Annotated in this window: 53 protein-coding genes and 2 pseudogenes (1 of these 55 running past the window's edge); 27 read left to right on the forward strand and 28 right to left on the reverse strand. The window is 39.6% G+C overall.

Annotated features, from left to right (window positions below; translation table 11 throughout):
* The 7 genes and pseudogenes from C228_RS13670 to C228_RS0111575 all read right to left on the reverse strand — a co-directional run.
* Positions 1-900 (reverse strand): annotated as a pseudogene (locus C228_RS13670) (alpha/beta hydrolase); the annotation flags it as partial.
* 4 nt (positions 901-904) lie between these two features.
* The gene (locus C228_RS0111550; protein ID WP_018652765.1) at positions 905-2212 is read right to left on the reverse strand and encodes a DUF4123 domain-containing protein; all 1308 of its coding nucleotides are present in this window, start codon (positions 2210-2212) and stop codon (positions 905-907) included.
* Positions 2213-2318: 106 nt separating this feature from the next.
* Positions 2319-5198: a bifunctional [glutamate--ammonia ligase]-adenylyl-L-tyrosine phosphorylase/[glutamate--ammonia-ligase] adenylyltransferase gene (gene glnE / locus C228_RS0111555; protein ID WP_018652766.1), complete on the reverse strand. Its 2880-nt coding sequence runs from the start codon at positions 5196-5198 to the stop codon at positions 2319-2321.
* A gap of 71 nt (positions 5199-5269) precedes the next feature.
* The gene (locus C228_RS0111560; RefSeq protein ID WP_018652767.1) at positions 5270-5551 is read right to left on the reverse strand and encodes a YciI family protein; all 282 of its coding nucleotides are present in this window, start codon (positions 5549-5551) and stop codon (positions 5270-5272) included.
* A 24-nt stretch (positions 5552-5575) separates the two neighbouring features.
* A complete protein-coding gene (gene yciA, locus C228_RS0111565) occupies positions 5576-6043 on the reverse strand; it encodes an acyl-CoA thioester hydrolase YciA (protein ID WP_018652768.1) in 468 nt (155 codons plus the stop codon).
* Positions 6030-6581, reverse strand: coding sequence for a septation protein A (locus tag C228_RS0111570; protein ID WP_018652769.1), 552 nt, complete (start codon positions 6579-6581; stop codon positions 6030-6032). Before C228_RS0111570 ends, yciA begins: the two co-directional genes overlap by 14 nt.
* Before the next feature lies 1 nt (position 6582).
* Positions 6583-7326, reverse strand: coding sequence for a hypothetical protein (locus tag C228_RS0111575; RefSeq protein ID WP_018652770.1), 744 nt, complete (start codon positions 7324-7326; stop codon positions 6583-6585).
* 143 nt (positions 7327-7469) lie between these two features.
* On the opposite strand from C228_RS0111575, the gene yfbV reads away from it, so the two are divergent.
* Together yfbV and ttcA are read left to right on the forward strand one after the other, a co-directional pair.
* Positions 7470-7904, forward strand: coding sequence for a terminus macrodomain insulation protein YfbV (yfbV, locus tag C228_RS0111580; RefSeq protein ID WP_018652771.1), 435 nt, complete (start codon positions 7470-7472; stop codon positions 7902-7904).
* Between the two features lie 168 nt (positions 7905-8072).
* Positions 8073-9026: a tRNA 2-thiocytidine(32) synthetase TtcA gene (gene ttcA, locus C228_RS0111585; protein WP_018652772.1), complete on the forward strand. Its 954-nt coding sequence runs from the start codon at positions 8073-8075 to the stop codon at positions 9024-9026.
* Between the two features lie 38 nt (positions 9027-9064).
* Here ttcA and C228_RS0111590 read toward each other — a convergent pair whose 3' ends face one another.
* On the reverse strand, positions 9065-9373 hold the full coding sequence (locus C228_RS0111590; protein ID WP_014991158.1) for a CBU_0592 family membrane protein: 309 nt from the start codon (positions 9371-9373) through the stop codon (positions 9065-9067).
* 485 nt (positions 9374-9858) lie between these two features.
* Between C228_RS0111590 and C228_RS0111595 the strand changes: the two genes are divergently transcribed.
* Both C228_RS0111595 and xthA read left to right on the forward strand, forming a co-directional pair.
* Positions 9859-11235: a Na+/H+ antiporter family protein gene (locus tag C228_RS0111595; RefSeq protein ID WP_018652773.1), complete on the forward strand. Its 1377-nt coding sequence runs from the start codon at positions 9859-9861 to the stop codon at positions 11233-11235.
* 88 nt (positions 11236-11323) lie between these two features.
* On the forward strand, positions 11324-12127 hold the full coding sequence (gene xthA, locus C228_RS0111600) for an exodeoxyribonuclease III (RefSeq protein ID WP_018652774.1): 804 nt from the start codon (positions 11324-11326) through the stop codon (positions 12125-12127).
* A gap of 67 nt (positions 12128-12194) precedes the next feature.
* Here xthA and ilvY read toward each other — a convergent pair whose 3' ends face one another.
* The 3 genes from ilvY to C228_RS0111615 are packed head-to-tail and all read right to left on the reverse strand — an operon-like array spanning position 12195 to position 14805.
* Positions 12195-13079: an HTH-type transcriptional activator IlvY gene (ilvY, locus tag C228_RS0111605; RefSeq protein ID WP_018652775.1), complete on the reverse strand. Its 885-nt coding sequence runs from the start codon at positions 13077-13079 to the stop codon at positions 12195-12197.
* The gene (locus C228_RS0111610; protein ID WP_018652776.1) at positions 13080-14120 is read right to left on the reverse strand and encodes a glycosyltransferase family 9 protein; all 1041 of its coding nucleotides are present in this window, start codon (positions 14118-14120) and stop codon (positions 13080-13082) included. It lies immediately after the preceding gene.
* 1 nt (position 14121) lies between these two features.
* On the reverse strand, positions 14122-14805 hold the full coding sequence (locus C228_RS0111615) for a glycosyltransferase family 25 protein (RefSeq protein ID WP_018652777.1): 684 nt from the start codon (positions 14803-14805) through the stop codon (positions 14122-14124).
* Between the two features lie 113 nt (positions 14806-14918).
* Here C228_RS0111615 and C228_RS0111620 point away from each other — a divergent pair, with 113 nt between their 5' ends.
* Positions 14919-15980, forward strand: coding sequence for a heptosyltransferase (locus C228_RS0111620; RefSeq protein ID WP_018652778.1), 1062 nt, complete (start codon positions 14919-14921; stop codon positions 15978-15980).
* Between the two features lie 60 nt (positions 15981-16040).
* On the opposite strand, the gene rpmE is transcribed toward C228_RS0111620, so the two are convergent.
* Positions 16041-16253 carry a 50S ribosomal protein L31 gene (gene rpmE / locus C228_RS0111625; protein ID WP_005597698.1) on the reverse strand — a complete coding sequence of 71 codons (213 nt, stop codon included), beginning with the start codon at positions 16251-16253 and terminating at the stop codon, positions 16041-16043.
* A gap of 378 nt (positions 16254-16631) precedes the next feature.
* On the opposite strand from rpmE, the gene tkt reads away from it, so the two are divergent.
* On the forward strand, positions 16632-18638 hold the full coding sequence (tkt, locus tag C228_RS0111630) for a transketolase (RefSeq protein ID WP_018652779.1): 2007 nt from the start codon (positions 16632-16634) through the stop codon (positions 18636-18638).
* A 106-nt stretch (positions 18639-18744) separates the two neighbouring features.
* On the opposite strand, the gene C228_RS0111635 is transcribed toward tkt, so the two are convergent.
* Positions 18745-19815 (reverse strand): PhoH family protein, encoded by a 1071-nt coding sequence (locus tag C228_RS0111635; RefSeq protein WP_018652780.1) that lies wholly within the window; start codon positions 19813-19815, stop codon positions 18745-18747.
* A gap of 8 nt (positions 19816-19823) precedes the next feature.
* The gene (gene fadR, locus C228_RS0111640; protein WP_026313291.1) at positions 19824-20552 is read right to left on the reverse strand and encodes a fatty acid metabolism transcriptional regulator FadR; all 729 of its coding nucleotides are present in this window, start codon (positions 20550-20552) and stop codon (positions 19824-19826) included.
* Positions 20553-20728: 176 nt separating this feature from the next.
* On the opposite strand from fadR, the gene nhaB reads away from it, so the two are divergent.
* The 3 genes from nhaB (at position 20729) to metC (ending at position 24171) form a co-directional block, all read left to right on the forward strand.
* Positions 20729-22270, forward strand: a complete 1542-nt coding sequence (gene nhaB, locus C228_RS0111645; protein ID WP_018652782.1) for a sodium/proton antiporter NhaB — start codon at positions 20729-20731, stop codon at positions 22268-22270.
* Between the two features lie 95 nt (positions 22271-22365).
* Positions 22366-22905: a disulfide bond formation protein DsbB gene (gene dsbB, locus C228_RS0111650; RefSeq protein WP_018652783.1), complete on the forward strand. Its 540-nt coding sequence runs from the start codon at positions 22366-22368 to the stop codon at positions 22903-22905.
* Between the two features lie 75 nt (positions 22906-22980).
* Entirely contained in the window at positions 22981-24171 is a 1191-nt protein-coding gene (gene metC, locus C228_RS0111655) for a cystathionine beta-lyase (RefSeq protein WP_018652784.1), read from the forward strand.
* Between the two features lie 93 nt (positions 24172-24264).
* Here the strand turns inward: metC and htpG are convergent, their stop codons facing one another.
* Positions 24265-26142, reverse strand: a complete 1878-nt coding sequence (gene htpG, locus C228_RS0111660) for a molecular chaperone HtpG (protein WP_018652785.1) — start codon at positions 26140-26142, stop codon at positions 24265-24267.
* A gap of 230 nt (positions 26143-26372) precedes the next feature.
* Between htpG and C228_RS0111665 the strand changes: the two genes are divergently transcribed.
* The 4 genes from C228_RS0111665 to nrdB all read left to right on the forward strand — a co-directional run bounded on the left by C228_RS0111665 (position 26373) and on the right by nrdB (position 33068).
* A complete protein-coding gene (locus C228_RS0111665; protein ID WP_018652786.1) occupies positions 26373-27899 on the forward strand; it encodes a catalase in 1527 nt (508 codons plus the stop codon).
* A 192-nt stretch (positions 27900-28091) separates the two neighbouring features.
* Positions 28092-29171 (forward strand): metallophosphoesterase, encoded by a 1080-nt coding sequence (locus C228_RS0111670; RefSeq protein WP_018652787.1) that lies wholly within the window; start codon positions 28092-28094, stop codon positions 29169-29171.
* A gap of 216 nt (positions 29172-29387) precedes the next feature.
* Complete coding sequence (gene nrdA, locus C228_RS0111675; RefSeq protein WP_018652788.1) at positions 29388-31658, forward strand: class 1a ribonucleoside-diphosphate reductase subunit alpha; 2271 nt, start codon at positions 29388-29390, stop codon at positions 31656-31658.
* 279 nt (positions 31659-31937) lie between these two features.
* Positions 31938-33068: a class Ia ribonucleoside-diphosphate reductase subunit beta gene (nrdB, locus tag C228_RS0111680; protein ID WP_018652789.1), complete on the forward strand. Its 1131-nt coding sequence runs from the start codon at positions 31938-31940 to the stop codon at positions 33066-33068.
* 68 nt (positions 33069-33136) lie between these two features.
* Here nrdB and C228_RS0111685 read toward each other — a convergent pair whose 3' ends face one another.
* Positions 33137-34570, reverse strand: a complete 1434-nt coding sequence (locus tag C228_RS0111685; protein WP_018652790.1) for an SPFH domain-containing protein — start codon at positions 34568-34570, stop codon at positions 33137-33139.
* A gap of 140 nt (positions 34571-34710) precedes the next feature.
* Between C228_RS0111685 and rsmE the strand changes: the two genes are divergently transcribed.
* Genes rsmE through ruvX form a run of 3 tightly spaced genes read left to right on the forward strand, consistent with a single transcriptional unit; the run spans position 34711 to position 36467 of the window.
* Positions 34711-35442 (forward strand): 16S rRNA (uracil(1498)-N(3))-methyltransferase, encoded by a 732-nt coding sequence (rsmE, locus tag C228_RS0111690; RefSeq protein ID WP_018652791.1) that lies wholly within the window; start codon positions 34711-34713, stop codon positions 35440-35442.
* Positions 35442-36002, forward strand: coding sequence for a YqgE/AlgH family protein (locus C228_RS0111695; protein ID WP_005596086.1), 561 nt, complete (start codon positions 35442-35444; stop codon positions 36000-36002). Before rsmE ends, C228_RS0111695 begins: the two co-directional genes overlap by 1 nt.
* 51 nt (positions 36003-36053) lie before the next feature.
* On the forward strand, positions 36054-36467 hold the full coding sequence (gene ruvX / locus C228_RS0111700; protein WP_005596085.1) for a Holliday junction resolvase RuvX: 414 nt from the start codon (positions 36054-36056) through the stop codon (positions 36465-36467).
* Positions 36468-36533: 66 nt separating this feature from the next.
* Here the strand turns inward: ruvX and C228_RS0111705 are convergent, their stop codons facing one another.
* On the reverse strand, positions 36534-37166 hold the full coding sequence (locus C228_RS0111705; protein WP_018652792.1) for a histidine phosphatase family protein: 633 nt from the start codon (positions 37164-37166) through the stop codon (positions 36534-36536).
* 49 nt (positions 37167-37215) lie between these two features.
* Between C228_RS0111705 and C228_RS0111710 the strand changes: the two genes are divergently transcribed.
* Positions 37216-37866: a TIGR01621 family pseudouridine synthase gene (locus C228_RS0111710; protein ID WP_018652793.1), complete on the forward strand. Its 651-nt coding sequence runs from the start codon at positions 37216-37218 to the stop codon at positions 37864-37866.
* Between the two features lie 43 nt (positions 37867-37909).
* A complete protein-coding gene (gene paeA / locus C228_RS0111715; RefSeq protein WP_018652794.1) occupies positions 37910-39205 on the forward strand; it encodes a polyamine export protein PaeA in 1296 nt (431 codons plus the stop codon).
* 38 nt (positions 39206-39243) lie between these two features.
* Here paeA and C228_RS0111720 read toward each other — a convergent pair whose 3' ends face one another.
* The 9 genes from C228_RS0111720 to thrS form a co-directional block, all read right to left on the reverse strand.
* On the reverse strand, positions 39244-39543 hold the full coding sequence (locus C228_RS0111720; protein WP_018652795.1) for a hypothetical protein: 300 nt from the start codon (positions 39541-39543) through the stop codon (positions 39244-39246).
* A 31-nt stretch (positions 39544-39574) separates the two neighbouring features.
* Positions 39575-40111, reverse strand: coding sequence for a recombinase RecA (locus C228_RS0111725; RefSeq protein WP_018652796.1), 537 nt, complete (start codon positions 40109-40111; stop codon positions 39575-39577).
* Between the two features lie 48 nt (positions 40112-40159).
* On the reverse strand, positions 40160-40513 hold the full coding sequence (gene rplT, locus C228_RS0111730) for a 50S ribosomal protein L20 (RefSeq protein ID WP_005596075.1): 354 nt from the start codon (positions 40511-40513) through the stop codon (positions 40160-40162).
* A gap of 66 nt (positions 40514-40579) precedes the next feature.
* A complete protein-coding gene (rpmI, locus tag C228_RS0111735) occupies positions 40580-40777 on the reverse strand; it encodes a 50S ribosomal protein L35 (RefSeq protein WP_005596065.1) in 198 nt (65 codons plus the stop codon).
* 247 nt (positions 40778-41024) lie between these two features.
* Entirely contained in the window at positions 41025-41567 is a 543-nt protein-coding gene (gene infC / locus C228_RS0111740; RefSeq protein ID WP_081618480.1) for a translation initiation factor IF-3, read from the reverse strand.
* Positions 41568-41787: 220 nt separating this feature from the next.
* Entirely contained in the window at positions 41788-42447 is a 660-nt protein-coding gene (locus tag C228_RS0111745) for a DUF799 domain-containing protein (protein WP_018652798.1), read from the reverse strand.
* An 11-nt stretch (positions 42448-42458) separates the two neighbouring features.
* Complete coding sequence (locus C228_RS13675; protein WP_018652799.1) at positions 42459-42803, reverse strand: DUF4810 domain-containing protein; 345 nt, start codon at positions 42801-42803, stop codon at positions 42459-42461.
* Positions 42804-42812: 9 nt separating this feature from the next.
* Positions 42813-43487 (reverse strand): CsgG/HfaB family protein, encoded by a 675-nt coding sequence (locus C228_RS0111755; RefSeq protein ID WP_018652800.1) that lies wholly within the window; start codon positions 43485-43487, stop codon positions 42813-42815.
* 141 nt (positions 43488-43628) lie between these two features.
* Entirely contained in the window at positions 43629-45560 is a 1932-nt protein-coding gene (gene thrS, locus C228_RS0111760; RefSeq protein WP_018652801.1) for a threonine--tRNA ligase, read from the reverse strand.
* Between the two features lie 365 nt (positions 45561-45925).
* Between thrS and C228_RS0111765 the strand changes: the two genes are divergently transcribed.
* From C228_RS0111765 to C228_RS0111785, 5 genes and pseudogenes are all read left to right on the forward strand, one after another.
* The gene (locus tag C228_RS0111765; RefSeq protein WP_018652802.1) at positions 45926-46813 is read left to right on the forward strand and encodes an NAD(+) kinase; all 888 of its coding nucleotides are present in this window, start codon (positions 45926-45928) and stop codon (positions 46811-46813) included.
* 246 nt (positions 46814-47059) lie between these two features.
* A pseudogene (glyA, locus tag C228_RS13680) lies at positions 47060-48309 on the forward strand (serine hydroxymethyltransferase).
* Between the two features lie 369 nt (positions 48310-48678).
* The gene (locus tag C228_RS13685; protein WP_018652803.1) at positions 48679-48933 is read left to right on the forward strand and encodes a hypothetical protein; all 255 of its coding nucleotides are present in this window, start codon (positions 48679-48681) and stop codon (positions 48931-48933) included.
* A gap of 167 nt (positions 48934-49100) precedes the next feature.
* Entirely contained in the window at positions 49101-49769 is a 669-nt protein-coding gene (locus C228_RS0111780) for a winged helix-turn-helix domain-containing protein (protein ID WP_018652804.1), read from the forward strand.
* Positions 49762-51144: an ATP-binding protein gene (locus C228_RS0111785; protein ID WP_018652805.1), complete on the forward strand. Its 1383-nt coding sequence runs from the start codon at positions 49762-49764 to the stop codon at positions 51142-51144. The genes C228_RS0111780 and C228_RS0111785 overlap by 8 nt, the downstream gene beginning before the upstream one ends.
* Positions 51145-51237: 93 nt before the next feature.
* On the opposite strand, the gene C228_RS0111790 is transcribed toward C228_RS0111785, so the two are convergent.
* Both C228_RS0111790 and C228_RS0111795 read right to left on the reverse strand, forming a co-directional pair.
* Positions 51238-51480, reverse strand: coding sequence for a hypothetical protein (locus C228_RS0111790; protein WP_039771342.1), 243 nt, complete (start codon positions 51478-51480; stop codon positions 51238-51240).
* Between the two features lie 198 nt (positions 51481-51678).
* Complete coding sequence (locus C228_RS0111795; RefSeq protein ID WP_018652807.1) at positions 51679-51984, reverse strand: hypothetical protein; 306 nt, start codon at positions 51982-51984, stop codon at positions 51679-51681.
* A gap of 422 nt (positions 51985-52406) precedes the next feature.
* Here C228_RS0111795 and galT point away from each other — a divergent pair, with 422 nt between their 5' ends.
* The 4 genes from galT to C228_RS0111815 form a co-directional block, all read left to right on the forward strand.
* Positions 52407-53456, forward strand: coding sequence for a galactose-1-phosphate uridylyltransferase (gene galT / locus C228_RS0111800; RefSeq protein ID WP_018652808.1), 1050 nt, complete (start codon positions 52407-52409; stop codon positions 53454-53456).
* An 18-nt stretch (positions 53457-53474) separates the two neighbouring features.
* The gene (gene galK / locus C228_RS0111805) at positions 53475-54629 is read left to right on the forward strand and encodes a galactokinase (RefSeq protein WP_018652809.1); all 1155 of its coding nucleotides are present in this window, start codon (positions 53475-53477) and stop codon (positions 54627-54629) included.
* Between the two features lie 63 nt (positions 54630-54692).
* Positions 54693-55661: a galactose-1-epimerase gene (locus C228_RS0111810; protein WP_018652810.1), complete on the forward strand. Its 969-nt coding sequence runs from the start codon at positions 54693-54695 to the stop codon at positions 55659-55661.
* A gap of 24 nt (positions 55662-55685) precedes the next feature.
* Positions 55686-57671: the 5' portion of a glycoside hydrolase family 2 TIM barrel-domain containing protein gene (locus C228_RS0111815; RefSeq protein ID WP_018652811.1), read on the forward strand. The gene runs 1020 nt beyond the window's last position; 1986 of the gene's 3006 nt are visible here — the first part of the coding sequence; the start codon lies at positions 55686-55688; its stop codon lies off the right edge, out of view.

Here is a 57671-nt window from a genome sequence, read left to right on the forward strand (position 1 = left end):
ACCTGACGCCGCCAGATTTAAATAATATTCTACGTGCGGAAACCAGCTTAACGCATTCTTGCCATTAAACTGCTTATTCGCTTCAGCATAGGCTTGCTTAACCGGTGGGTTATCGCCTGTATCTTCGCCATAACGTAACTTTTGTGCCACGATATTACGGGCTGGCTTCTGTAAAAATTCTTCCCCATAATACAAATACGGGCATTGGACTTCTTCTGCCGTTGGAAGATTGAAGTAAGTGGGTATTTCATCAAAATCTTCCGCCTGCGGAAAATGCCCCAACTCACCAAGCGAAACATTATAACCGTGAATAAATAAGGTCGCGGCATTTCCATCCAAGGTGATTTGGTTAATTTGAGAGCGTGTTAATCGCGTTTGATGATTCTGACGAAAGCGTAAATTTAATAATATCGGTGGCGGAAGATAGATTGCATTCACCTCCCGTTCATTCACCGAGACAAAAACTTGCAACGGCTTGGCTAGTTGTAAGCGTGGGTCTGAATTTTTTTCGGCATTTGCCTGAAGCAACACATAGCCATCACTGGTGCTTAATAGCGCTTGTTCGTCTTTATCTTGTAGCTGCCTGCCATCTCCTTTGTGATTATATTTAGCATCTGCTCCAGCAGCCACTCTGGTACCTTTCAGTAATTGCCAAGAAATATCACCACATTTCACTCCAAAATGCTGACTATCGCCGTTGTCATCAATCTGACCGTAATAAACCCCGCCATCTTGGTCGTACACTTTCACCTTAATACCTGCGGGTAATTTATAACCGAGCGTATCCTTATGATGAATGATAATATCTGCCCGACAAGCCGCCGTACCTGACTTGGTACTTTCAGAACGGCATGTTTCTACAAGTTGATGATAAAAAGGTTTATTACAACTATGTTCCATCTTGCTAGGCTCCTAACTTATTATGAATAATTCCAGCTGCTTCCAACTCAGCTATCCTTTGTTTAATTAAATATAATTTTTCTTGTCCGTTTCTTTGACTTCGCAAAATCTCAGCGATTTTACCCTCAGTGTCTAACTTATCAATTTCTACGCCATAGGCTAAATTAAATAAACTAAACAGACTGATATAAATCGTTTGATGTAACCCATATTGATTACAAAGGTGAAAATTATACTGAACGACTTTTTCAATCGTGCTTCGCTCATAACATTCCGCCAGTGCTGGCGTGGTTTCCACAAGTTCATTCACTATATTTGCCAATAAGTGCTGATTTCTTTCTGCTAATACATAGTCCATCTCAAACTTATCAAACTGCTTTTTCGCTGGTTTGATTTGAGTAAAATCAATAGGCGTATCGGGCGTATAACAAACTACATTCTCACCTTTCGGTAAAATAAAAGCCTCAATTAAACCGCTGCCCCAAAACGTCGCTAGTTTTCTCGGGTAATACATTAAGCGGTCAAAATATTGCTCCAACACTAATGGGTCGTAAAAACGAAAATATAATAAACGTTCATCATACGTCGGCATATAAATAAACTTTCTAAAATGATGTAATAACACCTCAAAATCTGCGGACGAGCGAAAGAAAAAACCAAACGGCTTATGCCAATGTTGCTGTCCGTCTTCTCCTGCTTTCCCTTCACTGCACAGTTCTTCTACAAAAGCGTGATGTTCCGGCAAATGTAATAGATAAGGTGCGGTATTTTTCCTACGTTCACCCTCCTCGCCTTTAAACAAACAAGCAGAACGAATATCACTCCGTTCAAAACAGGCTGGAAACCAAAAACTCACTTCGGCATTGATTATTGCATAACATTGACTATCACTGTCTTCTTGCCAGAGCAGAGACTGGATAGATGCGGGAATAGGCTGGAACAAAAACGGCGCGCATTCCTCTTCTTTTCTAAAGAGAGATTCGGTTTTAATTAGACTCGCCGTGTCGCTTTTCTCACTTTCCTGATATTGATTGGGATTAAAAACAATCAGCGGATTAGATTCCGATACAGCTTGAGAAAGGCTTTTCAATGGCAGAATAAACGCCTCTTCACCGTGGCGTTGGAAATACAGTTCTAGTGGTAAGGGGTGTAATACATAACTTAGTCGCAATTGATTTTTTTGCTGGTAAACCATTATTTGGCTTTTCGCCACCTCGGCATTCTCGGCATAAATCAATATAATTATGCGTTCCTGCTCGTTCCCATTATATAACTGAGCGTCTACTGCATAGATGGACGTTTTTTTCGACATAAGCTGAACCTTAATGAGTTTGATAATTAATAGTCATGACACCTTAATTTTTGAAAAAGTTTCTCAAATTTAGCAACTTGCAGTAGGTACAACAATAAAAGTACTCTTACCCAAAAACTCGTTGCCAAATTTGCGCGACAAAAGCACGTTCTTCGATAAATTCGTCCGCACTTACCACGCTCGGGCTACGTAATAAATTCAAATGATGAATGCGATTTCGAATTGAAGTATAGCAATATTTCAATCTTTCTCCATCCACAGCAGATAAAATCCCACATTCCACCGCCGAATCAAAAATACGCACATTATCCGACCAAACTGCCATTTGTGGATACTGATGAGCATATTCCAAGACCAAACACTGTGCGATAAATTCGATGTCGGTAATACCGCCTTTATCTTTTTTCAAATCAAAATGGGCATTATCTGTGTTACTTAAATGTTGATACATTTTATAACGCATTTCGCAAATTTCTTGGCGTAATTGACCGCTTGTACGAGGCATTGTCAATGTTGTTCGGCGAATTTGCTCAAAAGTTTGCGCCAGATCTTGCGAGCCATAAACACAACGAGTTCGCACTAACGCTTGCGATTCCCAAGTCCATGCTTCATTTTGTTGATAGCTCTCATAGGCACTCACCGTGCTAACTAATAAACCGGCTTCTCCGGACGGACGTAAGCGCATATCCACTTCATAAAGCACACCGGCACTGGTATTTAAGTTAAAAATTGAATTAATTTTTTGCGCTAATTTCAAATAGAATTGATGACTTGAAATCGATTTTCTTGTTCCTGTCGTTTCGCCATCTTGCGGTGCATTATGCAAAAAGACTAAATCTAAATCCGAGTTATAACCCAGTTCAATGCCGCCTAATTTCCCATAAGCAATTACCGCAAAGCCTTGTTCTGTATCCGCTAAATGATCCGGCACACCAAAACGCTGCAACAATGACTTCCATGCCATATTTACCACGGCGCCAATAATCGCTTCCGCTAAATAAGTAAGGTGATCGCTAATTTTCATCACCGGTAATACGCCTAAAATATCCGCTGCCGCAATATGCAAAATTTGGCTCTGCTTAAATTGGCGTAAGGCATCAATCAAGGCTTCCTCATCTTCTTCCGGAATCCGAACCAAATAGTCATTCAGTACCGTTTTGTACTGATTCAATTCAATTACCTGCGTAAGGCTATTTTGGATAATTAACTCATCTAACAACATCGGATAACGAGCGATTTGTTCGGCAATCATAATCGATTGGCTACACAAGGTAATCAGAAGCGGTAAAATTTGCTCTCTTTCTTGCAAAAGCTCCAGATAAGTGGTTCGCATGGTAATTTTATCCACGATATTCAGCACTCGCGGCAACACCACTAAATAATCTGTTCGGCTACACACCATATCTAAAATTTTTGGCATTAGTTTGCGCAATACATTGCGTCCACGCACACCAATCGGGCGTTTTACCCAATCTTGAAAAGTAGCGGAAAGCTGTCTAAAAATATCGTTGTAATCACTTTGGCTAACCGGATAATCTACCAAAGCCGCCGCTAAATCTTCTTCGCTGATTTGATAATGTAAAATATCCTGCCAAACCGCTAATTTTTCATTCAGCGGTGATTCTTCATCCTCCTCTTCTTCGCCGATAATTTGATTAAATACCGCTCTCACATTTTGCTGATGTTGTTCCAGTACCTGTAAAAAATCTTGCCAAGTATGAATGTTATTTTCCACAACAAGCGGTTGATTTTGCGTATTTTTTTGCAAATAGGATTGGCAAGCGAAAATAATTCTTGCTCGGTCTTGCTCATCGCTCGGCAGGGTTTGCGTTTGCTTATCATCAATCGCTTGCAATACATTTTCCACCTGACGATGGAAGATATAAGCATCATATAATTGCTGAACTTGCTGTTCGGTGAGTAATTGTAATTCGGCAAGGTGAGGCAGAACTCGCAATAAACTGCGTTCTTGAAGAATTTTATCCCGACCGCCTCGCACCATTTGGAAAGTTTGCACGATAAATTCAATTTCTCGAATACCACCCGCCCCGAGTTTAATATTATCGGTTAAATGACGGCGTACCACTTCTCGGCTGATTTTCTGCTTCATCTCACGCAACGATTGAATTGCGCTGAAATCCAAATAACGGCGATACATAAACGGGCGTAACATTTGGCGTAAATAGCGATGATTAAGATTATGCGGATCTTCACCTAAAATTTTGGCTTTGATCATCGCATAGCGTTCCCAGTCTCGCCCTTGCTCTTGATAATAATCTTCCATTGCGGCAAAACTCAGCACCAACGCACCGCTGTTGCCAAACGGACGCAAACGCATATCGGTACGATACACAAAGCCATCTAGCGTGATTTCATCCAATGCTTTAATTAAACGCTGTCCCAAGCGAATAAAGAATTTGCTGTTTTCAATCGGTTTACGCCCGCCTACCGTTTCGCCGGCATCCGGATAAGTAAAAATCAGATCAATATCCGAGGAAAAATTCAGCTCTCGTCCGCCTAATTTGCCCATACCTAAAATCAGTAATTCTTGCCGTTCGCCCAGCGAGTTCATCGGTGTACCGTATTCTTCACAGCAACGCTGAAACAACCAATCTCTTGCGCCGATAATCAGCGCCTCCGCCAAATCGGATAAATGCTCGAACACAAACTCTACGCTGGCAAGTTTATTCGATTGTAGAAAACTGAGAGTCGCCATTTCACGGTGACGAAACAGACGTAATTCTCGTGCTAGCAGGGTTTCATCTTGTACATTCTCTAACTGTAACGCCAGACGCTGGGCATAATTGCCGACATTAGAGATAGACGGATATTCTGCTAACCATGCTTGTAACAACTGCGGTTGCTTTTGTAGAGTCTGCTTCACAAAATTCGACATCCCTACGGCAATAGCAAGCGGTCGGATTTTGGTAGAATTTTGCAAATAAGATTCCACCACCAGCTCGGAAAGATCAGTTTGAGCAAACATATATGCCTCTTTCAAAAATTGGACGAGAAAAAGGCACAAACGAAATCGTTTGTGCCTGTTAACAAATCAGATTAAAACACTTTTTTAAATGGCTTGATGAGCACATCACCATAAACGCCAGCTTCTACATAAGGATCTTCCGAAGCCCATACTTGCGCATCTGCTAATGACTCAAACTCTGCAATCACAGTCGAACCGGTGACGCTGCTACCGTCTTCTGTTGGATTTGGACCTGCAGTTAATAAACGACCTTCCGCCTGCAGTTTTTCTAAACGAGCTAAGTGAGCAGGACGTACTTCCATACGCTTTTCTAATGTGTTTGGGTTATCTTGTGCAAAGATTACGTAGTACATATAACTTCCTCCGGTTATTATTTTTTAGTTTGCTTCATTAATGAGGCGCTGTTCCAAAATTGCTAACGCTTCATCTAATTCCGGGTTATTTTCTCGTGGAATCGCACGAGATTTACCCTCTTTATCTACTGCAACATAAGTAAATAAAGCTTCTGTTACTCGGAAACGCTCTCGAGTACCTTCATAAACCTGCTTAATAAATACTTCCACTTTCACTTGCATTGAAGAACGACCAACTTTAACGAGAGTACCGTAGCAGCACACTACATCACCAACTGAAATCGGAAGGTGAAAAATCATTTTATCCACCGTTACCGTAACGACTCTGCCTTTCGCCAGCTCTTTAGCAAGAATTGCACCGCCTAAGTCCATTTGTGACATAATCCAGCCACCGAAAATATCACCGTTTGCATTCGTATCGGAAGGCATCGCTAAGGTTCTTAAAATCAGTTTTCCTTCCGGCTCTCTGTCATAAGGTTTATTTTTGCTCATTGGTATTCTCCAAGTTTTTAAGGTGAGGATAAAGATAAGTGCCGGTTGCAATCGCAGCGACTAAACTCAACCCTGTAAATCCGAACGTTTTAAATGTTGCCCATGCGTCATCAGAAAAATAATAGCTGATCACAATATTAAGCAACATACAAATAATGAAAAACACTGCCCAACCTAAATTGAGGTTATGCCAAACTTGTGCCGGTAGAGTCAATTCTTTCCCCAGCAACATCTGAATAATCGGCTTTTTAAATACAAATTGACTCACTAATAATACAGCGGCAAATAAACCGTTAATAATGGTTACTTTCCATTTTAAGAAGTTTAGATCATTGAAATAAGCGGTCAAAATCCCAAAGAAAACCACAAAAATGCCCATAATCCACTGTGATTTTTCGATTTTCTTATAAAGCACTTGTAATGCAATCAATTGAACGATAGTTGCGATCACCAATGTTATTGCCGCCTGCTGAACACCGTACAATTTATATACGGCAAAAAATAGAATAAGCGGAATAAATTCAAGTAACTGTTTCATATTAACCTCTTACCCCACTATTTTGACTATAAGCTTGGTAAAAACGGAAGCTAAACACCGTAATAAATAGAGAGAAAAATGAACTGATAACCACTGTTAACACAAGTCCTGTCATATTCGCGCCCAAACCACTTAAAAATGACATTAAGATTTGTGGAACAAAATAAGCAATCACACAGAACAATACTAACGCAATGCCCTTACCTCGGCTCAGCTGCCATGTGAAACGGATCGTCTCAGCTACATTTTGCAAATCTTCAACTAAATAGACATAAACCGACAAACACAATTTAATAAATAAAAAGGCGCCACTAATAATTAATGGAAAAGCCAACAAGACTAAACCATTTCCCGTTTGTGCACCAAACACTTGAAAAGCTATGCCGACCGAGAGGGGCAGAACCATAATAATATTCAACAAAATTACTGGGAATAACTTGGTAAGTGTAGTTGATAGATTCTGAAAAAAATGACTGAAATTAGCATTGTTAATCGCTTTAATATTTAAAATTAACAATGTTGTAATAAAAATATTGGCTACGCCCATAAACAATAATGGAAATAAATCAGCTAAAGTCATCGTTGTACTTTGAGCTTGCGCCTCAACATTTCCCGTGCGAGGCATAAGAAATAAACTTGCCAGCTGTAAAATACAAAACAAGAGCATTGCGTAAAGAGAAAACGTACGTTGATTACGGATAAAATTCCAACTATCTTGTAATAAGTCAGGAAATTTAATTGGCATTTATCGTTCCTTCTAACAGGTGTAAAAAAATTGTTGCAAAGTATAGCAACAGTTCGCTGTTACTGCATTAAAATCTGTGCATTTTCGATGGATAAAACTTATGCTATGCTGTTTCTATCATTTTTTTGTACACAATTATCATTATGAATGCAACATTTCAAGCGGGTCAACGTTACCTTAACACTTATCCGAATCAAAAAAAGCTGGGGCTATTTATGCCTGATTATCGGTTAATCAGGTTAGTGAAATTAGCCACTCGCTTTATGCCGGCGTTTGCTTGTTTTGCTATTTTATGGCAATACTTTTTTTCTGACCCGAGCCAATCCATTTTAGCTAATGCAATTATTACCTCGCTCTTTGCATTAAGCTTGCCATATCAAGGCTTATATTGGTTAGGTAAACGTGCGACTTCGCCATTACCACTTTCCCTGTTAGGCTGGTATCAAGAGTTAAAACAAAAACTGATTAATGAAAATAAAAAAGTGGAAGATCAAGCAATGCCTTCTTATCAGGATTTTGCCAACTTATTGCAACTTGCCGAACAAACTTGGGGTAATGAATATTTCGATAAGCTTTAACATTGCAAAAAAATGCTAAAATTAGACCGCTTGTTTGCCAATAGGGACTTATCCATCAGCAAAAACATCAAATGAAATGCTTGCAAAAAATACTGAAGGCTTTAGTATTGCGAACTTCATTTTTTATCTCATATACCGAACCGAACATTTACTTAAAAATTCACAATTATGAATCAAGATACTCAATCAGCTATTACTCAACAAGAAAAAAAGATTGCCTATAATTTTAATAAATTACAAAAACGTTTACGCCGCAATGTCGGCAATGCGATTGCCGATTTCAATATGATTGAAGAAGGTGATAAAGTGATGGTTTGCCTATCCGGCGGTAAAGACAGCTATACGTTACTGGATATTCTGCTCAACCTCAAATTAAGTGCGCCAATTCACTTTGATATTGTGGCAGTTAATTTAGATCAAAAACAACCGGGCTTTCCGGAACACATTTTGCCTGAATATCTGGAATCTATCGGCGTTGAATACAAAATTGTCGAAGAAAATACCTACGGCATCGTAAAAGAAAAAATTCCGGAAGGGAAAACGACTTGTTCGCTTTGCTCTCGTTTACGTCGTGGTATTTTATATCGCACAGCAACCGAACTTGGTGCAACAAAAATCGCGCTTGGTCACCACCGTGATGATATGTTGGAAACGTTATTCTTAAATATGTTTTACGGCGGCAAACTAAAATCCATGCCTCCGAAACTGATTTCGGATGACGGTAAACAAATCGTGATTCGTCCATTAGCTTACTGCAAAGAAAAAGATATTGAAAAATACTCACAAGCCAAACAGTTTCCGATTATTCCGTGTAACTTATGCGGATCTCAGCCGAATTTACAGCGCCAAGTTGTAAAAGAAATGCTCCAAACGTGGGATCGTCAATATCCGGGACGAATCGAAACAATGTTTAGCGCAATGCAGAACATTACCCTTTCTCATCTTTGTGATCCTAGCCTGTTTGATTTTAAAGGGTTAAAACGTGGCCAAGTATTAGAAGGCGTGGAAGGTGATATTGCGTTCGATAAAGCGGAAATTCCAAATCAGCCGTTAATTCGAGATGAAGACGAACAAGCTGATTATAGCGAAAACGCTATAATTCAATTTAAAGAAGTCCAATAAAAACAAAGAGCAAACTTTTACGTTTGCTCTTTTCGTTTTTAAGCGGCAACTAATTTACGTCTCGTCAGATTTTTATAAATACCCATTGCAGAAATTGAAATCCAGAAAATTTCAATCACAAAAGAACCTAAATTAAAATGCACACACAAGCTCAGAATAAGTAACACTGCACCAATGCCGTTTAAAATATTGTACGACAATGAAGTTGGCTTCCAGCGTTCACTTACCACAAACCAAAATGCCAATACGACGCACGCCATACCAATAAAACCAACGATATGTGCTGACGTATTCACTATTTCGAGCTGAGATGCGTTAAGCGCACCAAGATTCAACATACCACTCATTTTTCCTCCGTTATTATTGAATTTGCAAAGGCAAATTCCCCTACATTTTTTAGAGAGGGAAACGGAGTATAACCCAGTTTTTTTGTGTGTAAAATGAAAAATTAGCCACCTAAACTCTCCTTATTTCGCTAGTTTTTTCGTAATAAAATCCAATATATTTTTGGTAATCGTTTGCCCTCCTTCAGCTAAGCTAATATGTCTTTTTTAGAAATTTTCTGATATTTCTTTATCGTATTTGTAGGATTAATTCAATCGTCTATTTTTCATCCAGCCATACTTACCATTGACAAAAAACTGTTATTCCTTAATCGATTTTCTCTATTGAAATAGATGAATTAGTCGTTTTGTTTATTGAGGCGATCGTTAGTACTCATAAGGGAAAATCAATTTCATTCATCTTGTAAAAAAATACTCGACAAGTCTATTTTTTACGTTACATTAAAAGCCTGTTTCAATTTATTACAAAACAAAAAAGGTAAAACACAATGTTCTCTAACGAAGTTGTTATCTCAATTATCGTATTACTTGCTTTGAGTTTACTTAGAATTAATGTGGTAATTGCGCTAATTATTGCAGCCTTAACCTGTGGTGTCATTGGTTTCTATGGCGTTGACAATATGAGCCTATTTAATGCTCTCACAAAAACCATCGAAAAATTTACCGGTGGTTTAGGCGGTGGTGCCGAAACGGCGATGAATTATGCCGTTCTCGGCGCATTTGCTGTGGCACTTTCTAAATCTGGCGTAACCGACTTACTCTCTTATAAAGTAATTTCTGCTTTTGGCAAACAACCTTCCGGGCGCTCGGTATTTTGGTTTAAATACATCGTGTTATTTGTGTTAACAGCATTTGCAATATCATCACAAAACTTAATTCCGATTCATATTGCCTTTATTCCAATTTTAGTGCCGCCACTATTAAGAGTGATGAATCAATTAAAAATTGACCGCCGCGCGGTAGCTTGTGCATTAACCTTTGGTTTAACTGCAACCTATATGCTAATTCCGGCTGGTTTCGGTCAGATCTTTATCGAAAGCATTCTGGTAAAAAACATCAATCAAGCAGGTCAGGTATTTAACTTAGTTGCTACCACGCCTGAAATGACCAAAGCAATGGCAATTCCTGTATCTGGGATGATTTTAGGCTTACTGTTTGCGTTCTTTGTTTCTTACCGCAAACCTCGTGTTTATGTAGAAAATATAAAAGAGCCGACCGCTGATGAAGTTGCTGCTCGTGTAGCAAAAGTAAAGCCATTTCATATCAGTGTAAGTATCGTTGCAATTATCGCAACTTGTTCGGTGCAATTAGCTACTAACTCAACCGTCATGGGCGGTTTAGTAGGCTTAATTATTTTTGCATTGGGTGGCGTATTTAAATTAAAACAAACCAATGATTTATTCCAAGACGGCTTACGTTTAATGGCGATGATTGGTTTCGTGATGATCGCCGCATCAGGCTTTGCAAGTGTAGTAAGCGCAACTGGTGGAGTGCCTGAATTAGTTGAAACATTACGTGGTTCGATTCAAAGCAAAGAAATAGCTGCGTTATTGATGTTAATTGTCGGTTTATTTATTACGATGGGAATCGGTTCATCATTCTCAACTGTACCAATTATTACCTCTATTTATGTGCCATTATGTGTGTCATTCGGTTTTTCTCCGCTAGCAACGATGGCTATCGTGGGTGTGGCAGCTGCTTTAGGTGATGCAGGTTCTCCGGCTTCTGACTCAACTCTAGGTCCAACATCAGGTTTAAACGCTGATGGTAAACATGACCATATTTGGGATTCTGTTGTACCAACTTTTTTACACTTTAATATTCCGTTATTAGTGTTCGGTTGGATCGCAGCAATGACTCTTTAGTTTTTACTTACGCCACGGATAATGCAAATTTTTTCGGAAATATGACCGCTTGTTTGCCTTATCCGTGGTTTCTATTTGGATTTTATTTATGAAGTTTATTTCGTTTAATATTAATGGCTTACGCGCTCGTCCGCACCAACTGGAAGCACTGATTGAAAAGCATCAGCCGGATGTGATCGGCTTACAAGAAATCAAAGTAGCTGATGAAGATTTTCCTTGGGATTTAGTCAATCATTTAGGCTATCACGTGTTCCACCACGGACAAAAAGGACATTACGGCGTGGCGCTGTTAACTAAAAAAGAGCCGCTTGCCGTGCGTAAAGGTTTCCCAACTGATGATGCTGATGCACAAAAGCGTATGATTATGGCAGATATTGAAACGGAATTTGGTGTGCTTACTGTGTTAAACGGCTATTTCCCACAGGGTGAAAATCGCGCGCACGAAACCAAATTCTCGGCAAAAGAAAAATTCTACGCTGATTTACAGCATTATTTAGAAACTGAACTATCTGCGGAAAATCCGATTGTGATTATGGGTGATATGAATATTAGCCCGACCGATTTAGATATCGGTATCGGTGAGCCTAACCGTAAGCGTTGGTTACGTGATGGTAAATGTTCATTCCTACCGGAAGAACGTGAATGGTTAGATCGTTTATATAACTACGGTTTAGTCGATACATTCCGTGCGATGAACCCGCAAGCAGCTGATAAATTCTCGTGGTTTGATTATCGTTCGAAAGGATTTGATGACAATCGAGGCCTACGAATCGACTTAGTGCTTGCTTCAAAAGGATTAGCAGAACATTGCATTGAAACGGGGATTGATCTAGAAATCCGTGCAATGGAAAAACCATCTGATCACGCACCGGTGTGGGCGGTATTTAAATAAAAAAACAAGCGGTTAAATTTAGGAAGAAATTTGCAAAAAATTCTTAAAATTTAACCGCTTGTTGCTTTTAGTCTTTCGGCAACAATTCCCAAAATGCTTTAATAATCGGTTCTTGTAACCTTTTTTCCTGCACGCAGATCCCTAATTCAAATGGTGATATCGGCTCAGGTAATTTCAAATAAGAAATTTGATTATTCATCGGACTGTGTTTAATAACCACATCCGGTAACAACGCCACACCACATCCTAACGCAACCATCGGCACAATCGCCTCGTGTCCTGCCACCGTGGCATAAATCTTCGGTTCCTTAATTTTTAATTCTTTAAACCAACGATCAATCCGCTTTCGAACCGGTCCGTCAACCGGCAAAATAAACGGAATATTTTGCCAGTCAATCGGCTGCCGCTGCAAACATTGTGTTGCTGCACACGCCACTCTAGGTGCAATAATCGACAGATGAATATCATCAATATAATAAAACACAATACTGTTCGGCAAATGCTCTGGCTTACCGGTTAAGGAAATATCCGCTTCGAAAGAATGCACCGTATGTACTGCTTGTGCCGGATCACCCGTGCTCAGTTTGATTTCTACTTTCGGATGTGCCTGACGAAAATGTTCCAGAATTTGCGGCAAATGACTATAAGCTGCCGTTACCGAACAAAACACTTTCAATTCGCCTTCCAGCTGACCTTGAACAGGTGACAACTGATGCTGTAATTGCTGCCAATCAGACCAACTTTGTTTCGCAAATACTAAGAACTTTTCACCCGCTTCCGTTAAGCGAACTTGTCGATTATCTCGGATAAATAACGGCTGCCCTAATTCTTCTTCAATCCGCTGAATATGGCGTGTCAGTGTAGATGCACTCATATAATTATTTTCAGCCGATCGAATAAAACTTCGAGTTTGTGCAATATCTAAAAACAGTTTAAGAGATTGAAATTCCATCTAATTTAACCATTCCGGTTTAATCTGATTAAAATCAAGATCATTCACACTCTGTTTAAAGCGCAAAACATAAGTTTTTGCCTTATTATTCGGATGCCAATGGATAAAGTTCTGCTCGTCCGAACTATAAAAGCCAATAATTTGCTTAGACAAACCTGCAGCAATATGTACTGTTGAGGTATCCGGTGAAATCAATATGTCCGAATGACGAATCAGTTCAATCGTATCAAATACGGTTTGCGTATTTTCATAAACAAAGACATTCTCGAACCGACTAGCGATTTGCTTTAACTTTGGCGTCACCTCCGGAAATGTCAGTAATATAATCGGCTTGTTACTGATCTTAGGCAAATAGGTAAGTAACTCCGCTATTTTCTCATCACTGAAACGTCGAGCTGAGCCTGCGCCAAATAAATTTAGTGCAATAAAGTGTTCAAGTCGGTTTGTCGATAAATAATCCTTTATCGCTTTAGCACTGCTTTCGTCTTTTGAGACATCATACTGGGTATCAATATCTGAGAAACCGGCAAGCTCCAACGCCTGTTTATAGATCTCAGCAAAATGTTGCTGTTCATTCTGTACGTTTAACGTAAAAAGCTTATAGCCCGATTTATCATATCCGATATACGTTTTGGCATTGATCGTGCGTAAAAAAAGTAGATCTCGATTACGTAATGTGACAGTAGGATCAATAACAACATCATATTGCTCTTTTGCCAACTGTTTACCGCAGACTAAATAATCGACAATATTTTTAGTCCGCACAAAATATAGCTGATCAATATAAGGGCTATGTTCAAATAAATAAGCATTATTGCGAGAGCAAACCACGCCAATTTGAGTTTCAGGAGCTTGCTTTTTTATCTCCCGAAAAACAAATGAGCCGACGATGTAATCCCCTATTTTTCCATCTTGACGAAGAAATAAGATTTTTTTGGGAATCGCTTCTAAAGTATTCGATACAACTTTTTTATCTAGCAACAATTTGCCTAATTTAAGCCTGATTTTTCGAAGCTTTTGTTTTAATGTTAGCTTACTCATTTTAACCACGTTTTTCTATTTCATCGATTTCTGAACCCGGGCTAATAAAGATACAAGGAGGCTCAACACCATAGGCTTTAATCCCTGTCATTTGGAGTGCACCGGTTAAAGAATCGGACGGCATTCTTACTGGGTATGCATGTTTTAATAATAATTTCGCACCATCTAAAGTCAGATAATAGCCGGTAGTAATCATAATTGTGCGTTTAGAATTTTTAGAAGGCGAACGATAACGAACCAATCTATAACCTTCTTTAAGAGAACGTGTTATCGGCCAATATTTAGCCTTACCATGGTCAAAGAATATAATTTGTTTTCTACTTGGTACTTTACGTAATGCATCTGCAACAATACGTCTGAAATAGTGAGAAACTATCGCATCATCTTCTAAAATGATTGCTTCTTTAATATTATTATCCACAAGGTGCTGATAAACCTTAATATGACTCATCGCACAACCAATTTCACCTAGCTTCAGTTTATATTTCCCTCCAAAACGCTGAGGGTAAAAATCATAATCAACTTGAGAAAGTTGTTCTTCTGTTAAATCTCGCCCATTTACTGCATCAATAAACTCAAACGCTAATCCTAAACTGTTAAGTCGAGCAGAAATTCTTTTACGCCTAACAGAATTAGCTAAGCTAATTACAAAAATAGGCGGAATAGGCATTTTATCATCTATCATAGAGTTCTCTTATACATACAAAATACTAATGTGCGCATGGATTTTACGGAAAAAAGCTAATTATTCAAGCTTTGAAATATGTTATATTCATCATATAAAGGAGAAATCGACGAATGAAGAAATTGATCATATCACTATTTGGCAAACGAGTTGCATCGAATGAAACGAAATTAAACGAGATTAAAAGTGTACTACTAAAACCAATCGGAGATGCTATTGGTGATGCTATTGTACACATTTCCCATTTAGCGCAAATCAAGCAAGCCTTTCCTAACGTAAAAACAGCCGTATTGGTTACAGAGCGTAATAAGCAACTCTTTGCACAAGCTGATTCTGTTGATCAATTAATTGATGACCGCCCACTGAATTATTTGATACAACGAGGCAAATGGGATTTATACCTTGATTTTCAGCCTACTTTTACCTCTAAATCAATTATTTTAGACTCATTGCTCACACCTAAAATTATTATTAATTTTGGTAAAGATAAGAAAAAGCATTATTCATTAGAAACCGTAAAAAACTATGACTTTACTACACTAATTCCGAATAATACACATATTGCAGACTACTTACATCATTCTGTACTAGCCCCATATCTCATCAGAGAGCCTAGTGATTATACTTTAGCGGTATCATCCGAATACAGAGAACTTGCTGATACCTATTGGCATAACACAGACAAAATTAGAGTGTTATTAAACCCACAAGGAAGTATGCGAGAGGTTCCGGCTATTGAGTTAGCAAGCCTATTAAATAATATTGATCCTAAATATTTAGATAAGATTGCTTTTTTACTCACTTATACCAAATCAAGTGAACGGTATCTTCAAACACTAAATAGCGTTACAAAAGTACCTGTAGGAATATCCCCGCAAACAAATACCTTAAATTACTGCGCATTGGTCAATGTTTCAGATATAGTGGTTGCCGTAGATGGCGGTGGTGTTCACATGGCTTGTGCTTATAGTAAGCCGTTATTATCATTCTATGCTAATCACTTAGCGAATTTAGCTCGCTGGCATCCGAGACCAAACCCCCAAATTGATTCTTTTATTGTTATTGCAACAAAAGTGACGAATGACAATAATGAAACCAAGGGATTTAATTTGCAAGACGCAAGTAAATGGTTAAATCAGCAACTTGCAAAAAAACTTAAAAATCAAACCGCTTGAATTCAGGATGCTTAAAAAACAAAACCCCACATTCGCGGGGTTTTATCAATAATTCGAAAATTATTTTGTGCTTGGGATTGAGAAACGTTTGTTGAAACGTTCAACACGACCACCAGTATCAACAACACGTTGTTTACCAGTATAGAATGGGTGGCAATTGCCGCATACATCAAGATTTAAGTTTTTACCCACTGTTGAGCGAGTTTTGATTACGTTACCGCATGAACATGTTGCAGTAATTTCTGTATATTCTGGGTGAATACCTTGTTTCATTGGAAAACCTCTAATGAAGCCATATCGCCACTTATCTTGTTATACATTCGTATATCCGCTGATAAGTACCATATGTGAATAAATAATATGCCGAGTATTTACTCGACGCCAAAAAGAGTGCGTATTCTATGGCATTTAGCCATTAAGATCAATACTCAGCCTTACTAATTAACACAATTTTCCACAAAATATCCCCATTGTGTGACTTAATCAAAACGAATCATTTTCAATCAATTTTTTCTCATATTTTGTGAAGAAGATCACAGATTTCTCTAGAGATTTTTTGAGTATTACTTCAAAAATAGTGTAGAATTAATCTCATTAACTAATCTATCTATTTATAGAGTTTTTATCACTTTCTTGTCTAGGAGTAAACACATGGCAGAACGTAAAGTATTAGCGAATGCAATTCGCTTCTTAAGTATGGATGCAGTACAAAAAGCTAACTCTGGTCACCCGGGTGCCCCAATGGGTATGGCAGATATTGCAGAGGTATTATGGCGCGACTTTTTAAAACACAATCCAACCAATCCTAAATGGGCTGATCGCGACCGTTTCGTACTTTCAAACGGCCATGGTTCAATGTTAATTTATAGCTTATTACACTTAACAGGCTATGATCTTTCAATTGAAGATTTAAAACAATTCCGTCAATTACATTCTAAAACCCCAGGTCACCCAGAATATGGCTATGCTCCAGGCGTTGAAACCACTACAGGTCCATTAGGTCAAGGAATCACCAATGCTGTGGGTATGGCGATTGCAGAAAAAACATTAGCTGCACAATTTAACCGTGAAGGTCACCAAATCGTTGACCATTACACTTATGCATTTTTAGGTGACGGTTGCTTAATGGAAGGTATTTCACATGAAGCATGTTCATTAGCTGGTACTTTAGGCTTAGGTAAATTAATCGCTTTCTATGATGACAATAATATCTCAATTGATGGTCACGTAGACGGTTGGTTCTCTGATGATACCGTACAACGTTTTGAAGCATACGGCTGGCAAGTTATCCGCAATGTGGATGGTCATGATGCAGAACAAATCAAATTTGCAATTGAAAATGCGAAAGCAGAAACAGATCGCCCAACATTAATCATCTGTAAAACAATCATCGGCTACGGTTCCCCAAACAAATCGGCATCACACGACTGCCATGGTGCGCCACTAGGTAACGATGAAATTGCATTAACACGCCAAGCGCTGAACTGGGAATATGCGCCATTTGAAATTCCAGCAGAAATCTATGCAGATTGGGATGCTAAAGCACAAGGAGCGGTAGTCGAAAAAGAATGGAATGCTAAATTTGCAGCTTATGAAGCGGCATACCCTGAATTAGCAGCAGAATTCAAACGCCGTATGGCTGGTGATTTACCGGCGAACTGGGAAGCGGAAAGCAAAGCATTCATCGAAAAATTACAAGCTAACCCTGCAGCGCTCGCAAGCCGTAAAGCATCACAAAATGCAATTGAAGCTTACGCACATATCTTACCTGAATTTTTAGGTGGCTCTGCAGACTTAGCAAGCTCTAACTTAACTTTATGGTCTGGTTCAAAACCAATCCGTGCTGATCATAACGTTGATGGTAACTACATTAACTATGGTGTACGTGAATTCGGTATGTCTGCAATTATGAACGGTATTGCATTACACGGTGGTTTTATTCCTTACGGTGCAACCTTCTTAATGTTCTATGAATACGCTCACAATGCTGTGCGTATGGCGGCATTAATGAAACAACGTTCATTATTCGTTTATACACATGACTCTATCGGTTTAGGTGAAGACGGTCCGACACACCAACCGGTAGAACAAACCGCATCACTACGTTTCATTCCAAACTTAGAAACATGGCGTCCGGCTGACCAAGTAGAATCAGCGGTAGCATGGAAAGCGGCAGTTGAACGTAAAGACGGCCCAAGTGCATTAATTTTCACTCGTCAAAATCTTGCTCAACAAGAACGCACTGCTGAACAATTAGCAAACGTAGCACGTGGTGGTTATATCCTACGTGAATGCTGTGAAAAAGGCGGTTGCCCAGATTTAATTCTTATCGCAACAGGTTCTGAAGTTGATTTAGCAATGAAAGCAGCAGAAGTATTAGATGCTGACGGCGTTAAAGTCCGTGTGGTGTCAATGCCAAGCACAAATGTATTTGATAAACAAGATGAAGCGTATCGTGAATCTGTGTTACCTCGTTCAGTAACAAAACGTGTAGCTATCGAAGCACAATTATCTGACTTCTGGTATAAATACGTCGGCTTTGAAGGCAGAATCGTCGGTATGAATAGCTTCGGTGAATCTGCACCGGCTGATCAGTTATTCAAACTATTCGGCTTCACGGTTGAAAATGTAGTTGCAAAAGCGAAAGAAATTTTATAATTTCACTTGAAAACACAAAAGGCGAGAATAATCCTCTCGCTTTTTTCTATTCCATAAACAAGCGATCGAATTTGTAAAATTTTTACAAAAATAACCGCTTATCTCTTTATAACTGTTCTGCTTGTTCTAAAATCTTCTGTTGTTCTAAAGCAAGTTTTTCCAAACGACGTTGCTCACGACACTGTTCATCCTCTGCTTCCCAAACATCATAAGCCTGTACAATCTTCGCCACCACCGGATGACGGACAATATCATGGCTATCAAAATAATTAAAACTTAAATCAGGTACATCTTTCAACACTTCTATCGCGTGTTTTAAACCTGACTTCTGACTACGGGGCAAATCAACTTGCGTAACATCCCCTGTAATTACCGCTTTTGAATTAAAACCAATACGAGTTAAGAACATTTTCATCTGCTCTGTCGTAGTATTTTGGCTTTCATCTAAAATAATAAACGCATCGTTTAAGGTACGCCCACGCATATAAGCAAGAGGCGCAATCTCAATCACATTACGCTCCATTAATTTTTGCGTTTTTTCAAAACCTAACATTTCAAATAAAGCATCGTATAAAGGCCTTAAATACGGCTCAATTTTTTGCCCGAGATCGCCGGGTAAAAAACCGAGTTTTTCACCTGCCTCAACCGCCGGACGAGTTAATAAAATTCGGCGAATCTCTTGACGTTCAAGCGATTCTACTGCGGCAGCAACAGCAAGAAATGTTTTTCCTGTGCCAGCAGGCCCAATACCGAAACTAATATCGTGACTAAGAATATTTCTTAAATAAGCTTGCTGATGTTCACCTCGCGGCTTAATTACACCTCGCTTCGTTTTGATTGAAATCTCTCCTCGTCCCCCAACATTCCATTGATTTTGAAGTAACATTCGGCTTTCTTGAATAGCTAAATGAACATCTTCTAAATCCAATTCTTTGATTTTACCTTTAATTGGCGCGGTATCAATGTAAAGTTGTTTTAAGAGCTTTGCCGCATTCTGGATTAATGTCACCGAATAATGGCTCTCGTCATCGGCTTGAATCGAAAAAGAGAAACCGTTACGAGCAATAGTGAGATTAAAACTTTTCTCAATTAAAGTTAAATGTTCATCAAACGCGCCACAAAGCGATTGCAAACGAGCATTGTCTTGGGGTTCTAAAGCTAAGAAAATTTCGTTCAAAACATATCCTATTTTAGTTGGTCAAAATTTTCTGGGATACTTTGTAAAAGTTTTCCCCAAATTTCGCTACTTGATTGACGATTTTGCGCCATCGCATTTGCAGCTTTCTCTGCATCTTGCTCAACACAAGCTTTTAATAATTCTTGGTAAAAAGTTAATGTGAGTTGACGACACGCAGGATCTGCAAAGAAAATGCTCGCAACTTGATGATACATTCCTTTAAAACTGTTCAAAATTAATGCATAAACAGGTTTATTTGCCGAAAAAGTAAACTGTCTAAATAATGTATAATCAAATTTAGCAAATGCCTCTGCCGTATCTTGCAAAGAATCCAATTGCGCAAAATATTTGATACATTCTTCAGGGTTTAATTTAACTGCTTCAGGGACATAAGATTCTGCCATACGGGTACGTAAAGAAACTACATTAGCAATAATGACAGGTAAATACGATTTATCTAATTTAATAATCGTACTAATAATATTCGGACCGGCTGTTTCCCAAACATCATTTACACGTGTTGGTTTACCATGCTGAATATGTAGCCAACCATCACGAGCCAGTCGCTGTAATACTTCTCGTAACGTAGTACGTGTTACTCCGATACTATCTGCGAGCTCTCGCTCTGCCGGTAAATCTGTTCCTGCAGGGAATTTATTATCCCAAATACTTCTCACGATATATTCTTCTGCAAGAGCAGCTGGACTCTGAGCTTTTAAAATATAAGATCTACCCACCATATTTATGCCTCCATAACATAACTTGCGAAATTGGCGCAAAAATAAAAATAAAGAAATGATTTTTATCCAAAATCAAAAAACACCCACAGAAATATGAGATAGCGACTATTATCCTTTAATCTAAACTAGATTACAATTAGCTTATATTTTTTTATTTACAAGGAGAACCTTAAATGAATAGCTCAAACGCTATATTTAAAAGCTTTCTAGGAAAAGCACCGGAATGGTATAAATTAGCTATTTTAGCTTTTTTAGTTATTAATCCTCTTATCTTTTTCTTTATTAGCCCCTTTATTGCAGGATGGGTGCTAGTTGCCGAGTTTATCTTTACTCTGTCAATGGCACTAAAATGTTACCCGCTTCAGCCCGGCGGCTTATTAGCTATTGAGGCTGTTGTCATCAGGATGACTAGCCCTCACCATGTAAAAGAAGAAATCATGGCAAACTTTGACGTTATTTTATTGTTAATGTTTATGGTTGCCGGCATTTATTTTATGAAACAATTATTATTATATGTTTTTACGAAATTACTTATTGCTATTCATTCTAAAAAAGTTCTTTCTCTTGCTTTCTGCCTCAGTGCCACTTTTTTATCTGCATTCTTAGATGCGCTAACTGTTATTGCGGTAATTATTAGCGTAGGTACAGGCTTTTATGGTGTTTATCACAAAGTCGCCTCCGGTAATAACTTCGAGGATTCTACCGATATCACCAATGATGAAAAAATCATTACCAATAAACAGATTCTTGAACAGTTCCGCGCATTTTTACGTAGTCTGCTAATGCATGCAGCTGTAGGTAGTGCATTAGGTGGCGTAATGACTATGGTTGGTGAACCACAAAACTTAATCATTGCAGGGCAAGCCGAATGGGGCTTTGTTGAATTCTTCTTACGTGTTGCACCGGTAAGCCTACCTGTTTTATTCTGCGGTACCATCACTTGTTTATTGCTAGAACATTTTAAATTATTCGGTTATGGGGAGCGTTTACCGCGTCGCGTATGGGGTGTCCTCGCACGTTATAACTTATTAAAAGAACAACGTATGACTCAGCAAGACCGAGTGAAAATGGGCATTCAAGCACTTACCGGTATTTGGTTAATTATCGGGCTTGCATTCCATCTTGCAGACGTTGGTATCATCGGTTTAACTATTATCATCATCTGTACAGCATTCTGCGGTATTACTGACGAACATGTCATCGGTCGTTCATTCCAAGAACCGATGCCGTTTACTGCGTTAATCGTAGTATTTTTTACTGTGGTTGCGGTAATTGTGGATCTTAAATTATTTGAACCGATTATCCAATTCGTACTCTCTGCGGATGCACATTCTCAATTAGCCTTGTTCTATATATTTAACGGCTTACTTTCTATGGTATCCGATAACGTATTCGTAGGAACGGTTTATATTAACGAAGCAAAAAATGCGCTAACCTCTGGAATCATTGGTCGTGAACAGTTCGACTTAATTGCGGTGGCAATTAATACCGGTACTAACTTACCTTCTGTTGCGACCCCAAACGGACAAGCAGCATTCTTATTCTTGCTCACCTCACCGTTTGCGCCGTTAATCCGACTCTCATACGGCAGAATGTTGTATATGGCATTACCTTATACCATCGTATTGTCGGTTGTCGGTTTCTTCACATTGGAATATTTACTTCCTCCGTTTACGGAGATTATGACAAATTGGGGCTGGATTATCAGTCGTTAACCTCTAAAAATCTCCCCGCTTTTGGGGAGATTTTTTTACGAAAACTGAGTAAAATCAGGTACAATATCCATACCATTCAGACTAAAGGAATTCTTATGCTCAGCTATTTCAAACAACTCTCATTAAGCCGTACCGCATGGCTATTACTTGCTGTTATTGCTTTTGCTCTTGAGACAACAGGCATTTATTTCCAATATGGAATGGGATTAGTTCCTTGTGTCATGTGTGTCTATGAGCGTCTTGCGATTTTAGGACTTATCATTGCCGGTTTACTTGGTTCGATCTCCCCTCGTTTTTTTCTTACTCGTTGGCTTGCTTTATTCATTTGGGGCTTCAGTGCCTTTAAAGGGCTTGCATTAGCCGTCAAACACCATGATTATCAAACCAATCCGTCTCCTTGGAATCAATGTGAATTTAAACCGGAATTTCCACAAACAATGCCGTTTGATCAATGGTTCCCAAGCATTTTTGCCCCTGGTCCAATAAATTGTAATGAGAAACAATGGGAAATGCTTGGCTTAGGCATGCCGGAATGGCTTATCGTTGCCTTCGCAATGTTCGCACTTGCTTTTGTTATCGTACTCATCAGCCAATTCAAACGAGCTAAACCACAATATCGTAGCGTATTCAGATAACCTACAAGCGGTCGAATTTTTGCAAAATTTTGCATAAATCAGACCGCTTTCTTATAACTATAATAAGGAAACACAATGTCAAATTTCTCTCAACTGGAAACCAAATTTGTCCATGCTGGACGCAAATCTCGTTATACCCAAGGTTCTGTGAATCCTGTCGTTCAACGCGCCTCCTCTTTAGTGTTTGACTCGGTTGCACAAAAAAAGAATGCCACTCGCAATCGCTATAAAGGCGAATTATTTTACGGCAGACGAGGCACCCTAACCCACTTCGCTCTCCAAGATGCAATGTGTGAATTAGAAGGCGGAACCGGCTGTTATCTTTATCCGTGCGGAGCGGCTGCCGTAACCAATTCCATTTTGGCTTTTGTCTCGCAAGGCGATCACATATTAATGACCGGTGCGGCTTATGAACCGACTCAAGATTTTTGTAACGTTATCTTAAAAAATATTGGTATAAGCACTACGTATTACGATCCACTTATCGGCGAGGGGATTCGTGGGTTAATTCAACCGAATACCAAAGTATTATTTTTAGAATCGCCAAGCTCACTAACAATGGAAGTACCGGATATTCCGACTTTGGTTCGAGTCGCTCGTGAAATCAATCCGAATATCGTGATTATGATCGATAACACTTGGGCGGGCGGCGTGCTTTTCCCTGCACTTGAATTCGGGATTGATATTTCGATTCAGGCAGGTACTAAATATTTAGTCGGTCACTCAGATGTGATGATTGGTACGGCGGTATCTAATGCTCGCTGTTGGGATCAACTTCGTGAACGTTCATATTTAATGGGGCAAATGGTAGATGCGGATTCCGCTTATACTACCGCACGAGGCTTACGCACGCTTGGCATTCGTTTAAAAGAACATCAAGAACGTTCAATTCAAGTAGCACAATGGCTGGCACAACGTCCGGAAGTAAAAGCGGTCTTCCACCCTGCTTTACCAAGTTGCCCGGGACACGAATTTTTCAAACGAGATTTTAAAGGTGCAAGCGGTCTGTTTTCATTCGAACTTAACCAAAAGTTAAACGATGAACAATTAGCTAACTTTTTAGATCACTTTGAATTATTTACTATGGCTTATTCTTGGGGTGGCTTTGAATCACTGATTTTAGCCAACCAACCGGAAGAAATCGCTCGTATCCGTACAGCCATCGAAAGAAAACTTAGCGGTACACTGATTCGTATCCACGTCGGTTTAGAAGCGGTTGAAGATCTGATTGCCGATTTAGAAAAAGGCTTTGAACGTTTAAAATAAGCGTAACAAGCGGTCAAATTTACAGAAAAATTTACAATTCTTATCTAAAAACAAAAGGCTATCTTTCGATAGCCTTCTTTATATCTCTAATGGTTAACTAAGCAATTTATTCATACGTTTGATAAATGCTGCTGGGTTTTCTAATGAACCACGTTCTGCAAGCAATGCTTGTTCAAACAATAATTCAATCCAATCATTGAATTCTGTTTCATCAGTAAGATCTGCTATTTTCTTAACCATACGATGATCCGGATTTATCTCAAATGTATATTTCACTTCCGGTGCTTTTTGTCCCATTGCTGCAAACAGTTTTGCCATCTGCGTAGTCATTTCATCATTGTCAGTAGAAACGATCGCTGGAGTATCGGTTAAGCGATGAGTTAATACCACTTTTTTCACACGGCCACCAAAATAGCTTTGCGCACGTTCAAGGAAAGATCCGAATTCCGCTTGTTGTGCTTTTTGGCTTTCTTCTTGTTCCTTATCAGCAAGATCGCCTAAATCCAGATCCGATTTTGTGATACTTTGCAACGGTTTACCATCAAATTCAGTTAAATGACCAACTACCCATTCGTCAATACGATCAGATAATAACAGCACTTCAATGCCTTTCTTATTGAACAGTTCAAGGTGCGGACTATTTTTCGCTGCCACATAGTTATCAGCGGTTAAGAAATAAATCGCTTTCTGGCCTTCTTTCATTCTGCCAACATAATCCACCAAACTTACTGTTTGTTCGCTAGAATCAGTTTGAGTTGAAGCAAAGCGGAATAATAACGCAATTTGTTGTTTATTCGCAAAATCTTCACCAACACCTTCTTTTAACACTAAGCCGAATTCATTCCAGAAAGTTTGGTATTTAGCTTGATCGTCCTTCGCTAATTTTTCCAATAGTTGCAATGCACGTTTAGTCAACGCCGAACGTAATGAAGCGGTGACTTTATTTTCTTGTAAAATCTCACGTGAAACATTTAACGGCAAGTCATTCGTATCTAATAAACCTCGCATAAAACGTAGGTAATTCGGCATAAACACTTCCGCATCGTCCATAATAAATACACGTTGTACATAAAGTTTTAAGCCGTGTTTTTGATCACGATTGAACAAATCCCACGGTGCTTTTGCCGGTACATAAAGCAAGCTGGTATAATCTTGTTTACCTTCCACTTTATTATGCGCCCAAATAAGCGAATCATTGTAATCATGACTTAAATGCTTATAGAACTCTTGGTATTCTTCATCTGAAATTTCGGTTTTTGAACGAGTCCAAAGTGCTTGCGCTTTGTTAATTTTTTCCCATTTTTGACCACTTGCTTTGCCTTCGTCATCGTATGACGTGGTTTGGATTTCAACCGGTAAACCGATATGATCCGAATACTTACCAATAATTTCACGTAAACGCCATTCGCTTAAAAATTCTTTTTCATCCTCACGCAGATGTAAAATAACGTCCGTACCGCGTGTTACTTTCTCAATATCTGCTACCGTGTAATCGCCTTCACCGGCAGATTCCCACATAACGCCTTGCGCTTCACCCGCCGCACGCGTTTTCACCGTCACTTTATCTGCCACAATAAAAGCTGAATAGAAACCAACCCCGAATTGACCGATTAATTGGCTGTCTTTCGCTTGATCCGTACCTAACGAATTTAAAAACTCTTTGGTGCCTGATTTAGCGATCGTACCCAAGTGATCGATAACCTGTTCACGGTTCATACCGATACCGTTATCGCTGATAGTCAGTGTGCCTAAAGTTTCATCAAAGCTCACTCGTACACGTAATTCGCCGTCACCTTCATATAATGCAGGATTGGAAAGCGCTTTAAAACGCAGTTTATCCGCTGCATCAGACGCATTGGAGATTAATTCACGCAAGAAAATTTCTTTATTTGAATAAAGTGAATGGATCATCAATTGAAGCAGTTGTTTTACTTCTGATTGAAAGCCTCTTGTTTCTTGATTGGTACTCATTTTATCCCTCTTTTAATTTACAAAAAATAAGCGGAATTTCACCGCTTTCAAACGCTTTAGTAAATGGGGAAAAGTTGCTAACTTTTCAAGTTATAAGACCAAAGTTATTTTCTATTAAAAAATCCAATTCAATTGTTAAATTTTATCAAATCAATAGTTTTACAAAATAAAACCAATCAGTAATAATAATATTCATGCATCAAACCTATTAATATTCCAAGGTAATCATTATGTCTAAATGTCCATTCCATCATACATCATTAACAATGAACAACGGCGCGCCCATTGTCGATAACCAAAACAGTTTGACCGCAGGTCCGCGTGGTCCGTTGCTTGCCCAAGATTTATGGCTCAACGAGAAATTAGCCAATTTTGTGCGTGAGGTGATCCCAGAACGCCGTATGCACGCCAAAGGTTCGGGGGCGTTCGGTAAATTCACCGTGACCCACGACATTACCCAATACACCAAAGCCGCAATTTTCAGCGAAGTGGGCAAAGAAACCGAATTATTCGCCCGTTTTACCACCGTGGCAGGCGAGCGTGGGGCGGCGGACGCAGAGCGTGATATTCGTGGCTTTGCGGTGAAATTTTATACAGAGCAAGGCAACTGGGATTTGGTCGGTAACAACACCCCCGTGTTCTTCTTGCGTGATCCTCGCAAATTCCCTGATTTGAACAAAGCGGTGAAACGCGATCCTCGCACCAATATGCGTAGTGCCACCAATAACTGGGATTTCTGGACGCTCTTACCAGAGGCGTTCCACCAAGTGACCATCGTAATGTCTGACCGTGGGATTCCTGCTTCTTACCGCCATATGCACGGTTTCGGCTCACACACTTACAGCTTAATCAACGCCAATAACGAGCGTTTTTGGGTGAAATTCCACTTCCGCACGCAACAAGGTATTAAAAACCTCACCAACGAAGAGGCAGCCGCCATTATTGCCAACGACCGTGAATCGCACCAACGCGATCTCTACGAATCTATCGAAAAAGGCGACTTCCCGAAATGGACGCTTTACATTCAAGTAATGCCAGAAACTGAGGCGGAAAAAGTGAATTTCCACCCGTTCGACTTAACCAAAGTGTGGTCGAAAAAGGATTATCCGCTCATCGAAGTGGGGGTAATGGAATTAAACCGCAACCCTGAAAACTTCTTCGCCGATGTGGAACAATCCGCTTTCGCCCCAAGCAACTTAGTGCCGGGGATCAGCGTTTCGCCAGACCGTATGTTGCAAGCGCGCTTGTTCAACTATGCGGACGCACAACGTTACCGCTTAGGCGTGAACCATCACCAAATTCCAGTGAATGCCCCACGTTGCCCAGTGCATAGCAACGCCCGTGATGGTCAAGGTCGTGTGGACGGCAACTACGGTTCAACCCTACATTATGAGCCAAACAGTTTCGGTCAATGGCAAGAACAAGCCCAATTCGCCGAGCCACCACTCAAAATCAGCGGTGATGCTGCCCATTGGGATTACCGCCAAGACGATGCGGACTATTTCAGCCAACCGCGCGCCTTATTTAACTTGATGAGCGACAAAGAGAAACAAGCCCTCTTTACCAACACCGCCGCCGCAATGGGCGATGCGTTAGACTTCATCAAATACCGCCATATCCGTAACTGCTACTTCTGCGACCCAGCCTACGGCGAAGGCGTTGCCAAAGCATTAGGAATGACGGTCGCAGACGCCATGGCCGCCTATTCCAGCGACCCAGCAATGGGACAACCGGGGTTATTAAAACCTAACTTCTAATTTAGAAGTCACCAAATTAGCAAATGCAACTGTTCAAAAACCCGCGAGATAATCGCACACAGTAGTCCTCCTTACATAAATGCATTTGCTCTATCAAAGTCCTATCTATACGATAGGGCTTTTCTTTTGTTTGAAAAATCAATCTGCGTTAAAATCCCATCGTTTTTTTATTTTTAACAAAAAGGAAAGCTTTTGGAATATCGTTATTACATCACTACGGGAATTGCCATCCTTGTTTTACAATGCCTTGTTTTTAACTTTTCTCGTACTTTAGGTTGGTTATTTAACTTATCTCCTAAATCACGTAAGATCGTTACATTTATCAGCTATTTAGCCGCAAATGGGTTAGCAATTTTGACCGTCACACGAACATTTAACGGTTTTAGAATCACTGCGCTAATGCTCACTTTACTGCTGTTCGCATTATTCGTTAGCCTTGCTTGTGCGGTAATTTACCGCTTATTTAAAGGCAAACAAGCGGTCAATTTTGCCTTAAAAATTACCTATCCTTTCGCATTTTTCGGTATTGTTGGACTCGCCTTATATAACGCTTATACACCGAAAGTGGTGCATTATTCCGTGCAATTGGATAAACCGCTAGCTCAACCGCTACGTATTGGTGTAGCAAGTGATCTGCACTTAGGGCAATGGTTTGGCGCGAAACAATTAGATAAATTAGCGGAGATCTTTAATCAGCAAAATGTCGATCTGATTTTATTACCCGGCGATATTATGGACGATAATACCGATGCTTATGTAGCCGAAAATATGCAACCGCATTTAGCTAAGCTCAAAGCGCCTTTAGGGGTTTATGCCACTTTAGGTAACCACGATTTCTTCGGCAAACAGCAAGTGATTGCCACCGAAATTGAAAAAGCCGGTATCCAAGTACTATGGGATCAAGCGGTCGAAATTAACGGAAAATTTACCATTATCGGACGTAATGATGACCTCGTAAAAAACAGACCGAGTGCCGCTCAATTATTAACGGCGGTAAACTCGAATTTACCGGTATTTTTACTTGATCACCGTCCGACACAAATCGAACAACATTCGCAATTGCCGATTGACTTACAAGTATCCGGCCATACCCACAAAGGACAAATTTTTCCGGCAAATTTAATGACTAACGTGATTTATCGACTACACTATGGCTATGAAAAAATCGGTTTAGGTCATTATTTTGTCACCTCCGGTTACGGCTTTTGGGGTATCCCGATGCGGCTCGGCACCCAATCGGAAGTCTTTATTATTGATGTGAAAGGTAAATAACCTTAGTTTTTTTATGCAAACCCCTGAATTGATTTTCAGGGGTTTATTTTTTTACATTTCTCGAATCGTCCTATCTTCAATCACTTATCTTTTGTCAATATCCTTTTACAAAATTTTCTGCTTGCACATGCCCCAATAAAACAATATCTTGTATACAAGAACCTCAAAACCACAACATATAGTGGTCAAATAATAAGATAAAAGGAGACACATTTTATGCAGAAAACATTGATGGTAACCAAACGTAGCGGTCAACAAGAGCCGTTTGATTTGGACAAAATTCATCGTGTCATCACTTGGGCTGCCGAGGGTTTACAGAATGTATCGGTATCACAAGTGGAACTGAGCGCCCATATTCAGTTTTATCAAGGTATTCGTACCGCCGATATTCACGAAACTATCATCAAAGCTGCCGCTGATTTAATCAGTACCGAAACGCCGGATTACCAATATCTTGCTGCGCGTTTAGCGATGTTTCATCTGCGTAAAAAAGCCTACGGGGACTTCACCCCTCCTCATTTATTCACTCATATTAAAAAGCTGGTTGCACTCGGTAAATACGATCAAGCACTGTTAACCGACTATACCGAACAAGAATGGCAGTTAATGAATGAGTTTCTCATACACAGCCGAGATATGGATTTTTCTTATGCGGCGGTCAAACAGCTCGAAGGAAAATATTTAGTCCAAAATCGAGTGACCGGAGAGATCTATGAGTCGGCACAATTCTTATATCTTTTAGTGGCAGCCTGCTTGTTTTCGAAATATCCGAAAGCCACTCGTTTGGATTATGTAAAACGCTTTTACGATGCGACTTCAACTTTCAAAATTTCATTACCGACCCCGATTATGTCAGGGGTAAGAACACCGACTCGTCAGTTTAGTTCTTGCGTATTGATTGAATGCGGTGATAGTTTGGATTCAATCAATGCCACTTCTGCTGCGATCATTAAATACGTTTCACAACGTGCGGGCATTGGCATTAACGCCGGTGCAATCCGTGCGTTAGGCAGCCCGATTCGTCAAGGAGAAGCTTTCCACACCGGTTGCATTCCGTTTTATAAGCATTTCCAAAGTGCGGTGAAATCTTGCTCTCAAGGCGGTGTGCGTGGCGGCGCTGCAACGGTTTACTACCCGCTATGGCACTTAGAAGTAGAAAGTTTATTGGTGTTAAAAAACAATCGAGGTGTGGAAGACAACCGCTGTCGTCATATGGACTATGGTGTACAGCTCAATAAGCTAATGTATCAACGCTTAATTAAGGGAGGCGAAATCACCTTATTCAGCCCGTCTGATGTCGATGGTTTGTATGAAGCGTTTTTTGCTGATCAAGAAAAGTTCGAACAACTTTATCTGCAATATGAGCAAGACCCGAGCATTCGTAAACGCAGTGTGAAAGCGGTTGAGTTATTTTCACTGCTCATGCAAGAACGCGCTTCAACCGGCCGCATTTATATTCAGAATGTCGATCATTGCAATACGCATTCACCGTTCAATCCGCAAGTCGCACCGATCAAACAATCAAATTTATGTTTAGAAATCGCATTACCGACCAAACCGCTGAACGATATTAACGATGAAAATGGGGAAATAGCACTCTGTACGCTTTCAGCATTTAACTTAGGTAAGTTGCAAAATTTAGATGAATTTGAACCGCTTGCTGATTTAGTAGTTCGAGCGTTAGATGCCCTATTAGATTATCAAGATTATCCGGTGAAAGCGGCAAAACATGCGGCCTTAGCTCGCCGTTCTCTTGGCATTGGTGTGATCAATTACGCTTATTACTTAGCGAAAAATGGCGTGCGTTATTCAGACGGTTCTGCCAATGCGCTTACTCACAGAACCTTTGAAGCGATGCAATATTATTTACTGAAAGCCTCGCTCAATTTAGCCAAAGAACAAGGTGCTTGTAAGTTATTCGACGAGACTAGCTATGCTCAAGGTATTTTACCGATTGATAGCTATAAAAAAGAATTGGATAACCTCACAATAGAACCACTGTATTATGATTGGGAAAGCTTGCGTGCAGAAATCAAGCAATTCGGTTTACGTAACTCAACCTTAAGCTCGCTAATGCCGTCAGAAACTTCCTCGCAAATTTCCAATGCGACCAACGGCATTGAACCGCCGCGTGGCTACGTGAGTGTTAAAGCCTCAAAAGACGGCATCTTAAAACAAGTTGTGCCGGAATATGAAAAGCTCCGTTCACAATACGAGTTATTGTGGGATATCCCCGATATGAGCGGTTACTTACAGCTGGTCGGTATTATGCAGAAATTCATTGATCAGGCGATTTCGGCAAATACCAATTATGACCCGCAAAAATTTGAAGACGGCAAAGTGCCGATGAAACGCTTACTTGCCGATTTACTGACCGCTTATAAATACGGACTAAAAACACTCTATTACCAAAATACCAGAGACGGAGCGGAAGATTCCCAACAAGATTTAAATGACGGTTGTGCCGGCGGTGCCTGTAAAATTTAGTGTCTAGTCTGAATTTAACTAACCACGGAATACACGGGGAACACAGAAATAATTCGGAGAATGTAAGAACCACAGCGTGGCTCACTCAGCTGAAGGCTGAGCATAACCACGGTGGGCTACAAGCGGTTGAATTCGTGAAAAATTTTGCAAAACTGTCGCAAATTTAGGCAATGCAGGCTTATTAACATTTTTTCCCCTCTCCCTTATTTTTCTTCTGTACGAAGAAAAATCTGTCCCCTCCCACAAGAGGCGAGGGTAATTATTTAAAAAGGAGATAACATGGCATACACCACTTTCTCACAAAATAAAAATGATCAATTAAAAGAACCGATGTTTTTCGGGCAAAATGTGAATGTTGCTCGTTATGACCAACAAAAATATGAATTATTTGAAAAGTTAATCGAAAAACAACTCTCATTTTTCTGGCGTCCGGAAGAAGTTGATGTCTCGCAAGATCGTATCGACTACCAATCATTGCCGGAACATGAAAAACATATTTTTATCAGTAACTTAAAATATCAAACATTACTTGATTCCATTCAAGGTCGCAGCCCGAACGTAGCATTTTTGCCGTTAGTCTCGATTCCGGAACTAGAAACTTGGATCGAAACCTGGACGTTTTCCGAAACGATCCATTCACGTTCTTATACGCACATTATCCGTAATATCGTCAATGATCCGTCTATTGTGTTTGACGATATCGTGACTAACGAAGAAATTATTAAACGCGCGAAAGATATTTCTTGCTACTACGATGATTTAATTCGAGATTCGCAACTTTATACGCTCTACGGAGAAGGTTGTTATACGGTGGACGGCAAGCAATACCAAGTGACTTTACGCAATCTAAAACGCCAACTTTATTTATGCTTAATGAGTGTGAACGTGCTGGAAGCGATTCGTTTTTACGTATCGTTCGCTTGTTCTTTTGCGTTTGCCGAACGTCAGTTAATGGAAGGTAACGCTAAAATTATTAAATTCATTGCACGTGATGAATACCTCCATTTAACCGGCACACAAAATATGTTGAATATTATGGCATCCGGACAAGATGATCCGGAAATGGCACAAATTGCCGAAGAATGTAAACAAGAAGCTTATGAGCTTTTTGTTGCGGCGGCAGAACAAGAAAAAGAATGGGCTGCGTATTTATTTAAAGACGGTTCAATGATTGGTTTAAATGAAGATATTTTGGTGAAATATGTCGAATATATTACCAATATTCGGATGCAAGCGGTCGGATTACCCCGCCCTTTTGCCACCGCTTCAAATCCGATTCCTTGGATTAACGCTTGGTTGGTGTCTGATAACGTACAAGTTGCACCGCAAGAAGTCGAAGTAAGTTCCTATTTGGTTGGGCAGATCGATGCCAAAATTGATAGCAACGATTTTGATAATTTTGAACTCTAAATAAAAACAAGCGGTCGTTTTTCCGTGATTTTTGCAAAAAATGGAGAAAATTCGACCGCTTGTTTAGCCTATTTATCCGATGCTTTAGGCTCCGAGACGTTAGTACCTAAAAACTTACCAATTAATGCCTTACCTAAATCTGATTGGTTTAATCCTTCCAGTGTTGCAGCAATTTTAGTGCCGCCGGTCGAACTAAATAATTCACCTACGCGCTGAATGCCTTTATCCACTTTTTCATCATTAATGATAAATTTCATATCTGAATTTGAAAGCGCTTTCGCTTGTTCAATACCGATCGCCTGATTTGCTTCAATTTGACGAATACTGATCAAGTAGCTTTGATAACCTTCATTACCACCGATTTCTTTCGCTAATTCAATTTGACCGGATACTAATGAAATCTCCAGTTTTTGCTTCGCTTCCGCTTCTGCCGAACCGATTTTCGCAATACCTTGCGCTTCTTTATCTTTTGTTTCAAGCAATGCTTCAGCCGCTAAAAACGCTTTTTGTTTTTCACCTTCCGCGACTAAAATTTGATGTTGTTTTTCAGCTTCAGAATCAATAATCAACGCATTTTTATTCGCTTCCGCCTTAATTTCTTGCGTACGTTTTTCTTGATCCGCTTTCACAATTTCAACATCTTTGGCAATTTCCGCTTGTTTTACTTCCGCAACACGTTTGACTTCCATCTCGCGTTCTTTAGTGATTTTTTCTTGTTCTTTCACCAACTGTTGCGCTTGTTCGTTAGATACTGCCACTTCTCGTTGATTTTCTACCGTTTTTAAGCCAACTTCTTTTTCTGCTTCTTGGCGTTTTACATCCGCTTCTTTTTTCGCTTCAATTTCCGCAATTTGAGCTTCTTTTTGGTTACGAGCGACTTCAACACGGCTTTCCTTTTCAATAAAGGATTTTTTAATTTCCATAATATTGAAAATTACTTTTGAATTGCCGCTATCACGAATATCCATCAGTTCAATATTCTTAACCGGCTCAATCCCCCAATTTTTCAATTGCTCTTTGACCGCTTGGGTAAAATCATCGCCCAACTCCGAACGTACTTGTAAAATATCGTTTAAATTACGGCTTGAAAGAATCGAACGCACCGAACCTTGGATAATATCAACCAATTGAATATTCATATCATGGAAATCCGACACACGTTGTGCGGCAAGATTTGAATCGGACACACGGAAGAAAGCGGTAATATCCACCACAAAAGGTAAACGTTCTAAATCGTACGCTTCGTAGTTATCAATTTTGATTGAAAAGACAGAAACCGGCAGCACAATCGTACTCACACCAATCACCGGCAACCATGAAGGAAACGCATAATAAACGTTACCATTTCCGGTATCTTTACCATAAGAAGTGGTTTTTCCACCCGACTGTACAATGTGTACTTCATTAGTTTTCACCACTCGACGAAATAACAACGCAATCACTAATGAAAGTACCAAAATAGCAATCAGTGACACAGCGACTGCGATATAAATAAAATCCATACTTAGCCTCCTTCTGAAAGAATGAATCTTTATCAATTTACGCTATCAAGCGGTTAAATTCTAGAAATATTTTGCAAAAATTTATTTAACAGGCAATTTCCATTACAATAGGCATATTATTGTTAATGAAAGAATATCTTATGCGCATTCCAAGAATTTACCATCCTGAATTATTAGCGAATCAAACCAGTTGTATTTTAAGTGAAGATGCAACTAATCACGTTGGCCGTGTGTTACGTATGACAGAAGGCGATCAAATTATTTTATTTGACGGCTCAAACCATATTTTCCACGCCACATTACAAACGGTCGGAAAAAAGCAAATTATTGCAAAAATTGATGGTAGTGAATTGAATAATCGTGAATCCAATTTACCGATCCATTTAGGACAAGTGATTTCTCGCGGCGATCGGATGGAATTTACCATTCAAAAATCGGTTGAGTTAGGCGTAAAAACCATTACTCCGCTTTGGTCTGAACGCTGTGGGGTAAAACTTAACGATGAACGCCAAGACAAAAAACTACAGCAATGGCAAAAAATTGCGATTGCCGCTTGCGAGCAATGCGGACGTAATGAAATTCCTGAAATTCGCCCGATTATGAAACTGACTGACTGGTGTAAAGAACAAGATGACATGCTGAAATTAAATCTGCATCCTCGTGCGAAATACACCATTCGCCAGTTACCGAACGTGCCTGAAGCCGGTGTGCGTTTATTAATCGGCTCGGAAGGCGGCTTATCCGCTGAAGAAATCGCAATGACCGAAACCGAAGGCTTTACCGAAGTTTTACTCGGTAAACGCGTCCTGCGTACGGAAACCGCCTCACTTGCGGCAATTACCGCTCTACAGGTTTGTTTTGGAGATATTTAATGTTAGAAAATTTACAAGGCAAATTTTTGATTGCAACGCCGGAAATTGATGATGATTACTTTGATCGCACTGTGATTTATATCTGCGAACATAACAGTAACGGCGCAATGGGTTTAGTAATTAACACCCCGACTGATTTATCTGTTCTGGAATTGATTACCCGTATGGATTTCCAAATGGCGAATCAGCGTAATTATCATAAAGATCAAATGGTCTTAAGCGGCGGGCCAGTCAGCCAAGATCGTGGCTTTATTATTCACACCAAAACTGAACAAGAATTTTTACATAGTTATCGCGTGACTGATAATATTTTATTAACAACTTCCGGCGATGTGCTAGATAGCCTTGGTAAACCGGAAGCACCGGAAAAATTTATTGTCTGTTTAGGTTGTGCCACGTGGAAACCGGAACAACTCGAGCAAGAAATCGCACGTAATTACTGGCTGATTTCTGAAGCAAACGACAAAACCTTATTCGAAACCGGTTATTTAGAACGTTGGGTGGAAGCAAATGAAATGCTCGGTATTTCAGGGGTGTTAGCCCGTGCAGGCAGAGCCTAATGACGACTTAAGCAGCGGCCAAAAATAAACAATTTTTTGCAAAAGGATAATATGGCAAGAACAATTCTCGCATTCGATTTCGGTACTTACAGCATCGGTTGTGCGGTCGGACAAGATATTACCGGCACCGCACAGGGATTACCCTCTTTTAAAGCGCAAGACGGGATTCCGAACTGGGATCAAATTGAAAAAGTGATCAAAGAATGGCAACCGGAACGCTTAGTAGTTGGCTTACCGCTCAATATGGACGGCAGCGAACAGCCGCTCACCCAAAGAGCGAAAAAATTTGCTAATCGCTTAAACGGACGTTTTAATTTGCCGGTTGAGTTACAAGACGAACGCCTCACAACAGTATCAGCGAAAGCTGAAATCTTTGAACGAGGCGGTTACAAAGCCTTAAAAAAAGATAAAGTGGATTCGATTTCCGCCTGCTTAATTTTAGAAAGCTGGTTTGAAGCCCAATAAAAATAGTAAGACCGCTCATTTGAACAACGCAAATAAGCGGTCTAATTTTTGGATTTTTTTGCAAATCTAAGCCAAATGTTCTGTTCGGTTAAACTCAACTAATTCAGTCTTACCATTCTCAACGACCGCACGGTTAATTGCAGTGTTAATCACAAAACTGTGTTTGGTTTCGTCACGACACTCCGACCAATGTAAGCCTCGTAATACCGCTGTGAGAACGGTTAATGTCATACCGTGTGCAACAATTAATACGTTTTCATTATCTTGGTGCAATTGGGCAATTTGATTAAACACTTTAATCACTCGGTTATAAAGATCTTCGTAAGTTTCACCGCCATTGGTTTCCGCGCGATATTCTGCCGGTGTTTTTTTCATCGTCCAATATTCATCATTTGAGTGTAAATCTACCGATTTCGTGCCTTCCCAAAGCCCAAAATCAAACTCATTTAAACCGAAATGGTGAAAGTGTGGGATGTTCTTATCATTATTTTCCGCCAAAATATAATTAGCAGTATCTTGTGCACGTTTTTGCATACTGGAATAGGCAGCGGCAAATTTAACCTCTTTTAACGCTCTACCCGCTTTTTTTGCCCCTTCAATACCTTCTTCAACCAAAGGCGAATCACCTGAGCCTTGTAAGCGACCTTCTAAGTTCCAAACGGTTTTACCGTGGCGGACTAAATAAATGTTGAGTGCCATATTCAATTCCTTGTTAAAATAGCCAAAATTTATCGGAGTATAGCAAAAAATGACTGAAAAATTGACTATTTGCTTCCAACATCACGACTTTGTTGTGATTGATAAACCGGTCGGCGTGAGTGTACACAAAGACGAGGAAGCAGTCGGATTAACCGAAAAACTCGCCAAACAATTACAAGTGAAGCAAGTGTGGCTGGTACATCGCTTAGATAAAGTCACATCCGGCTTATTAATTTTCGCTTTGAACAAACAAGCTGCCGTGTGCTTTTACCACCTGTTTGAACAACATAAGATCGAAAAAACCTATTGGGCGTTGAGCGATCAAAAACCGAAAAAGAAACAAGGTAAAATTAGCGGTGATATGCAAAAAAGCCGTAACGGTGCATGGAAACTGTGCCATAGCAAACAGAATCCAGCCGTTACCCAATTTAGTTCACATTCAGTTAAACCGCATTTACGCCATTTTATTTTGCAACCAAAAACCGGCAAAACACATCAATTAAGGGTGGCAATGAAAAGCTTAGGTAGCCCGATTTTAGGCGATCAACTTTATGCCGGCACAGAAGCGGATCGGGTGTACTTACATGCTTACCAGCTAAAATTTGATTATCAAGGCGAATCTTTTTGTATCCAAAGCTCACCGACAAGCGGTCAATCTTGGGCAAAAATTTGCAGTGCTGAATCTGTAAAAAATATTTAATTCTATAATTTTATACATCATAACTTATCAAACAGAGGATTTTATGAGCTTATTTGAAGCAAGTTTGATTATCTTATTACTGATTATTGCCAGTGCGATTATCTCATCTTCAGAAATCTCTCTTGCCAGTGCAAGAAAGCTGAAATTGCAGGCAATGATTAACGAAGGAGACTTTCGAGCCGAAAAAGTATTAAAGCTCCAAGAACAGCCGGGACGCTTTATTACCGTAGTACAAATCGGCTTAAATATGGTAGCAATTCTTGGCGGTGTGGTCGGCGAAAGTGCGATCAATCCTTATTTTAGTGAATTACTTGCAAAATATACGCAAGCGGAATGGGTTGATAGTGCAGCATCTTGGATTGCCTTTATCATTGTTACCTCGGCATTTGTCCTCTTCGCAGACTTAATGCCGAAACGTATTGCGATGACATACCCGGAAAAAGTAGCAGTGCGAACCATCGGCATTATGATGTTTTGTATTGCATTATTTAAGCCGCTCGTGCTGTTTTTCGATTGGATTGCCAACACGTTATTTAAGTTATTTCACGTTTCTACTGTTCGCCAAGACAATATGACTTCCGAAGATATTGTAGCGGTGGTTGATGCGGGGGCGAAAGCCGGTATTTTAAAAGCACAAGAGCATTACCTCATTGAAAATGTGTTTGAAATGCAGGAACGCCGTGTAACATCAACGATGACTACCCGTGAAAATATTGTGTTTTTAAATCGCACCGATAACCGAGAAAAAGTGCTGGAAACATTGGGTGAAGATCCCTATTCCAAAGTGCTGATCTGCGATGATGGATTGGATAAAATTTTAGGTTATATCGAAACGCACGATCTACTGACGCAGTATCTAAAAAACGATAACGTGTCGCTAACGGATGCGAAACTACTGAAAAAATCGCTTTTTATTCCGGATACGTTGTCACTTTACGAAGTATTAGAGCTGTTTAAATCCGCCGGTGAAGATTTTGCCGTTATCGTAAACGAATACGCACTAGTTGTGGGAATTCTGACTCTCAATGACGTAATGAGTATCGTGATGGGTGAATTAGTTTCAACCGAAGAAGAACAAATTGTCCGCCGAGATGAAGATTCGTGGTTAATTGACGGTGCTACACCACTCGAAGACGTGATGAAAGCGTTAGAAATCGAAAGCTTCCCGAATGCGGAAAATTATGAAACTATCGGTGGTTTTATGATGTATATGTTACGCAAAATCCCAAAGAAAACCGATTTTGTTCTTTATGATCAATATAAATTCGAAATTATTGATACCGAGAATTTTAAAATCGACCAATTAATGGTATCTTTCCGTAAAGATATCGCAAACTAGCATAGTGAAAAAGCTCCGACTTAATCGGAGCTTTTCTATTACCAGTGATGGCGATGTCTGTGATAGCCGTAACCAATGCCAATGCTTGGATAAATCACAGGCTCTCTTACAACCTGTCTGACTACTTTCGGACGCTTATCGCTTTGATTAAGCGGTTCATCTGCTTCAATCTGATTAGCAACACGTTGCTTTTGCTTTTCAGAAACAGTATTCCCGCTTGCCACACGCTGTTGGTATTCCACAACTGTTTGCATATCCATCGGAACCGTACTTTGTTGCTCGGGTGCAGAACAAGCTGCTGCAACGAAAGGCAACGCAAGTAACATTACTTTTTTCATTATTTTTCCTCTTTGTAAAAATAAGCGAGAATTAGACCGCTTGTATGCCTTTTTTATCCCTACGCTTACGCATTTTTTCTAAGATCATACGCATAAAATAAGGCATTTGCTTGATCGGTTTAATGATAATTTCGTCCTCTAACGGCTGCTGTTCTAACGCCAAATACATACTCAATACCGTATAAACATCAACATTATGTTGATTCTTAAAGAAATTCATCAAACGATACTTTTCTATCTTCATCTGTAATGAATTTGCAATATTTTGGTATTTTTCGACCACTTGCAAACTCAGATTCACATTACTGATTACAATGAATACGGGGAGTTGCGGATGGCTTGTGGCAAATTCCCAAGCTGATGCTAATTTCTGTTCCGCCAATATTTTAGCGGATTGGAACCTTTCTTTCGTCCAAATATATTCATTGTTTTCATATAGAAATTGATCGTTTTCAATATGAAACACTTTACCGCTCGGAAAACGCAGCTCAAATTCAGCAATTTGTTGCTTAGCAAACGTTGATTTACCCGAACCGGAATGCCCTCGAATAATGATTAATTTTCGCATCATATAAAAAAGGACGCCCAAAGGCGTCCTAATCTCTATTCTTTAAAATTAAAGAGCAGATTTTGCTTTTTCAACTAAAGCTGCGAATGCAACTTTGTCGAATACAGCGATGTCAGCTAAAATCTTACGGTCAATTTCAACAGAAGCTTTTTTCAAGCCATTGATGAATTTGCTGTAAGATAAACCGTTTTGACGTGCTGCAGCGTTGATACGTGCAATCCATAATTGACGGAATTGACGTTTACGTTGACGACGGTCACGGTAAGCATATTGACCAGCTTTAATTACAGCTTGGAATGCAACGCGATAAACACGTGAACGCGCACCATAATAACCTTTAGCAGCCTTAAGAACTTTCTTATGGCGTGCTCTTGCAATAACACCACGTTTTACACGAGCCATTATTAAATCTCCTAATGTATATAATTAACTAAAATTCACTAAAGTACGTTTAACTTGACTCAACGCTTATGCGTATGGTAAGCACGCTACTACTAATACTTGGTCTGCTTTCGCTACCATTGATTTGTGGCGTAAGTGACGTTTACGTTTAGTGGTTTTCTTAGTCAAAATATGACGTAAGTGAGATTGTTTACGTTTGAAACCGCCTGAAGCTGTTTTCTTGAAACGCTTAGCAGCACCACGTACTGTTTTAATTTTAGGCATTGTTTTATAAACTCCGCATTGTTTTACATAATACACAATAATTAGGCGAAAAATGCAATTATCGCTAATCATATTTCTACTTGGAAAGCGCTAATTATCTCGAAAGAGCGTTACCGCTCATAAGCTTTGCAGCTTAAAAAGCAAATCAGGCTGCGAAATGTGCCTGTAGATCGCTTTTGTTTCTCTTTTTTACAAAAGAGAAAACGGACGGATTTTATAGGATCCGCCCGTTTTATGCAAGAATAAATTATTTTTTCTTCGGTGCAATAACCATTACCGCTTGGCGACCTTCAAGTTTGCCTGGTGCTGATTCAACTACTGCCACTTCAGCCGTATCTGTTTTAACACGTTCTAAAACGTCTAAACCGATATCTTGGTGTGCCATTTCACGACCACGGAAACGAACGGTAATTTTAACTTTATCGCCGTCTTCTAAGAAACGTAAAATGCTACGTAACTTAATTTGATAATCGCCATCGTCTGTACCAGGGCGGAATTTAATTTCCTTCACTTGTACAACTTTTTGCTTTTTCTTCTGCTCTTTTGCAGCTTTTTCTTTTTCGTAGATGAACTTACCATAGTTCATAATACGACAAACCGGCGGTTCTGCATTAGGGCTGATTTCAACTAAATCTAATTCAGCATCTTCCGCTCTCGCCAAAGCATCTTGAATTGATACGATACCAACTTGTTCACCATTTTCATCAGTTAGGCGAACTTCCTTCACGCCACGAATTTCATCATTAAGACGATGTGCGCGATTCGACTGAACACGTTTTACAGGTTTAATAGTATTATTCCTTCTTGTAAGTTTTACTCTGAAATCGACTGCTGAGCAGAAGACTAAAATTTATCACGCCCAAAATCTAAATTAATTAGAGGGCAAACGGCTGGATTCTAAAAGATATTAACGTGTTATGCAATAGTACGCATAAAAATAATCGATATTAACTTAGTTAGACTAAGGTAATATAAGCTCTTAGTGCACTAAGAGCTTATATAATATACAACTATTTTTTAACTTCTGGTTTTCCATATGAAGGATGGCGAGGACCAACTAATAACCCACCATTTCTTCCCAAATGAACCAAAGAACTCATTGCAGAAGCTGAAACTTCATAGCCTTTATCTTTTGTTGTATCTATCACTTGACTAACAGCTGCTTTAACTAATGCAACTAAAGCGCCGTCATTACTATGCGTAGATCCTTCAGCAAAACGACCTGTACCTTCCCAAAGTGTTTTACCTGTTTTAAGGTCAACTAATTTCCCTTCCAGTTCTACTTCTGTAACACTATCGAAAACTTTATAGCTTGTACCGTATTTATCCACATTTATGTATAAAATACTATCGGCACCAAAAATATCATATATTTTCTTAATGTTCGCACTTCGAATTGCATTACCGTCCGTTAAACCATTTTGTTTAAACACTTCATCCACAAGTGATACAGGATAAACATAATAGCCTAATTCCGCTAAAGGATAAGTCGCTCTCGCTAACACACTTGTGTCTGCCTTAACATCCACAGAATTATTTACAGGTAGTACAACCAATATTGACTTTGGCTTACTTTCTTTCAAGGCACTGTAGTCATAAGAAGGCATCTGTTGATTAGCACATCCAGATAAGAGCAAAATACCTGAAAGTAACATTAATAACTTTTTCATTTTACTTATCCTTATTTCTTACGTTGTAAATATTGCATGAATGTTTTGCTTTCAGGGAACAATTGTTGCTCTTGAATAAAGGCATTTTGTGCTTCTGCTGTTTTCCCTTGCTTTAATAAAACAAGCCCTAAATGTCCATATACCCCAGGTGCAACCGGTTTATTCGCATCTTTTGCCATTTTAATAATTTCATTAAAACCGTTTTCTTGCTTAACAAAATCATTCGGCTCATTGTAATAACTATAAATGATATCCGAATAATTACCCCAATAATATTGAGTATTTACTGATTTTGAAGAACAAGCGGATAAAATCATTGCCATTAGAGCAAATGTTATTACGTTTACCTTCTTCATTGCTACTCCTTATTTAGCTGGGGTCCAGTGTCCGGCTTCAATTCCATTTACTAAATTATTTACCGCTTCTCGAATAGCTAAATCTAACACTTTGCCATTTAAGGTTGAATCATAACCTGCAGTACCGCCAAAACCTAAAACCTCGCGATTCGATAAGTTATATTCGCCTGCACCTTGCACTGAATAAGCCACTTCCGATGTATTTACATTCACAACATTAAGAGTCACTTTTGCATAAGCAACTTGCTCTTTGCCACGACCTAAAATACCAAACAATTGGTGATCACCAACTGTCTTACGACCAAACTCTGTTACATCTCCCGTAATTACATAAGTAGCACCTTTGAGCTTTTGTTTTTGCCCTTTAATCTTAGCTTCGGTAGCCGCTTCACTCATATTGGTTCGATCAAGTACAGAAAAACGCCCTGTTTGTTGTAAATGGGAAACAAGAATAGTTTTTGATTGATTACCTAGCTGATCTTGCCCATCTGAAAACACGCCATTTTGAAAGCTAGATTTATTATCAAACTTACCAACCGAAATAGCCGATTTTACACCGTGATAATTTGCAGCTGTACTTGCTGCCTGTGTGACTGTTGGCGCAATAACTCTAGAACCCTCAGTTGCACAACCAGTTAAACCAAGTGCCGCAACACATAATGTAGTCATTAGTAATTTTTTCATTTATAATCCCTTTTGGTTAGATGTAAAGCCTTTCGGGATTCTAGCATATCAAAAAAACCTTTTAAACATACAAAATTGACTTAAATAAAAAGGACACAAAAAAAGCGGTCAAATTTGACCGCTCTTTTACAAATGATGAAATTACTCTTCGCCTAATAATTTAAGTTCACGAGCTTTCACTTGGTTTTTGAGGATTTCAACAAATTCTTCAATGGTGAATGTGCCTAAATCCGCGCCTTTACGGGTACGCACCGATAATTTGCCCGCTTCGATTTCTTTATCGCCGCACACAAGCATATAAGGTACGCGACGTAAGGTGTGTTCACGTACTTTAAAGCCGACTTTTTCATTACGTAAGTCTGATTTCGCACGGATACCCGCATCAGATAACGCTTTCGTTACTTTCTGTACATAGTCAGCTTGACTATCGGTAATGTTCATTACCACTGCTTGAGTCGGCGCTAACCACGTTGGGAAGAAGCCAGCGTATTCTTCGGTAATGATACCGATAAAGCGTTCGATAGAACCTAAAATCGCACGGTGAATCATAACCGGTGTACGGCGACCGTTATCTTCCGCCACATAAGACGCATCTAAACGACCCGGTAATGCGAAGTCTAATTGGATCGTACCGCATTGCCATTCACGATCTAAACAGTCACGTAATGCAAACTCAATTTTCGGACCGTAGAATGCACCCTCTCCTTCTTGAATTTCATAGCTTAAGCCGTTTGCGGTTAAAGCTTTCGCTAAGCCCTCTTCTGCACGATCCCACATTGCATCATCACCGATACGATTTTCAGGACGGGTTGAAAGTTTCACTTGAATGTTGCTGAAACCGAATGTGCTGTAGATGTCATACACCATACGAATACAGCTGGTTACTTCAGATTCAATTTGATCTTCAGTACAGAAAATATGCGCATCATCTTGAGTAAAACCACGTACACGCATTAAGCCGTGTAATGAACCAGACGGCTCATTACGGTGGCACGAACCGAATTCCGCCATACGGATCGGTAAGTCACGGTATGATTTTAAACCTTGATTGAAAATTTGAACGTGACCCGGGCAGTTCATCGGTTTGATTGCGTATTCACGATTTTCAGACTGCGTAGTGAACATTAAATCCGCATAATTTTGCCAGTGACCAGTACGCTCCCAAAGCACTCTGTCCATCATAAACGGACCTTTCACTTCTTGGTAATCGTACTCTTTTAATTTGGTACGTACGAAAGTTTCGAGCTCACGGAAAATCGTCCAACCGTCATTGTGCCAGAACACCATACCCGGTGCTTCTTCTTGCATATGGTATAAATCTAACGCTTTGCCGATACGGCGGTGGTCACGTTTTGCCGCTTCTTCTAAACGAGTTAAGTATTCCGTTAATTGTTTTTTATCTGCCCAAGCCGTACCGTAAATACGTTGCAACATTTTGTTTTTGCTGTCGCCACGCCAGTATGCACCCGCTACTTTTTGTAATTTGAAGTGGTGGCAGAAACGCATATTTGGTACGTGCGGACCACGACACATATCAATATATTCTTCGTGGTGATATAACGCTGGCGTTGCAGTACGTTCGATATTTTCATCTAAAATCGCCATTTTGTACGGTTCGCCACGTTTTTCAAACGTATCACGCGCTTCTTGCCAGCTCACGCGTTTTTTCACCACATCATAGTTGGTTTTAGCCAGCTCAAGCATACGCTTTTCAATTGCATCTAAATCTTCTTGTGTGAGCGAGCGGTCTAAATCCACATCATAATAGAAACCGTTGTCGATTGTCGGACCAATCGCCATTTTTACATCCGGGAATAATTGTTTGATCGCATGACCTAATAAGTGCGCACATGAGTGACGAATGATTTCTAAACCGTCTTCATCTTTTGCGGTAATAATTTCAAGTGAACTATCTTCAGAAATAATGTCGCACGCATCACGGCGTTCGCCGTTTACACGACCGGCAATCGTTGCTTTCGCTAAGCCTGCACCGATTGATTGCGCAACTTCCATTACAGAAACGGGATTATCGAATTGGCGTTGTGAGCCGTCTGGTAAAGTGATAATAGGCATTTTTATATCCTTGTTACAGTGGTCACCCATACGAGAGGTGACTTGTTGGTTTAAAAATAAAAACCGCTGACAAGCGGTTTGATTTGAATCTTTTTTTACAATTTGTTTTACATCACCCCAACCATGGATGAATAGCAAAACGGGCGAATTTTATCACAAAATCTCAACAAGCGGTCTGATTTCACGCTCAATTTGCAAAATTTCTCTGAAAATAGACCGTTTGTTGTACGCACTTCATAAAAAGATATTACGCTCTCAGCTTCTTATGTGTAGTAACAAGCGGTCATTTTTTATAAATTTTTTACATATCTTATCGGTGAAAAAAAGGATAGAATTAAGCAATTCTTATTTTGTGAGTAAAAAAGATGAAATCTGTAGAACGATTTTTTGAATGTATTGCGATTGTAGGTAAACCTCGTCACGATATTGCTTTAGAGACGCATTTAGCCGTTTATAATTGGTTGAAAGATCGCCGTTATGATGTGTTGTTAGAAAAAAATATTGCTCGTCAGCTCAATCTTCCAGATGGCAAAAGTTTAGAAGAAATCGGTCAGCAAGCCAATCTGGTCATTGTTATCGGTGGGGACGGTAATATGCTCGGTATGGCTCGTCAATTAGCAAAATATCGCGTTCCGCTGATTGGGATTAACCGAGGAAACTTAGGTTTTCTGACGGATATTGCGCCGCAATCCGCTTTCGAGCAATTACATAATTGTATTGAGCGTGGAGAGTTTGTGATTGAAGAACGCTTCTTACTCGAAGCTCGTATTGAGCGTAACGGCAAAATTATTGCAACCAATAATGCCTTGAACGAAGTGGTGATTCACCCAAGCCAAGTGGCTCGCATTATTGAATTTGAAGTGTATATTGACGGTAAATTTGCATTCTCACAACGTTCGGACGGCTTAATTATTAGTACGCCGACGGGTTCGACAGCCTATTCATTATCTGCGGGTGGTCCGATTTTAACGCCGAATATGAATGCGATCGCATTAGTACCGATGCACCCGCACACGCTTTCTTCCCGACCGTTAGTGATTGATGGAGACAGCCAAATCTCTTTACGCTTTGCGCAATATAATCAACCTAGCTTGGAAGTAAGTTGTGACGGTCAATACGATCTACCTTTTACACCGGAAGATCGCATCATTGTTACCAAAAGTCCGGATACCTTACATTTATTGCATCTTAACAACTATAACTATTTTACTGTGCTTGGCTCTAAGCTTGGCTGGTCCAGTAAATTATTTTAGCTCCTATTCATCTCAGCACTCCATGAGTGCCTTTTTTATTTGCAAATAATTGTCTAAATTCAACCGCTTATCCAGATAATATGAATAATATTCATCATTAACACAAACCAATATGCAATTGTTTTGTTAAAAAGCACTATCATAGAGCATAATAAATGTGTAGAATGCTTGTAAAACGGATTGCGCAAACGTTTGCTTAATTTTCTTTACTAGCACACAGAGGACTTTCATATGTTTACAGCAAACATGAACATTCAAGATTACGACCCTATTTTATGGCAAGCGATTGAAAACGAAAATCGCCGTCAGGAAGAGCATATTGAGTTAATTGCTTCGGAAAACTATGCAAGTCCTCGAGTAATGCAAGCACAAGGTTCACAATTCACCAATAAATATGCGGAAGGTTATCCCGGTAAACGTTACTACGGCGGTTGTGAATATGCGGATATCGTTGAGCAATTAGCCATTGATCGTGCCAAACAATTATTTGGTGCGGATTATGTTAATGTGCAGCCACATTCAGGTTCTCAAGCGAATGCCGCTGTTTATGGTGCATTAATTCAACCGAACGATACCATTTTAGGTATGGACTTAGTTCACGGTGGCCATTTAACTCATGGTGCAAAAGTTAGCTTCTCAGGCAAAATTTATAATTCAGTACTCTACGGTATCACTGCCGAAGGCTTAATTGATTATGAAGATGTACGCCAAAAAGCGCTTGAATGTAAACCGAAAATGATTGTTGCCGGTTTCTCGGCCTATTCACAAATCGTAGATTGGGCAAAAATGCGTGAAATTGCCGATGAAGTCGGCGCATATTTATTTGTCGATATGGCTCACGTTGCAGGTTTAATTGCAGCCGATTTATATCCGAATCCACTACCGCATGCTCACGTTGTAACAACCACAACTCATAAAACACTTGGTGGCCCTCGCGGCGGTTTGATTCTTTCTGCCTGTGGCGATGAAGAAATTTATAAGAAACTTCAATCTTCGGTGTTCCCGGCGAACCAAGGCGGCCCTTAGTGCATATTATTGCGGCAAAAGCGGTCTGCTTTAAAGAAGCGCTAGAGCCTGAATATAAAGTCTATCAACAAAACGTAATTAAAAATGCGAAAGCAATGGTAGAAGTATTCAAACAACGTGGTTACGATGTTATTTCAAACGGTACGGAGAACCATTTATTCTTAGTCAGCTTCATTAAGCAAGGTAAAACTGGTAAAGCGGCAGACGCAGCTTTAGGTAAAGCGAATATTACGGTAAATAAAAATGCCGTGCCAAATGATCCACAAAAACCATTTATCACTTCAGGGATTCGTGTCGGTACACCATCAGTTACTCGTAGAGGCTTTAACGAAGCGGATGTACGTGAATTAGCCGGCTGGATGTGTGATGTGTTAGATGCTATGGGTACGGAAAATGAAGAAAGCGTCATTGCCGCAACCAAACAAAAAGTATTAGCAATTTGCGCACGTTTGCCGGTTTATCCCAAATAATCTCTTTAAACAAGAAGCCCTATTCGGGGCTTCTTATCCAATAGACCCTGCAACTTTTTTATTTATCCTCCGATTTAAAAAGCGATAACCGTTATTTCTTACTTACGACTAAACAATTAATATCCTAAAGTTTTAATAAGGGGTGGATAATTTAATAATCAATGTTCTATTTCAATTCATTCTTTTCAAAAAATTCTCTTAATTTTTTACTAGCAATTCCACTATTTTCATTTCTTAAGATTTTTTTAAGATCTTTTTGCTTTAATACCTACATCAACAAGGTACAGACCTTTAACTTCAAACTTATTTTTAATCTTTGCTGGACGGATTATCTGCCCAGCATTAACTAACCATAGCAAGGAGCTCAATATGAAAAAATTAACTGTAATTTCGACTCTTTTTACTGTAGCAGTACTTACAGCTTGTTCTCAATCAACACCTCAAAGTCAAGTTTTGGGAGCTAAGACTGAAAATTCAGCGAATAGCGAGAACGTTATTATCTCTGAAAATGACGTTCTAATCCAAGTAGATGATGAGTCTATTTCCGCTAACTCTGCGGATGATATTAAAATTGAAATTGACGACAATGCATGGAAAAGTTTAAACATTAACCCCAAGCGATAATATTCATATTCAAATTCCAAATAAATTAGATCAATAAACGTCTATTGATGTTTATACTGTTGAAAAGTACAATAATTAGAGATCTATCTCTAACATCTACAAGCGGTTAGATTCTGTAAATTTTTGCAAAATCAACCGCTTGTTTTTGCTTATTTAAGGACACAAGAATGCGTATATTGCTCATTGAAGATGACAAACTTATCGGCGATGGTTTAAAGCTTGGTCTCATCAAGCAAAATTTTGTTGTTGACTGGTTTCAAGATGGCAATCAAGGTTTCGATGCTCTTTTCTTGGCCCAATATGATGCTGTTGTATTGGATCTTAGTCTACCTAAAAGAGACGGTCTAGATATTCTAAAAGGTTGGCGTAAAAAAAATCAGGATATACCCGTTCTAATTCTAACGGCACGAGATACGTTGGATGAACGTATTCTTGGTTTTAATTCAGGAGCGGATGATTACCTTTGTAAACCTTTCGCATTAATGGAAGTCGTTGTACGCTTGCAAGCATTGATTCGTCGACGCTACCAACAGAGTTCAAGTGAAATTATTATCGGCAATTTACGTATCGACACTAATACGCATAGTGTAACTTTAGCGGAACAATCCATTATTTTAACGACTAAAGAATTCCAGCTATTACAACTCTTCGTTAATAATAAAGATAAAGTGCTGACACGTTCATCAATTGAAGAAAAATTATATAGCTGGGATAACGATATTAGTAGTAATACGCTGGAAGTATATATCCATAATCTACGTAAAAAGCTCGGCAAAAATTGGATTAAAACGGTTCATGGTATAGGTTACCGTTTAGGAGGAGATAATAATGATTAATACTCGTAGTTTGCGATATCGCCTAATCGTAACGCTATCGGGAATTTCATTTCTGATTTGGGTTATTTCTATCATTATTGAATGGCAAGTTTTACATAAGGAAATCAATGAACTGTTTGATTCACAACAAATTCTTTTCGCCGAACGTTTAGCATCATCAAATATTGCGGAAAGTTCTCATCCTATACAAAATAAAGAGGACTTTTACACAACAAACATTGATGACGATGCACTTGCCTTTGCCATTTTTACTGATAAAGGGGAACAAATTATTAATGACGGACGTGACGGACAATTTTTCACATTTACACCGATAGAAGGATTCCAAAATATCCCCTTAACCATCCACTTATCCGAAACTGACGATATCGAAAATAATGAGAAAGATATCAACACTTGGCGAATTTATTGGTTAAAAAATAACAATATCTATATTGCGATAGGACAAGAAATTGATTATCGAAACGAATCAATAAACAAAACGATTATTTCCCAATCATGGAGCTGGCTATTTGGTTTCCCTATGACGATCTTAGCCATTTTATGGATTATTCATCGGGAATTCATCAGTTTAAAACGACTCGAAAATGATGTTGCACAGCGCAAACCAGGCGAACTCGAAGCGATTAGTACGGCACAATTACCAAGTGAAATCATTCCGTTGGTCAACAATCTCAATCATTATTTTGAACGTACGCAAATGATGTTTAATCGAGAAAGACGTTTTACATCCGATGCGGCTCATGAATTACGTAGCCCGCTTGCCGGATTGAGAATTCAAACCGAAATAGCGCAAATGACGTTAGATGACCCGATTGAGCACGGTAAAGCGCTACAAAATATGACAAGTAGTATCGATCGAATCGCACAACTTATTGAGCAGTTGCTCACGCTTTCTCGCTTGGAAAATTTAGCCGAGTTAGAACAATTAGAACCTATCGATTGGCGAAAATTGATAGAAAACAATGTTAGTCAGCTTTATCAGCAGGCAGAAAACAAGCGGTCGGAAATCATTGTTGATTTGCAAAATATTCCTAAAGTACAGTTAGGTAAATCGTTATTACTCAATTTAGTATTACGAAATCTGATTGATAATGCGATTAACTACACACCGAAAGAAAGTCTTATCAAGATCACTCTCACGGCAGATAGCCTTGTTGTAGAAGACAACGGTAACGGCGTGAGCGATGAAGATTTGGCTAAGCTTGGTCAGCCGTTCTACCGCCCTGTCGATCGCTCTATACAATCCGAGCAAGATGAAAAAGGCAGTGGCTTAGGCATTTCAATCATTAAACGTATTGTGGAATTACATCGTTTCGAATTGAAATTAAGTCGTAGTGAAATGGGCGGATTAAAGGCCGAAATATTCTTTTAAGTAATCCGATACTGCCTCTAAGAAATCTACAAATAACAAGCGGTCTAGTTTTCATTTAGCATTTATATAACTAACTATATTACATCGCAACGATTAGAATACGAATGCATTAGCATATTCCGGATAGGTTATTGTTGGAATTTCCGAAATTGGAATCACGAGATCGTTATAACCAGACCCTTCAATAATAAAGTGAGGTTCTGAGTTTTCCGCTTCTAATATAGACACTTCCGGTAAACCTAACATTTCAGATAATTCTGAAATCATGAAAAAATTATTACCGAATACAAATTTATTCACACCGACAGTTTTTACCACTATTTGAATATTGGTCATAAATGAAAATTTGATCATCCGTACTATTAATACGAATATTCCAACTTACATTGCCCAAATCATTTGTAGTTACGTCGATCGTTAAGTCTTGAGGACAAATACCATTCGCAAATTGTAGAGTGTTTTCTCCCTCAATATTGAAGATTTCATCACGACCAGCACCTTTATAAAAGTAATAAGTATCATTACCTGCTTCGCCTATAATGAAATCAGTACCATTAAGTTATCAGTGTAATCCGTACCAAACTTAACAGTGCTGCTTGAAGCGATATCCTGTACGTCAAAATGGATCGAATAATTCGTATTATAAACCCCACCAACATCCACAACATTTGAGTTATTCGGCTCAACATGAAGTTTGACATGTATTCTCGTATCCTCAAAGCTAGGATTATCCGGTAAGAAATAAAGATGACTATGTTCCGTATTTCTTAAATCACGATAGCTTGGAGGCGCTACCCAACGGTTAATTAACACCAATGTTGCCTGATCACCACCAATCACAAATTGTTTTAATACTGAATAGGGTTCGATGGTTTAGGCTGACATGAAACAGGTTGAGGATTTCTGCTGATTGGTATATAGGTGGAAGAAGAACGTTTTTACTGTAAAAATAGCTATGCAAAATACTAGCCTGACCATTACTGGTACATCTTGAACCGATTGAGCTTAGATCGGCCCACATAAAAAATAAATCACAATATATAATTTACACAAAAATTTATGATGATAAAAAAACCGTGATCTCACTCACATTTCTTAGAACTTTTGCTTTAAAAACAAAGATGGTAACGTTAACATTTAGTTATTCGAATTAAATTTGAAAAATCGGTAAGCCAATATTAGCTTCTGTGATCGTAATCACAGCCTTAGTTCAAATTGTCGGTTATACTCCGATAATAGAACTTGAATTGGAGCATTTCTACATGAGCGAACAATTTATCTTAAATGATCATCCCCACCGCCGTTTTAATCCATTAAAAAACCAATGGATTTTAGTTTCACCACACCGAGCAAAACGCCCATGGCAAGGTCAACAAGAGGAAACAGCTGTGGATGATAAACCAAGTTATGATCCGACTTGTTATCTCTGCCCGGGAAATAAACGCATTACTGGCGAACAAAATCCCGCTTATAGCAAACCTTTCGTATTTAAAAACGATTTCTCGGCACTATTGCCGGATACACCTGCACCGGAAGCCAGCACAGATCCACTCTTTCAGATTTCACATACACAAGGTGAAAGCCGTGTAATTTGCTTCTCACCCGATCACAGTAAAACCTTACCGCAACTTTCGGTGGCTGAAATTGAGCAAGTCGTACAAGTTTGGCAAGAACAAGCTAATGAATTAAAAACGCGTTATCAATGGGTTCAAATTTTTGAAAACAAAGGCGCAATGATGGGCTGTTCTAACCCACATCCGCACGGTCAAATTTGGGCAAGTAATTTCTTACCGAACGAAATAGCGATTGAAGACGAATGTCAGGCGAATTACTTCGCTCAATACGGTCGTCCATTATTACTGGATTATGCAGAACGTGAATTAACCAAAAAAGAACGTATTGTGGTAGAGACTGAGGATTGGATTGCAGTTGTGCCTTACTGGGCAGGCTGGCCTTTTGAAACCTTATTATTACCAAAGCATAAACACTTTAAACAGCTTACCGATTTAAACGAAGCTGAACGGGCAGATTTAGCACTCGCACTTAAAAAGCTAACCACTCGCTACGATAATTTATTTAATATCAGTTTCCCGTATTCAATGGGCTTTCATTTCGCACCGTTTAACGCAAGTGATAATGCACATTGGCAGCTACACGCCCATTTCTATCCACCGCTATTACGTTCGGCAACCGTACGTAAATTTATGGTCGGCTACGAGATGATGGCGGAAAGTCAGCGAGATCTGACACCGGAACAAGCAGCAGAAAGATTAAATGCGGTGAGCGACAGCGTTCACTATAAAGCTCAATAAAAAGAAGAGACAGAGACAATGAAACCACAACAACTTGCGATCCAAAAATTTGCCGAGCATTACGGCTATTCGGCTGCTCAAACCGTATTTGCTCCGGGACGAGTCAATATTATCGGCGAACACACCGACTACAATGACGGCTTTGTAATGCCTTGTGCAATTAACTACGGAATGGCGGTCAGCTTTAGTAAACGTGACGATTCGGTTTGGCGAGTCTATGCGATCGATATTAACCAACAAGATGAGTTCGACCTTAGCCAACCGATTGAACCGTCTGAACACAAATGGGCAAATTACGTACGTGGTGTGGTGAAATATATTCAAGCCAAATGCCCAGAGTTTAAACAAGGTGCGGATTTAGCAATGACAAGTGACGTACCGATGTCCTCCGGTTTAAGTTCTTCCGCCGCATTAGAAATTTCAATCGGTAAAACCGCACAAGTGTTAGGTGATTTGCCACTTAGTTTGGCAGAAATCGCTTTAATCGGACAAGAAGCTGAGAACAAATTTGTCGGCGCAAATTGCGGCAATATGGATCAACTTACCTCGGCGCTCGGGCAAAAAGATCAATTAATTATGATTGATTGCCGCTCGTTAGAAATTACCCCGACGCCGGTTCCACACGGTTATTCAATTGCGATTATCAACTCTAACGTTAAACACGACTTAGTGACCGGTGAATATAACAGCCGCCGGAAAGAATGTGAATTTGCCGCCAAATTCTTTGGGGCAAAAGCATTGCGTGATGTTACGCCGGAACAATTTATCGAACGAGCCGCAGAACTACAAGCCTTAGATGAATTAGCTTACAAACGTGCAAAACATATCATCAGCGAAAATCAGCGTGTATTAGAAGCGGTTGAAGCTTTAAAAGCAAATGATATGGTCAAACTCGGTCAATTAATGGCAGGGTCTCACGACTCTATGCGTGATGATTTTGAAATTACCATTCCGGAAATTGATTACTTAGTTGAATTGGCACAAGTGGCGATCGGTAAAGATGGCGGTGCACGTATGACCGGCGGTGGCTTCGGTGGTTGTATAGTTTGTTTAGTGCCAAACGAAAAAGTGGAACACTTACGTCAACTCATTGCGGATAATTATGAAAAACAAACCGGTATTAAAGAAACTTTCCATCTTTGTACCGCTTGTGACGGCGTTCGTCTTATTTAATGTTTAATTCACGGAAATCACGGAAGATTTTCCGTGACTTTCCATCTGCTTGGGATATGAACTATGAAAACATTTACCCTCGAAAACTCATTTCTCAAAATTACCCTTTCCGATTTCGGTGCATCTTGGCTTTCTTGTATAGTTAAACACCCAAAAGGCGAACGTGAAGTTTTAGTCACCACATCTGCAAAAAATTGGCAAAATCAGACCGCTTATTTCGGAGCCACCTGTGGACGTTACGCTAATCGTATTGCCAACGCCGAATATCAGCTTAACGACAAAACCTACATACTGGCAAAAAATAACGGTGAACATAGCTTACACGGCGGTGTAAAAGGAGCGGATAAACAAGTTTGGCAAGTGGAGCAACCGGATTCACAAGCGGTCAAATTTAGCCGAATTTTTACAGATGGCGAAGAAGGGTTCGGCGGTGAAGTTCATGCCTTTGTCACTTATCGTTTGAATGGAAAAGAAGTCGAAATTGAATTTGAAGCAACCACCAATCAAGACACCCCTCTCTGCTTTACCAATCATGCTTATTTCAATCTACTCGGCGCAGGTGATGTACTTTCTCATCAACTAATGATTAACGCAGACGAATATTTACCAGTCGGCGCAGACGGTATTCCGATTTTACCGTTTAAAGCGGTTGCTCACACCGGTTTCGATTTTTCGACCCCTAAACTGATCGGGCAAGACTTGCTGAAAGATGCCGAACAACAGTTGGTAAAAGGCTATGATCACGCTTTCAAATTGGTAAAAAATTCTTCAAAACCAACCGCTTGTTTAACGGTTAAAGATCTTGCGCTTGAATTAAATACCTCAATGCCGGCATTGCAATGCTATTCAGGGAATTGGCTTGGCGGGCAACCGGATCTGAACGATTCAACCTATCAAGACTACGCTGGCGTTGCTTTAGAACCGGAATTTTTCCCTGATTCGCCAAACCAAGCTGAATTGGCAAAATTCGGTGGCATTACCAAAGCGGGCGAACACTATAAACACGATATTCGTTACACCTTTCACTTTTAATTTGTAAACATCGAGGAAATTATCATGATACTGCCAAATTACTTCCAAGATCCGAATATACTCCACGTAAATACCGTCGATCATCACGCTTATTTTATTCCGCATAAACAAAATGAAACGGCTTTAAGTGGTAAACGTGAGCAATCCGATTACTTTACCCTGCTCAACGGTCAATGGGATTTTAATTACTTCCAAAGCTATCATGACCTACCGGATAATTTCCTTGATGTTGCGTTTGAACATAAAATTCCGGTACCGGCAAATTGGCAAAATCACGGCTTCGATCATCATCACTATACGAATATTAACTACCCGTTCCCGTTTGATCCACCATTTGTACCACATCAAACTCCGTGCGGCGTGTATCATCGTACTCTGCAACTTACTCCGAAAAGCAATAAGCGTTATTTGCTCCATTTTGAAGGCGTGGACTCTTGTTTATTTGTTTACGTGAATAAGCAGTTTGTCGGGTATAGCCAAATCAGCCACAGCACCTCCGAATTTGATGTTAGCGATTATTTACAAGTTGGCACCAACCATTTGACCGTAGCGGTATTGAAATGGTGTGACGGCAGCTATTTAGAAGACCAAGACAAATTCAGAATGTCGGGCATTTTCCGTGATGTCTATTTGCTTGAGCGTGAACAAAATTATCTGCAAGATTTCTTTATTCAATATGAATTGGATGATGAATTACGTCATGCAAATCTGAAAGTGGAAACTCTCTTTAGCTGTCAGCCGCAAGCAATTGAATATCAATTACTCGATCCGAAAGGCTTTACCGTTTTCAACCAAACCGATACGCAGCTAAATATTGATGTCGAAGATATTCAGTTATGGAATGCCGAAAACCCACAACTTTACACCTTAATTTTGCATACTGCGGAAGAAGTGATTGTGCAAAAAATCGGTTTTAGAAAAGTGGAAATCAAAGACGGCATTTTGTTATTCAATCAACAGCCGATTAAATTTAAAGGGGTAAACCGCCACGATAGCGATCCGAAAACCGGCTATGCAATTAGCTACGCACAAGCACATAAAGATTTACAGCTGATGAAGCAACATAATATCAACGCAATCCGTACCGCCCATTATCCGAATGCACCTTGGTTTAGCGAGTTATGCGATCAATACGGTTTTTATCTGATTGGTGAAAGTGATGTCGAGTCACATGGGGCTTCAATGCTAACCGTTAAAACACCGGAACCAAGTATTTTCTTAAACCATGAAAACGATTTGCAAACCTCACGTATCCGCCAAGATACAATTGATAATTTCTGCTACTTTGCCCGTGATCCGCTGTTCAAAAAAGCGATTTTAGACCGCCAACAAGCCAACGTGGAACGAGACAAAAACCGTACTTCAATTATCATTTGGTCGTTAGGTAATGAATCCGGCTATGGAGCAAACTTTGAAGCGGCGGCGGCGTGGATTAAACAACGTGATAAATCTCGTTTAGTCCACTACGAAAGTTCGATTTACCAACATTCTACCGATAATAATGATCTGTCAAATTTAGATTTTTATAGTGAAATGTACGGCTCAACCGAAGATATCGACCGCTATTGTGCCACTGCGCAAGCCAAACCTTTCATGTTGTGTGAATACAGCCATGCAATGGGCAACTCAAACGGCGATGCGGAGGATTATTGGCAAGCGTTCCATCGTCATCCGCAATCATGCGGTGGTTTTGTGTGGGAATGGTGTGATCACGCCCCTTACCGTGCTAACAGTCAATTCGGTTACGGCGGTGATTTCGGCGAAAGCCCGCACGATGGAAATTTCTGTATGGACGGTTTAGTTTCACCGGATCGTATTCCGCACAGTAATTTATTAGAGCTTAAAAATGTGAATCGCCCTGCACGTGCCGAATTAATCGATAACAAAATTGTGATCCACAACTATTTGGATTTCACTGATCTCGCTGATTATCTGACGATTGATTATGAATTTGTCGAAAACGGCGTGGTTACAAGCGGTGGAAATTTATTCGTTTCTTGCAAACCGCAC

Origin of the sequence: Actinobacillus capsulatus DSM 19761 (assembly GCF_000374285.1) — a bacterium.
GTDB classification, from domain to species: Bacteria; Pseudomonadota; Gammaproteobacteria; order Enterobacterales; family Pasteurellaceae; genus Actinobacillus; species Actinobacillus capsulatus.

Bases quoted from the DNA above. Each gene is read 5' to 3' on its own strand.
- C228_RS0111550 (WP_018652765.1), bottom strand. From the start codon at position 2,212: ATGTCGAAAAAAACGTCCATCTATGCAGTAGACGCTCAGTTATATAAT.
- glnE (WP_018652766.1), bottom strand. From the start codon at position 5,198: ATGTTTGCTCAAACTGATCTTTCCGAGCTGGTGGTGGAATCTTATTTG.
- C228_RS0111560 (WP_018652767.1), bottom strand. From the start codon at position 5,551: ATGTACTACGTAATCTTTGCACAAGATAACCCAAACACATTAGAAAAG.
- yciA (WP_018652768.1), bottom strand. From the start codon at position 6,043: ATGAGCAAAAATAAACCTTATGACAGAGAGCCGGAAGGAAAACTGATT.
- C228_RS0111570 (WP_018652769.1), bottom strand. From the start codon at position 6,581: ATGAAACAGTTACTTGAATTTATTCCGCTTATTCTATTTTTTGCCGTA.
- C228_RS0111575 (WP_018652770.1), bottom strand. From the start codon at position 7,326: ATGCCAATTAAATTTCCTGACTTATTACAAGATAGTTGGAATTTTATC.
- yfbV (WP_018652771.1), top strand. From the start codon at position 7,470: ATGAATGCAACATTTCAAGCGGGTCAACGTTACCTTAACACTTATCCG.
- ttcA (WP_018652772.1), top strand. From the start codon at position 8,073: ATGAATCAAGATACTCAATCAGCTATTACTCAACAAGAAAAAAAGATT.
- C228_RS0111590 (WP_014991158.1), bottom strand. From the start codon at position 9,373: ATGAGTGGTATGTTGAATCTTGGTGCGCTTAACGCATCTCAGCTCGAA.
- C228_RS0111595 (WP_018652773.1), top strand. From the start codon at position 9,859: ATGTTCTCTAACGAAGTTGTTATCTCAATTATCGTATTACTTGCTTTG.
- xthA (WP_018652774.1), top strand. From the start codon at position 11,324: ATGAAGTTTATTTCGTTTAATATTAATGGCTTACGCGCTCGTCCGCAC.
- ilvY (WP_018652775.1), bottom strand. From the start codon at position 13,079: ATGGAATTTCAATCTCTTAAACTGTTTTTAGATATTGCACAAACTCGA.
- C228_RS0111610 (WP_018652776.1), bottom strand. From the start codon at position 14,120: ATGAGTAAGCTAACATTAAAACAAAAGCTTCGAAAAATCAGGCTTAAA.
- C228_RS0111615 (WP_018652777.1), bottom strand. From the start codon at position 14,805: ATGATAGATGATAAAATGCCTATTCCGCCTATTTTTGTAATTAGCTTA.
- C228_RS0111620 (WP_018652778.1), top strand. From the start codon at position 14,919: ATGAAGAAATTGATCATATCACTATTTGGCAAACGAGTTGCATCGAAT.
- rpmE (WP_005597698.1), bottom strand. From the start codon at position 16,253: ATGAAACAAGGTATTCACCCAGAATATACAGAAATTACTGCAACATGT.
- tkt (WP_018652779.1), top strand. From the start codon at position 16,632: ATGGCAGAACGTAAAGTATTAGCGAATGCAATTCGCTTCTTAAGTATG.
- nhaB (WP_018652782.1), top strand. From the start codon at position 20,729: ATGAATAGCTCAAACGCTATATTTAAAAGCTTTCTAGGAAAAGCACCG.
- dsbB (WP_018652783.1), top strand. From the start codon at position 22,366: ATGCTCAGCTATTTCAAACAACTCTCATTAAGCCGTACCGCATGGCTA.
- metC (WP_018652784.1), top strand. From the start codon at position 22,981: ATGTCAAATTTCTCTCAACTGGAAACCAAATTTGTCCATGCTGGACGC.
- htpG (WP_018652785.1), bottom strand. From the start codon at position 26,142: ATGAGTACCAATCAAGAAACAAGAGGCTTTCAATCAGAAGTAAAACAA.
- C228_RS0111665 (WP_018652786.1), top strand. From the start codon at position 26,373: ATGTCTAAATGTCCATTCCATCATACATCATTAACAATGAACAACGGC.
- nrdA (WP_018652788.1), top strand. From the start codon at position 29,388: ATGCAGAAAACATTGATGGTAACCAAACGTAGCGGTCAACAAGAGCCG.
- nrdB (WP_018652789.1), top strand. From the start codon at position 31,938: ATGGCATACACCACTTTCTCACAAAATAAAAATGATCAATTAAAAGAA.
- C228_RS0111685 (WP_018652790.1), bottom strand. From the start codon at position 34,570: ATGGATTTTATTTATATCGCAGTCGCTGTGTCACTGATTGCTATTTTG.
- rsmE (WP_018652791.1), top strand. From the start codon at position 34,711: ATGCGCATTCCAAGAATTTACCATCCTGAATTATTAGCGAATCAAACC.
- C228_RS0111695 (WP_005596086.1), top strand. From the start codon at position 35,442: ATGTTAGAAAATTTACAAGGCAAATTTTTGATTGCAACGCCGGAAATT.
- ruvX (WP_005596085.1), top strand. From the start codon at position 36,054: ATGGCAAGAACAATTCTCGCATTCGATTTCGGTACTTACAGCATCGGT.
- C228_RS0111705 (WP_018652792.1), bottom strand. From the start codon at position 37,166: ATGGCACTCAACATTTATTTAGTCCGCCACGGTAAAACCGTTTGGAAC.
- C228_RS0111710 (WP_018652793.1), top strand. From the start codon at position 37,216: ATGACTGAAAAATTGACTATTTGCTTCCAACATCACGACTTTGTTGTG.
- paeA (WP_018652794.1), top strand. From the start codon at position 37,910: ATGAGCTTATTTGAAGCAAGTTTGATTATCTTATTACTGATTATTGCC.
- C228_RS0111720 (WP_018652795.1), bottom strand. From the start codon at position 39,543: ATGAAAAAAGTAATGTTACTTGCGTTGCCTTTCGTTGCAGCAGCTTGT.
- C228_RS0111725 (WP_018652796.1), bottom strand. From the start codon at position 40,111: ATGCGAAAATTAATCATTATTCGAGGGCATTCCGGTTCGGGTAAATCA.
- rplT (WP_005596075.1), bottom strand. From the start codon at position 40,513: ATGGCTCGTGTAAAACGTGGTGTTATTGCAAGAGCACGCCATAAGAAA.
- rpmI (WP_005596065.1), bottom strand. From the start codon at position 40,777: ATGCCTAAAATTAAAACAGTACGTGGTGCTGCTAAGCGTTTCAAGAAA.
- C228_RS0111745 (WP_018652798.1), bottom strand. From the start codon at position 42,447: ATGAAAAAGTTATTAATGTTACTTTCAGGTATTTTGCTCTTATCTGGA.
- C228_RS13675 (WP_018652799.1), bottom strand. From the start codon at position 42,803: ATGAAGAAGGTAAACGTAATAACATTTGCTCTAATGGCAATGATTTTA.
- C228_RS0111755 (WP_018652800.1), bottom strand. From the start codon at position 43,487: ATGAAAAAATTACTAATGACTACATTATGTGTTGCGGCACTTGGTTTA.
- thrS (WP_018652801.1), bottom strand. From the start codon at position 45,560: ATGCCTATTATCACTTTACCAGACGGCTCACAACGCCAATTCGATAAT.
- C228_RS0111765 (WP_018652802.1), top strand. From the start codon at position 45,926: ATGAAATCTGTAGAACGATTTTTTGAATGTATTGCGATTGTAGGTAAA.
- C228_RS13685 (WP_018652803.1), top strand. From the start codon at position 48,679: ATGAAAAAATTAACTGTAATTTCGACTCTTTTTACTGTAGCAGTACTT.
- C228_RS0111780 (WP_018652804.1), top strand. From the start codon at position 49,101: ATGCGTATATTGCTCATTGAAGATGACAAACTTATCGGCGATGGTTTA.
- C228_RS0111785 (WP_018652805.1), top strand. From the start codon at position 49,762: ATGATTAATACTCGTAGTTTGCGATATCGCCTAATCGTAACGCTATCG.
- C228_RS0111790 (WP_039771342.1), bottom strand. From the start codon at position 51,480: ATGACCAATATTCAAATAGTGGTAAAAACTGTCGGTGTGAATAAATTT.
- galT (WP_018652808.1), top strand. From the start codon at position 52,407: ATGAGCGAACAATTTATCTTAAATGATCATCCCCACCGCCGTTTTAAT.
- galK (WP_018652809.1), top strand. From the start codon at position 53,475: ATGAAACCACAACAACTTGCGATCCAAAAATTTGCCGAGCATTACGGC.
- C228_RS0111810 (WP_018652810.1), top strand. From the start codon at position 54,693: ATGAAAACATTTACCCTCGAAAACTCATTTCTCAAAATTACCCTTTCC.